The organism is Paenibacillus sp. NPDC057934, assembly GCF_042887565.1.
Lineage (GTDB): Bacteria > Bacillota > Bacilli > Paenibacillales > Paenibacillaceae > Paenibacillus_AQ.
In genome coordinates this window covers 1-56,652 of sequence record NZ_JBHVPB010000015.1, presented here as the reverse complement: position 1 = coordinate 56,652, position 56,652 = coordinate 1, and the positions used below count along the sequence as shown (strand labels likewise).

Below are 56,652 nucleotides of genomic sequence, written 5' to 3'. Positions count from 1 at the left end.
GCGAATGATCAGCCCAAGCCCACTGCCTCTGGCCATTTCCGAAGCGTGTCCCAGCAACCCAAAGCCGGTAACGTCCGTACAGGCGTGAACCCCGTAAGGCGCCATAATTTCTGCGGCTGTTTTGTTCAGCGTAGACATTACTGTAGTAAGCCGCTCCGTTTCTTCCAGAGATAATTGGTCCTTCTTGATCGAGGTGGTTAGAATGCCTACACCAATAGGTTTGGTTAAGATCAGCTTGTCACCCGCGCGCGCCGCGGCATTTGTTCTTACCTTATCGGGATGCACAAGGCCCGTAACAGCGAGTCCGAATTTAGGCTCTTTATCATCAATGGAGTGCCCACCAACTAGCGTCGCTCCCGCTTCCTTCACTTTATCGCCCGCTCCACGCAAAATATCGGCCAGGATGCTTTTGTCCAGAACCGAGATAGGAAAAGCTACAATATTAAGTACGGTGAGCGGTTTGCCGCCCATTGCGTAAATATCACTGAGTGCATTCGCTGCGGCAATTTGACCAAATGAATATGGATCGTCCACAATCGGGGTAAAGAAATCGACGGTTTGCACCAAAGCCAGCTCATCGCTTAGACGGTATACCCCTGCGTCATCACTGGTATCCAGTCCAACCAGCAGATCCGGGTTAGGTACAGTCGGTGGCAAACTGCGCAGAACTTGCATCAGATCGGCAGGACCAATTTTACAACCGCAGCCCCCTTTAGTAGATAGTGAAGTTAGCTTAATAGGTTCAGCTAGTGACATCGTGACACAGCCCCTTCAGTACGAAATGAACATCTTAATTCATCTTACACGATGTGCTATAAATGTACAAAAACATAGCTAGTGCCTGATCATATCGCCTTGCATCCTACCATAGGCCGCTCTCATATTTTACTCATCACTAAAAGGCTCCGGGGGGATACAATCGGTTCAATACTTCACGCATTGCCCCTTTAATGTAGATATCTGGACGTTTTTCTCTCGCTAAGTTTTCAGCTTCTTCTACCGTAGAAACTACCCCAAGCTCCATCAGCAGCCCCGTGGCAACCGTTCCCGTGCGGTTACGTCCACCTGCGCAGTGAAAGTAGACCGTCTGCCCACTGCTTACAGCTTCGCTGATGGCCAGGATTGCCCGTTGTACAGAGGCGTCTTGCCCGTTCTCATGCTCCACTATCGGGTAATGATGCCGGTTAACGTGGTCCGGGAACCCCTCTGCCCTGGTACCGTTGTCTCTCAGATCATACACATCCGAAATCTCCCGCTTCTGAAGCGCCTCCAGCAAACCGTTCTCCCCGCCGATATACACTTTACCTTCAATAAGCTCGTGATAGCCCGCCATAATTATTCCCCCGTCTCCGCAAATTGCTTAATACGTGCGCCGATCTGGTCACGGACGCTTTGAAATACTGCCCATTTCTCCTCTTCCGTCCCCTGAGCCTTGGCTGGATCATCGAAACCCCAGTGCTCACGCTTTACCTTAGGCGGGGTTATTGGACATTTATCTGCGGCATCGCCACACAAGGTAACCACCAAATCTGCGTTATTCAACAGATGGGAATCAATAATGTCGGAGGTTTGGCCCGAGATATCAATACCGGCTTCGCTCATGGCTTGTACCGCTTTAGGGTTCAGTCCATGGGCTTCAATTCCAGCGCTGTAGACATTCCAGTCCTTGCTCAAATATTGCTTCGCCCAGCCTTCGGCCATCTGGCTCCGGCAAGAGTTTCCTGTGCACAGAAAATAAAGTGTCTTCTTATCCATTTTCATTAATCTCCTTTTACATTACAGAATAATTAACCATATATAGAGTCCTAACAGGGTAATAAACAGTGTGGGAACCGTCAGGATGATGCCTGTTTTAAAATACGTTCCCCAGGATATTTTCACGCCTTTAGTAGAAAGTACATGTAGCCAAAGCAGAGTCGCCAGCGAACCGATCGGGGTGATCTTAGGCCCCAAATCCGACCCGATAACGTTCGCATAAATCAAAGCTTCCTTCATGATTCCCGTCGTGTGTGTAGCATCAATGGCGAGCGCGTCAATTAGAACCGTAGGCATATTGTTCATCACCGAGGAGAGTATCGCTGCGATAAAGCCCATGCTCATCGTGGCGACGAATAATCCCTGATCTGTTGCCGCCCTCAGCACTTCTGCCAGTAAATCCGTAAGACCGGCATTCCGCAGCCCGTACACCACGACATACATCCCAATGGAGAAAAACACAATCGCCCAAGGCGCTCCCTTGATCACTTCCTTCGTGTTGACGGACGAACTATTCCTTGCCATCAGCAGGAAGAAAATCGCAATCACTCCGGCTACCGCCGACACAGGGATGTTCAGAAATTCGCTAACGAAATAGCCGATAAGTAGAACCGCGAGCACGACCCAGGACAGCTTGAACATCTGTTTGTCTTTGATCGCCGCTTTGGGGTTCTTTAGCTGAGAGCTGTCGAACTTTCTCGGGATGACTTTGCGGAAGAAGAAGAACAGCACCAGAATGCTTGCCACCAGCGAAAATACGGTTGGGATGATCATCCGGCCCGCATATTCCATGAAGGTGATGCCGAAGAAATCGGCGGACACAATGTTGACCAGGTTGCTGACGATAAGAGGCAATGACGTCGTATCAGCGATGAATCCGCTGGCGATGATGAACGGAAACACCTTTTTCTCATCGAATTTCAAGGCCCGCACCATGGCAAGCACAATTGGAGTGAGGATCAACGCCGCACCATCATTGGCAAAAAACGCCGCCACCACTGCTCCCAGAATGGTTACATAGACGAACAGCCGAATTCCATTCCCATGAGCAGCGCGTGCCATATGTAGAGCAGCCCATTCGAAGAATCCGATATGGTCAAGGATCAATGAAATCAGGATGATCGCAATGAAGGCTAATGTCGCATTCCACACAATCCCGGTGACATCGAGCACATCGTTAAAACTTACTACCCCTACCAGTAACGCCAAGATTGCCCCGCCACAGGCAGACCAGCCAATGGACAGGTTCTTAGGTTGCCAGATTACAAATACTAGTGTGGCTATAAAAATAATAATTGCCCAAGCGGCCACTGCTATAACCTCCAGTTGGTTCTGACTCATAATTACAAAATATAATCATATAACTATATACTTATATATAGGACATAACTTTGTTACTTCAAACGCATATCACTCGCAAGAAGCAACCATTTCTTTTTTATTCAAAAGAGCTAGTATCGTCTTGGAATCCGGCATCTGACCCAGAACAGCCTGGATATGTGGCTTATCTTCGACGTTCAGGGAATAGTGTACCCATTGCCCGCGCTTACTTTCCTTAACGATGCCCTGTGTTTTTAGCTTTCTTAGATGCTGACTGACCGCTGGCTGTGAAATATCAAAGATGTCCACAAATTCGCACACGCACCACTCCCGCTCTTTCAACAGCGAAAGCATCGCCAGACGCGTCTTGTCTCCCAGCAGTTTCATATCGTCAGCAATAACGCCCAGTGGCTCCATAACTCTTTCCTCCTTCCACACCTTATATAAGCCAATGCTTATATTCTAATCTTCTGTCCCGAAATTGACAAGAATTAAATAAAAACCAGCTCAAACACGTAATTAACGTGATGAACTGGTAACTAGGTTTAGTATTATCTTACAGATTAGAGGAAACGGGACGATTGGCCCGATCCCCTTGCTTGCTTTTCCGGTCAAAGTAAAGCACCTTGAACGAGATACACACCAATGCCAGCAGGATAAACAGCAATCCACTCCCAATGGTCCCTCTCATCCCCGCAGCCGCTATGAACCACCCTCCAGCTACCGAACCCAGGGAAACACCAAGATTGATGAAAGAAATATAGAGGGCATTCGCAAATTCGGGAGCTTCAGGCGCTTCAGCAGTGATCCATAACTGAGTCACGATTAGACCGCTGGTATGAGCAGCCCCCCACAGCACAATAATAACAAGCAGCGGCATAAACGAGCTTTCCCCTAAATAAAGCAGTAAGAAAGAAAGTGCTAATACGATCGGCTGAATAACCGTCGTCTTTACCTTATGCTTACCAAGCATTTTTCCAGCAAACAAATTGCCTGCAACACCACCGAGGCCAAAAACCACAAGCAGAATGCTGACGGCTTTTCCGCTCAATCCCATCACTTGTCCCAAATATTCAGCAGCATAGCTGTATACAGAAAACATCGCGGCAAATATGAAGGCAGCTGCGGCAATATTGATCCACAAGGGAGTTTTGCGCAAAATGCCGAGCTGCTCCTTATACGATACTTTTTCAACGGAAGAAGTTCCTGGGAGCATGATTGCGATGCCAATGGCAGCAATAACATTTACAACGGTACAAAATAGAAAGGAAGCCTCGAACGAAAACTGATCGGCGATATAGGTAGTGATCGGTACGCCAAGCACCATTCCCATGCTGGTTCCCACAAATGCTTTAGCGGAAGCTTGGGTTGACTTCTCCTTGGGATAAAGCGATGTCGCAGCGACAAAGGCCAAGGAAAAATAGACCGGGTGGAACAATGCCGGAATGATCCGGAGTACCATTAAAATCTGAAAATTAACCGCATAAGCGGACAACAAACTGCTCCCCGCAAAAATCAAAAGCGACACGATGAGCACTTTTTTTCGATTATATTTTGAAAGGAACAATACCATAAACGGTCCACACAGTGCTACGACCAGAGCAAACAAACCCACGAGCAGACCGGCCTGAGAAGTGCCCACATGGTAACGCTCCATAATAGCGGGCAGTATACCCACGACGCCAAACTCAATGGTGTATACCCCGAATAAACCTAGAGCAAGAAAGAAAAGGGGATTCAATCTTCTCATGATTCCCTGATCCCGGCATAGACGGCTTCTGTAAGATCCGTAGTGAACTTGCCTGACATGCCTTCCAGTGCCGTATTCGTGAACGCTACTACGCTGAGCTGCTTCGATGGGTCCACAAACCACGAATGACCATAGGTTCCTCCCATACGCCAAGTCCCTGGTGATTCAGGGGTAGCTGCGGCAGCCGGATCTTTGAGCAGAATAAAGCCTAAGCCGAACCCCCTGCCTGGCCAAAAGGCCATCGGAAGGTCACCAATTTGATTGGTAGTCATCTCACGAACTACTGCCTCCTTCATCAGGGGTTCTCCCCCCTTGCGCAAGGTTTCCAGTAGCTTCAAAAAGTCCCCTGCACTGCCAATCATACCCGCTCCACCTGAAGGGTACGCTGTGGAGTCCGTTGCCCGGACAGGAGCAAGCCGGAAACCCGCCGTTCCCTCTACAAATGGTACGGTGTCAAAATCCCGCAAGCGGCGTGGCTCAGCAGGATCATCAGCGTAAGCAACAGCCAGCCGGCCCGGATCGACTGCAATAAACGCGGTATCACTCATGCCCAGAGGATCTGTTACCAGTGAACGCACGGCTTCCCCAAGTGGTGCATTCGCTGCCTTTTCAATCACTGCGCCCAGTACATCTGTAGCTATAGAATACTTCCACTGCGTTCCTGGTTCATACAGAAGCGGTACAGAAGCAAGCCGACGCAGGTTCTCTTCTAATGTGATATTCGCCTGATCCATCCCATCAGATACACCCGCAAGCTCATAGGAACCCTGCTCTTCTTGAAAAAAACGGTACGTCAGTCCGGCGGTGTGTGTTAACAGGTGACGAATCGTCAATGTCGCAGCTTCACCATTCTGCAGCCGTGGACGGAATTCTGGCAGCCAGCGATCTACACGATCATCCAGTTGCAGACGGCCTTGTGATACCAGTACCAACGCAGCTGTGGAAACAATAGGCTTAGACACAGAAGCCAGCCGAAATAACGCCTCCTCATGCATGGGGCGATTGTTCTCCCGATCAGCAAAACCCGCAGCGCGGTTATACACCAAGTCCCCACCAATGGACACTTTAACAACGGCACCGGCTAACCTTTTATCGGCAAGTGTATGATCGATGACCTCATCTATACGTGCTTGTAAATTGTCTTGTTTCTCTTTGTTCCAATATAATTTATTCAATCACACTCATCCTCTCTGAACAATATCATGTTGCTTCGTTTTCCGGGGTGAGTTTATTATATAAATCAAGTCCCTTTGATTACATAAGACAAACCAGTTAGTTTCTTCATTTGACAAAGAAAAATGAGGTAGTTTGAAAGGGAATTTTATAAATTAAAGGAGTGCGTTTTCATGGACCATATAGATAAGCAGATTTTGTTCCATTTGCAAAATCAGGCGAGGATTTCAATGACTGAGTTAGGGAAAAGTGTCAGCCTATCGCAACCAGCCGTTACAGAGCGAGTCCGCCGTCTGGAAGAGAACGGGGTGATTGAAGCGTATCGCACAGTGATCTCCCCCGAGAAAATCGGCAAAGGTACTGTGGCCTATGTACTGTTTAGGACAAAGGAATGCTATCCCTTCCTTGATTTTTGCCGTTCTGCACCCGAGGTTGTTGAATGCTATCGCATCAGCGGAGAACACAACTACCTGCTAAAAGTAATGACTGACTCTACCAAATCCCTTGAAGAATTCGGCAACCAGTGCGATCCCTATGGGACTTACACCGTTCTCATTGTAATGTCATCCCCTATTGATCCTAAATTTCTCATCCCCTCGCTTGAAAAAGTAAATCTGCTCGCTGATCCAGAGTAGATCGCAGTCAATGTACAAACAAAAAGGAATCCGGCAAGAGCCGGATTCCTGGAAAATCAAATGAGAAAATACAGAACTTTATTAATATGTCCACCAGTTGCCTGACATCACAATCAGCGAGAACAATTTGATGCTGTCTTCATAGTAGCCTTCTGCAGAACTACTTGCTGTATGACTCCACACTGAGTTCAACCAGCTTTGGTAGATCGAAGAGGTCATTGCACTAACGCCGAACGGTGCATAGAAAGCACCGCTATTGTAGCTGCCGAACACAGTTCCATTCAGCTTGTAGCCGTCCTTGATGCTTCCGGGTGCGCCCCCTACCTTAGTTTGTATCCAACTGTTCATCTGATTAAGCTGCGCCAGGGCACGGTTATCACCAGTAATCAGGTAGTCCGTAGCAATCCGCCAGGGAGTACGACAGGAGTTATAGTTGTAATTACCGTCATTAGCATCTTCTAAGAAGTTAGCTGCTGCGGGCTTGTACACACCACCTGAGTAGATCACAAAGTCAGGCAGCAGACCGGTGCTTGAGCTATATCCACTATACAGACTGTTAATGATCGTGTACGTCTTGTCCGTAACATTCTTCCAGCGGACATCGCCAGTAGCACTTTGGAATGCCTTCAAATGGTTCAGCATAAAATCCGAAGGCCGTGTGGCCGTATTATAGGAGCCACTGTTCGCCCAGTCACCCAGGCGGATGGTCCACTGGGTCTGGTTAATTTCGTTATCCATGATGGCATTAATAATATTCTTGGCCGCTTGCAAATAGTTGATCGTACCGCTGCTTCCCCACTGCTTATCTGCCAGCAGCAGCGAGAACGCGATGTCCATATCGCCGTCTGTGGCTGAATCCTGACCATCAATATTTTGAAAACTGCTGTTCTGCTTCCAGGACAACAGGTACGGATTATTTGCACTCGGATGTGCTTTGTAATAATTATAGAGCCCGTCAAAATAAGTCTGCGCACTGCTGTCATACCCGGCCATTAGCACGGTGAACAGCATCCCATAACCATGCGCTTCAGAAACGGTTTCCCCTGCTGAATTGTATTTCACATAATACTTCCCGGTACCAGCTGGCTTAAGGTAGGCTGCTTTCCACGCATCCCATTTGGTTTTCACTGTATTATCCATACTCGTCTGAGTGACATTATTGGGCTTAATAGAACCGGCCGTATAGGTCGTATGCTGTGGAAATGGCTTGTTCACCGCTGCGAAAGCGGATCCCGCTGGAAGCATAACGATAGCCAAGCACACCAGCATAAGCATTTTCCAATTGAACCTGAGCCTTCTTATCCTATTCATCATTTGATCGTCCCCTCTTCATCTTTTGGACTAATGTCGTAAGAAAACGGAAAGGCCTGCGCTCTATTCACCTCCTCCAAATGATGATTGACGATCAACAAGCAGGGGGCTCTAGCCAAACGAGTTAAGCGTAGACGATGTAAATAAATATGGTTATTTTGTAAAATAATGATCTATAATTGCAATTTCAATATATTCTGCAATCTAGTAACTGTCAATATCAAACGTGCCGCAAAATATATTTTCCATATTTCTCCTGATACACTCCACTCGCTCTACTACAAGACTGCTTTTCAGGCTCTCCTCACAAAAGAAAGGATCACCCCTGTCCCAAAATGGAACAATGAAGTGACCCTTTATCCACACACTTAGAACACGCTGCGAACCAAACCACCGTCTACTCGCATGGCAGAACCATTAATCGCCGAAGCCAACGGACTGCTGAGAAAGACGACAACATCCGCAATCTCCTCCGGACGAATCAGCCTTTGGATAATGGAGGTTGGACGATTCTCCTTCATGAATCTGGTTTCCGCTTCCTCAATCGTCAGCTTCTCCTCCAGATACAGCGTGCCCAGCATAGTTTCTACACCTTCGGTTAGGGTTGACCCCGGCATGACTGTATTCACCGTCACCTTTGTCCCTTTGGTCAGCTCAGCCAAGCTGCGGGACAGCGATAGCTGCATCGTTTTAGTTGCACTGTAGTGAGGCATTTCCTGAGAAGGCATCACTGCAGCCTCACTGGCGATGAAGATGATTCTGCCCTCATTACTCTCTAGCATACCCTTCAGATAATGACGGCTGAGCCGAACCCCGCTCATGATGTTAACCTCAAAGAATTTGAACCATTCATCATCCGGGATATCAAAATATTCAGCTGGCTCGAAGATCCCCAGATTGTTAATAAGAATATCGACTTCCGGGAATTCCTCCAAAAGCTGCTGGCAACCCGCCTCTGTTCCCAGATCTGCTACCGCTGGGTATAGCTCAGCTTCAGGGTGCTCCTTTTTGATCTCTTGAATCGTATGATTCACCTTATCTCCATACCGCCCATTGATCAGGACAGTTGCACCCTCCCGCACCAACGATTTGGCAATCGCTTTTCCAATGCCTGATGTTGATCCAGTCACCAGTGCGGTTTTGCCTTCTAAATGTAGCTTCATGCCCATTCCTCCTATTAAAAGTCGAAGTTATCAGGGTCTGGTCCTACGCGCAGATGCTGATCTAGCCCATCTATACGCTGCATATCTTCCGCGGACAGCTCGAAGTCAAAGACCGAAGCGTTCTCCACAATACGGTGCTTCTTGGTTGATTTAGGAATCGTAACAACACCGTTTTGAAGATCCCAACGCAAGATGATTTGGGCAATCGATTTGCCGTATTTAGCAGCAATTTCTTGCAGTTCAGGGTTGTCCAGCAGTTGGCCCTGCATCAGTGGAGACCAGGCTTCGTATTGAATGCCTTGCGCTTTGCAGAAGGCTTGCAGATCTTTTTGCGTCAAGCGCGGATGATATTCCATCTGGTTCACCATAGGCTTGATTTCAGCATCTTCGAGCAGGTCTTTTAACTGGTGCTCAAGGAAGTTGCTGACTCCAATCGCTTTGACACGTCCTTCTTTATAAAGGGTCTCAAGTGCTCTCCAGGCTTCCTTATATTTGTCTTTTACAGGCCAATGGATCAGATACAAATCGAGATATTCCAGCCCAAGCTTCTTCAGGCTCAGTTCATAAGCGGCGATGGTGGACTCATAACCCAGATCGGCATTCCACACTTTAGATGTCACGAACAAGTCTTCTCTGGAAATACCAGCGACTTCAAGCCCTTGGCGGATTCCGTTGCCCACCCCTTCTTCATTGCCATAGATCGCAGCAGTATCCACACTACGGTATCCGTGGGCAATTGCTGTTTTCACCGCGTTCTCCAATTCGGCGCCTTCCTCTACTTGAAATACCCCGAGACCAAGCCACGGCATTTCCACCCCGTTGGACAAGGTCGTTGTATCTTGCAAATTGTTAGCCATTCTCTATCTTCCTCCATCTATGATTAATTGCTGAGCTTATAATATGCCATTCAGCCAAGCCCTAGTCATCAATGCTTGCAAGTGATATGATAGGTTAAAACATTCCGAATGAATAGTACGCACTTTAAAGTACCATAGTAACTAAAAAGTACCTATGAGGATATTTAGCGCTAACAAATGGAGGGATAGCCATGACATTGGTTAAGAAAAAATATAATATTTCGGTGGAGGCCACCCTGGAGGTCATTGGCGGGAAGTGGAAATGTGTGATCCTCTGCCATTTGACCCATGGCAAGAAGCGCACTACCGAGCTAAAGCAGTTGATGCCGGCTATTACGCAAAAAATGCTGACCCAGCAGCTGAGAGAGCTGGAAAGTGACGGTATCATTAACCGGATTAGTTATAACCAGGTTCCGCCAAAGGTGGAGTACGAACTGAGTGAGTATGGTGAAAGTCTGAAGTATATCCTCGATTCATTGTGCAATTGGGGGGAGCAGCATATTATCAAGCAGTATGGCGACAAGTATGAAGTGCTTGAGGACAATATACTTAATAAATAAACGCGGGGGTAATGCAAGGACATAGACTTGTTGAGACATGGGAGGGCAAACCTCAAGGATGAACCTAAATTGCTATTCCGATGCCCCCCTTGTCTGCTTCGTTACCACATTCGTTTTTACAACGAATGAAATCCTGCGAATTCGTTTCTTTTGCTCATATTTGCAAATCGGGGTCCTGGGTAAAAGCCAACTTTTCTATAAAGGTTCTCTGCCTCATTACCAACGGTCACACAAAGCTTAACGACCTGTGAATATTCATGGGCGGTTGCCCTCACATAGTTGAGCATAGCTTCAGCGAGCCGTATGTTTCTATACTTGGGAAGAACGCATAAATCCCCTATTTCCGCAACACCGAGGGGCATTTTTTCATAGATACCCGCTATACAAAGGCCGGCAATTGCTTGCTCTTGCTCATCAAATACATAAAGCGAAAAATTGCGGTGTTCGTAGACCTTCATCAGGTGCTGAACATCTGCTGTGGCCTTAGCTTCATCGGGAATACCATAAGTTTCATTGTCAATCCCCCCTGCATATCCTTCCATAATGATCCGCGCAATTGTGTTAATATCTGTTGTCTTATCTAGTGAACGCACAGAAAATCCATCCGGCAACACCGCTGTTACGCTATCATCAGCCGGACAGCACATCACTTGCCGAATCACACCCAGCTTATATCCGAATGCAAGCAAAATACTGACATCCTGCTGTAAGACTCCATTAATGTGCTTAATATCATGACTGCAATTGAATAACGCTCTCCAAAAAACCGTTCTGTCAGCAAAAGGTGCTATTAAAAAGGGGTACATTACCGTCCCATCATTGATGATTGCACCGCCAATTCTCACCTCGTCACACAGAATCCAATAACATTGATCGCTGAATTGAGTATCTTTAAGACGTGTATTCCAGTCATACCACATCTCAATATCCGCATCTGCATAGATAACCTGGTACACGGCAAAGCGTTCTTTTTCTGCTTGCTCCAGTCTATATTTAGGCATGTTAATCCCCACTTAATATCGCTCCCCTCTGCATATCGACTTGATCATACAGCTTGTTCACATCATAAAGTAGTTATAGTTCTGCTATATTTAAATATTCCCGCCAAGCAATAGAATCCACCGCAACTGGTAAGAAGCACAGCCATCGGATCGACTTTACAGTTAACAAATAACTTTATACTTTTCTGGTAAAAAAACAGCGAGAGCCCAGGACATGTTACAACATCCAGAGATATCGCTTTGCATTATGATTGATAGGGTAATAGCTTTAAAACGAGTAGTATACCTCTTTGCCATCCAGAAAATCTCGACAATGTGTACTGCATAATTTTGCAGCGTGCTCTTTAATCCAACCATTCTTCTCCGGATCATTTATGAAAAATGCATAGCAAATGAAAATATCCATGAATATTTGTCCTTCGATATATCTGATGTCCTCAAAAAAAAAGTTTGCTATAGAAGCATAACCTTCCAAGAAGGTTTTCCGTAGCTCACTTTTAAGCATGGAAGATGCGCTTCCCAAGTCAAAGCAATAATGTCCATACCCAAACAAACAGAAATCTATTAGCGAAGGATTTCCTTCAGAGACTACAATATTCCCCAATTGATAATCCGCATGAATAATACCCCAGGAGTTTTCTCTTGCGTCTAATTCTGACAGCTGCTCTTTTACAATGACTAGAACGCTTCTGATTACATCATAGTCATCCTGATTGAGACTACCACTTTCTACCCCTTGCCGAAGTTCTGTTACTACCTCTTCAATTCTTTTTGCATCATAAACCGGTCTATGTAACTCCTGCGTAACTAATGTCTGAGAGAATTCATGCAATCTGGCTACATCTTCTCCTAATGTATAAACGATCTGCGTAATATTATCTTCCTCTAGCGTAAGTGTCGCCCCTTCGATCCATTCTAAGAGCGTTGCGTATGTCACACCAAATTGATTAGAGTGATATTCAGTGACCCATTCACCATCGCGATTGGCCACGGGTTTCTGAACTTTTAGAATGTTGTTATGATCGATTTCCTGGAGCAAGCGCATTTCGGCCTGTAATCCATTCCATGTATGTTGTACGCCTGAGAGACCCTCGGATACTGGCTTATGGATGCGTAGCAAATAGCTTCTGTTATCTGGTTTACTCGTTACTTTGAAGGTAATGTTCTCATTATGCCTAATGAATTCAATGACGGGCTCAAGCAGCGAATAGTGCACTAATACGTTCTCGGCTTCACTTATCACAACACATGCCACCCTCTTTTCTAAACTAAATCAATCCATCTAAGTGTACCATTTATTGGTTATATTAGATTTGGAAAAAATGGCTATAAACTAAACTCTCTATTCAATTAACCTGATTCTAATTCGTCCCAATACCCTATTTAAATACAATTTTCTAAATCTAGTTGACAAATATTTCACTCTTGTATTATCCTTAATTTTACATAGATACCAATGGTTTTTAACACTACCGCAACAAAACTCACATTATTGTGACAGATGAACGTCTGTTATCTACCCTGCACCTCCTCATATCCAACACACTCTATAACTTCCAATTATTATTGCCACTGTACTCCGTTGATTTACGATTCCCTCTTCTAGACCTACAACCTACCTACACTTATTTGCGTGTAACTCTATTTTAGCTGTCTACCCCTGTCCATTTTGCTAGATTCGTTAATCTTCTAAAAATAATAGATAGCGCTTACATACTATGTTATATACCAAACGCAATAGTCGTAATTCTGTGCATAACAGAAAGGATGAGCGTAATGGACATCAATAGGCATGGCTGCGCAACAAAATGGATGAGGAATAAAGGAATAGGCATGAAAGGGCGTGGTCCGCCTGGAGAGGAGGGTATGGATAGGCTACTAGATTTTAAAATTCAAACCAAAAAGGAGAATTTGTGATGAACAAAAATCGAGTTAGCACTACCCGATCTATCAGTAAAATAGTTACGCTCCTCTTCTTGTCTTTCATTCTTGTGTCTTCAAGCCTGATCGTAGGTCCAGCGCAGCAGGCCGATGCCGCTCCTCTTCCTAAAAAAGTCATCGCTTACGTGGCCGGCTGGGCCAACTTGACCGCGAATGATATCAAAGCAGAGCAGTTGTCCCATATCAATTACTCCTTTGCCCTGATCTCCAACGGCAGAGCCACTATTACGAATAATGACCGTACCAATTTGCAAACTATGGTGGGACTGAAATCCAGAAATCCAGATTTAAAGGTTCTATTATCTGTCGGGGGCTGGGGTGCGAACGGTTTTTCGGACGCTGCACTTACAGATGCCTCCCGTACAACCTTTGCTGACAGTCTGGTGCAACTGGTGACCGCCAATAATCTGGATGGCGTCGATCTGGACTGGGAATATCCAACCAACCCTGCCGCAGGCACAACCGCGCGGCCGCAGGATAAACAAAATTTCACATCGCTTCTCGCAAAGGTTCGCGACAAACTGAACGCACAGGGGCAAATTAATAGCAAGCAGTACCTGCTGACTATTGCAGCTGGAGCCAGCAGCAGCTATCTGAATGGCGTAGAAATCAATAATATTACACCTCTGCTGGATTGGATCAATCTGATGACTTACGATTTCCACGGAAGCTGGGATGCGACCACCGGTCATCATACGAATTTGTCCGGAAGAGATATTAGCGTAACCTCTGCGGTCAATTTGTTCCGAAATGGCGGTGTTCCCGCAAGTAAACTGGTCATTGGCGGAGCCTTTTACGGCCGGTCCTGGACAGGTGTGCAGAATAGCAATAATGGCCTCGACAGACCTGGTTCCGGGGGATTCGAGCCTGATTACAACACCATTGTCAGCCAATATTTGAATAAAAACGGATATACACGGTATTGGGATAGCAGTGCACAAGCCCCTTACTTGTTTAATGGGAATACCTTTATCTCTTATGACGATCCACAATCTCTCACTCTGAAGGTACAATATGTGAAGAACAATGCGCTGGGCGGGATTATGTTCTGGGAATACAGCAATGACAGATCTGGTGCGCTGCTTCAGGCCATTTACTCCGAGGTAACTGGTAATGTGACACCCAATCCAACGGGATACTCCTACCTGGTTGCCCAAGCCAATCAGCAAATCGTCTCTGCTGAAAATTATGGTAATGAGCAATTGGTTGCCAACAGAGCCGCCGCAGGAGATTGGGAGCTTTTTGAATTAGTCACAAACTCGGATGGCACCGTGTCCCTCAAGTCCAAAATCAATAGTAAGTATGTCACCGCTGATCTCAACACAGGTGGTGCACTGATCGCCAAAGCTACAACCATTCAGCAGTGGGAGAAGTTTAATCGTGTGGATTTAGGAAATGGCACGATTGCCCTGCAAGCGCTGGCCAATAACTTGTATGTTACCTGTGATTTGAATAACGGGGGCAAGCTGGTTGCCAGCCGCACTGCTGTGGGCGGAGCCTGGGAGGCTTTCCGGGTGAGCAATAATTAACTTCGGAGCACGGGAACAGTAAAGCTTCACCACAATGAACGGTTGAAATTCTCCACGATCTGATCGAAGAGCAGAGCTATTATTCACAGATACAACAAAAGCCAGCCGGTCTCCTATTACGGGGACTCGCTGGCTTTTCAATGACATGTTTAATGAACAAGTCGGTTTGTAGCTTTTTTCAATGAACTATGTATTGCAATAATCACCAATCCAGACCATGCGCTTCAATAAAATTACTGGTTGCATCTTCCCCATTGTCTATAGATACCTTGCCTGCTGTTCCCACTGGAACGCCTGCTTTGATGAGCAATTGACCAACATGACACTTTTCTTCCGCTTGTAGAATCAGTGCTTCTGCTGCTCTAACCTGTTCGGCTGTCGCTTCAGCAGATAAAACAATATGCGGATGGTGGTTAATGCTGAGCTGCTCTCCTTTAGATACTGTGCCTTCTGTGTCCATGAAAAATCCGGAGACCGGCAGTTGGCTTCGGTCGAGCATATAAGACAGGGTCATCGTATAGCAAGCAACAGCCGAAGACATCAGCAATTGTTGAGGCTCTGCCCCTTCTCCGCTGCCGCCTTTAAGAACAGGGATTGCAATCTGCGTCTTCAGATTCTCACTTGAAATCCGGCCGTCCCCCTTTGCTCCTTTATACCAAACGGCGTTCATATTAATGGTTGTATCCGCCATTTCCATCACTCCTCTTCATTTACTAACATATAGATCTGATCTAATTGCTCCCGCAGCCGGTCGAAGACTACAAACCGGTCGGCTCTGATGTACTCCCTCTGACCTGCCATTAGCAGCATCACAGGCACTGTGAAAATCAAAAATTGTGACGCCACCTCTTCCACCACATTAGCATCAATATGTCCGAGGTGAATTTCCGGGTATGCGTCCAGCAGTTCCCTTAGCTTGGGCAAGATCGCATGGCATACACTGCACTCTGGTCTGGACACGTCCAGGAAGCTCAGCTCATGCTTTTCAAGAAAATCATCAGCCATTTCGATTGAAGTTATTTCTGTAATTTCTTTCATACGGAACCCCCATTCAAAGGTTCTTGAATACTACTCAAGTGTCTTAGAACCGGGCCGCGGACCGCATACAATCGGCGAAATCCCCTTCTGTGCAGAATCCTAGCGGCCTTCTTACTTTTGAAATAATTGTCCGCCAGAATCATCACTGCATCCCCGGACGATAAACTCTGATTCCACACAAAAGGTAAGCGGCCCAGCGATATGTTAATCGTGTCAGGGATGTGTTCCTTGTCGTATAAAACGGCATCCCTGACATCGAGTACTTTAATAGAGGATGGCGCAACCATCAGGCTGTCTTGTAAATTCATTCGCAAGCACGATAACGATGGAACCGGCCAAAGCTGAAGCACCATCCATATTAGACCGACAATAAGTGCTGTATATATAACAATCATGTCTTCGGCTATCTCTTAATGTCCCAGCGCTTCGAAAAACTTCTCACTGTCAATGGCAGCCATACTGCCGCTGCCTGCTGCGGTAATGGCTTGCCGGTAGCGACTGTCCTGCACATCGCCACAAGCGAAGACCCCAGGAATATTCGTCTCTGAAGTGCCTGGCACCGTTACGATATATCCGTTGTCATCTGTTGTGATCTGTCCATTCAGAAAGCCTGTGTTAGGTCTGTGCCCAATCGCCACGAATACACCGTCCGCATGAATCACTTCTTCTTCCCCAGTAGTATTGTTGATGACTCTCAGTCCCGAGACTCCCCGCTCACCAGCAGTAACTTCTACGGGTGTTTTACCCAGCGCCCATTGTATCTTTTCATTGGCACGGGCACGATCCTGCATGATTTTAGAAGCTCGCAATTCCTCACGCCGGTGAACCACCGTGACTTTGGAAGCAAAGCGTGTCAGGAAGTTGGCTTCCTCCAGCGCAGTATCTCCCCCGCCGACTACGATGAGCTCTTTACCACGGAAAAAGAATCCGTCACAGGTAGCGCATGTACTTACGCCACGTCCGACATTTTCTTGTTCGCCCGGAATTCCCAGGTACTTGGCGCTTGCCCCAGTAGAGATAATCAGTGTTTCCGTTACAATCTCACCTTTTCCCTCCACTTGCAGCTTAAATGGGCGTTCAGATAAGTCTGCATGGTTCACCCAGCCTGTAAAAAACTCTGCGCCGAAGCGCTCGGCTTGTTTACGCATATTGTCCATCAGCTCGGGCCCCATAATGCCTTCTGGGAAGCCGGGAAAATTCTCGATCTCAGTTGTAGTGGTTAATTGACCTCCTGGTTCGGGTCCTTCAATCACGAGTGGATTCATATTGGCACGGGCCAGATAGATCGCTGCGGTCAGCCCGGCAGGACCTGTACCTACGATTACGGATTTATACATTTTGCACCCCTCCATGTTTATCATCATGCTGGTACACTTCGTTTTAAAATTGATACTCACTTGTAATTTCGTAATAACTATTCAATTGAATAATTGAATTATAATCCTGAACTGTTCCTTCGTCAAGCCACAAGTTTATATTGCAAGTTGAAGTGCTGCATCTTCGCTTCATCGGCTTCTCAATTGTCATTTACCAACAACAAAAGCACAGCCTCAAGCTGCCGTGCCCCGAAATAACTCTATAATTGTACAAACTCATGCCTGTGTTTGGTACAACTGAATGACTTCAGAAACCGCCTGTTCGGCTGACTGAAGCGCACCTTCCAGATGCCCGCCGTGTTCAGGTGAGGTTTCGGTTCCAGCAAAAAAGATTTTCTCGCTCCAAACACCCGCTCCGCTCAGACGCCCATAATTAGGGAAATCGGCGAGTGGTGTGGAATCCTCATCCACAGCTGTCTCGGGGTCCATCGACCAATCTTTGTAAAGGAGCCCGCTCATGGCTTCAGCAGATGGACCGAAGAGGCGAGACAACTGCTCAACCACGAGGCTCAGGACTTTGTCCTCCCCCAATTCCTGCCGCAGCTCTGCCCTCATTCCAAAGAAGCCAAAGAGCGCACCGGAGCCTGTAGCTGGTGAGGCATCATGAATTTCCTGCAACGGTCCAACCCAGCTAGAGACAAGACCGGAAAGTCCATCTTCCCGCCAAAAGGGAGTGTCATAGACTGCAACCACCTTGGCCTGTCCCGCCATCCAGGTCGGTTTGTTCATCAGACTGGTCATAAGTTCAGATGGAAGAGCCGGCGAGAATGCAATATGACGCGCCACTAGTCGAGGCGGCAACGCCAGGATTACTGCACTTGCGGTTATGCTTTTCCGTATACCATCAGGAAAGTCCGCTTCAAGGGTAATCGCCTGATCCTCACCAGCACGTATCGCGGTTACCCGCGTGTTCAGTTGAATCGTACCTAGTGGAAGCGTAGCTGCTATAGCATCAATAAGACACTGTACTCCTCCAGTGAGGCGCATAGAACGCTCCACTGCACCTTCCGCCAGCATAAAACGCTGTGCGGGTTCATGCTTGTATCGCTCGGATAACATGGCTCCTTCGGTATGCTGAGCAAAAACATCTAAACCTAACTCTTGGACCAGACTGGTAATCATCGGCTCATATTGCGGCCAGAACCATGTCGGTCCTAGGTCAAACTTGCCGAGTTCAGGCTTGTTCAGGGCCACTTGGCTTAAGATTCTGCCGCCGAACCGCTCTCGTGATTCCAGAACCATGCATGGAATTCCTTGTGAAATAAGCAAAGACGCCGCACGTAGTCCGCTTAATCCAGCTCCGACGATAACCACTGGTTCCTTACTCTTATTTTCTCTCTGTAATTTCACCCTCAATAAACCTCCAATAATAATTACAAAAGCGTAGTAAATGCTCTCGATCTCACATCGCTTGAATTCATCAGTCTCTATTCCATTCGTGCACGCCTTCATCTATGCGATAAGCTGTGAAGCCTCTGTTCTGCATGTGCTCTACAGCCTGTGTTGTATAAGAGCAATAAGGCCCTCTGCAATAAGCAGCCAGCTCCATATGACACGGTACGGTATGCAAATACTCATCCAGTTCCTCCAAAGGAACGGATAGAGCCCCTTGAATATGCTCCGCTTCGTATTCATCCCTTGGGCGAATGTCCAGCACAATTACTGCATCCATCTCCATCTTTTGCAGCAGCTCCTGCTTTGAAATCGTCTGTACCCCTTCATATTGCTTGAGCAGATCCTCTTTGATCCGCGGCAAATCAGAGAGCCGATTCTCAGAGACGTTCCACAAAGACATTAGAAAATCTATAACTGCAGGATCACCCAACGAATAGATGGCATAGGTTCCTTTTTTACTGAACTTCACTAATCTTGCTTCCAATAAAATTTGCAAATGACGCGATACGTTCGCCACACTCATGCCGCTCTGCTCAGCCAAGCACTCAACGGTTTTGGACCCATTGGAGAGAAGATCCATAATCTCAAGTCTTTTATCACTGGATAAGCATTTACCGATGCGAGCATATTGCTGATAGACTCTCTCTTTGATAGATGTATCCGTATTGATGGAATCCATACAAATTCCCTCTCCCCTAATTCAATTGAATAATTGAATTATAACTTTTTTTCATTTATACTTCAAGTGTTCCTAATGTACACGGATATGCATACTTATTATTACCCCTAAGGAGGAAAATACATGAAGACGATGAAAGCCATGCAAATCCTAGTCAAAGGCGAAAAAATGCAATATGTCGAAGTACCGATTCCTCAACCTGAAGCAAATCAAGTACTGCTGCGTGTCGAAGCCTGCGGCGTATGCAACGGTGACGCATTAGCTATTAGAGGCGCTGCCTCACAGTACCCGCGTATTCCCGGACATGAGGTGATCGGAGTCGTTGAGGCGCTTGGTACCGATGTCACGAAGTGGAAGATTAGGCAAAGAGTCGGCATCGGGTGGCATGGCGGACATGCACAGGTCACTGGGTTGACCATGGATGGTGGCTACGCTGAGTATATGGTTGCTTACGAAGACGGCTTATCCAGCATTCCAGACGGGTTAACTGCATTAGAAGCGGCACCGCTGATGTGCGCAGGAGAAACTACATTCACTGCTCTAAGAAATAGCAAAGCCAGACCTGGAGATCTCGTAGCAATACTCGGCATCGGCGGTTTAGGGCACCTGGCTGTTCAATACGCTCACAAAGCAGGCTTCAACACAGTGGCCATCTCCCGCGGAACCGATAAGGAGGCCTTAGTGCGTGGGCTTGGAGCACACCACTACATTGATTCGGACACAGAAAATCCAGCTCAAGCACTACAGGCATTAGGCGGAGCCAAAGTCATTCTAGCCACAGCACCGAACGCCAAGGCCATTTCCGCGCTTCTGGGCGGACTGTCTTCTGACAGCGAACTCATTATTGTAGCCGGCTCCGGCCAGCCACTGGAATGGTCAGCAATGGACTTTTTGAAGGGCCCTCATACCGTTCGCGGCTCATTTACCGGACATGCTCCAGAGGTAGAACAAGCCATTAAATTCAGTGTACTGACCGATGTACGCCCGATGATCGAGACGTTCCCTCTGGAACGTGCCGGCGAAGCCTTTGACCGGGTGATGAGCGCGGAAGCCCGCTTCCGTCCTGTGCTGTATATTTCCGGTTAACACCGTTGATGAAGTGGAGCGTTCTTTTCCAATAAGAGCAGGGCGTTCTTTTTATTACTACTAACGGTTTCACTATACAAAAATCCCGACAGCGCTTGTACTAAGCACTGCCGGGATTTTTTAAACCCTGACAATTACACCAGGTTCAAGATTTTATCCTTCAAAACACTCTTAGGATTGACGCCAACCATTGTGTCGACCAGTTGTCCATCCTTGAACAACAACAGGGTCGGAATGCTTCTGACGCCGAACTGTGAAGCCAATTCTGGCTCATCGTCCACATTTACCTTAGCAAGGGTTGCTTGGTCTTTCATTTCGTCTGCCAATTCTTCAACGATTGGAAGCTGAATTTTACATGGCCCACACCAAGGGGCCCAAAAATCAACTAAAGTAACACCAGATTGAATTTCGTTTTGAAAAGATTGTTTAGTCAGTGCAGTTGCTCCCATAGGAATAGCCTCCTTGTGTATATGAATATAATATATTCAATTGAATAATTGAATTATAAACAGAAGATGATTATTCGTCAAGGGGCAATCTTTTTTTTGTATACATTCATGCACATCAACATGCACACCAAAAGAGCCCATCCACAGATGGACTCTTACTGGCACTTAACTAACAGGTGCACGATCTTTATTTCAGACTCGACATACAACTCGCTACCAGTGTATCAAAATAATGAATATCGCCTAGCGAGCGGGTCATTAATTGAGCCCCCTGCACAAAAGCCACCAAAATCTTCGCCTGCTCCCCGGTACTGATGGGGAAACTAAAAGCTCCCTCGCCTTTCCCTTGTGCCAGCACATCCTCAACCCAGCTTTCATTCGCACGGAAAAAAAGATTGAGCTCCGCACGTATCTCCTCAGGAAAGGAATGAAGCTCCGCAGCCATCATCGAGCACAGACATAACTTGGCGTTATCCTCCAGTGTCTCCCGGTACAGTCCAAAAAAGCCGGTAAGCTTACCTTGAGAATCAAGGTCTTGCTCCTTTACCGCCTGTAACCGATCCATAAAATCCTTGCGATACTGGAGCAGCACAGCCTGTACTAAATCCTGTTTAGAAGGGAAATGGTAGTGAATGCTCGCTTTGCGAATGCCGACAGCCTCGGCAATATCCGCATAGCTGAAGCCATTATATCCGCGTTCCTGCACCAGTTGCAGGCCAATATTCATAATACTTTGCAGGGTATTTTTTTTCGTATTCATACAAAAAATCTACCATTCAGTAAGTATGCTGTCAACTTCCTTCCTCTTCTCTCCAAAAAAAGAAGGGCCAATCACGATGGCGATTGACCCTTACATAGCAATTATCTCAGACGGGCTGTTACCCCTCCGTCGAGTGGCATGACGACACCCGTAATCCAGGCCGCGGAATCACTGGCCAAGAACAAAATAGCTTCCGCTACATCCAGCGGACTTCCGTTGCGTCCAATGGGATGGAACGCATTGAAGCTTGGCAGTACTTTCGCCACTTCTTCTTCACTCATAAAGGTGTTATAGATCGGGGTTTCCACCACAGCAGGTGCTACCGCGTTCACCCGAATTTGATCCCCTGCCAATTCAATCGCCAGGTTACGTGTCAGAGCGTGACGACCTGCCATCGCTACAGAGTACGCTGAAGACGGCGTAGCTTCTACAGCCTGGATCGCCCACATCGAGCCGGTGTTCACGATAGCACCACCGCCTCTTTTCTTCAATTCAGGCACTACAGCTTGCGAAGGATAGAACGTTCCTTTAACAATCGTATCCAGATAAGATTGCAGATCCTCAGGCGTATGCTCCAAGAAAGGAGTAGGGTTAAACTTGCCAGTGTTGTTAACCAGCACATCAATACCGCCGAAGCTTTCAACGGCTGCTCTCACAAGCTTGGCTGAGGTTTCAGGAAGACTGATGTCGCCGGATACCGCCAGCACTCTTTTACCGGATGGGTCGATTTCATGGGCCGTTTGCTTCAGAACATCCTCACGGCGGCCGTTAATGACAACATTCGCTCCTTCTTCAAAAAAACGTTTAGCTGTAGTCTTACCGATCCCTGTTCCTCCACCTGTAACGATAACTGTTTTATTTTCAAATTTCATTGGATTCACTCCTCAAGTTGATTGGTTTTATTCAATAATCAATTCACTGTTCAGTCGAATCGCGTTGGCGACATTCCAACGGTTGGGCGATGTGCGCGTCACGGTTTCATGAATTCGTTGCCATTGCTCAGGCGTGCCATTCCCGGACACAGTCACTTTATACTGCAATTCTTCATACCCAGGCTTAATATTCTCATCCAGCCCCAGAAAACCGCGAAGATCCAGCGTGCCTTCAGTTTGAATTCGCAATTGATCCAGCTGAATATTCTCAAGCGACGCTGCTGCCACATAACCAACAACCATACAAGCATTTAGCGCAGCCATGAGATACTCTTGCGGATTAGCTGCCAAATTCTCACCCAGCAGTTCAGCCGGTTCGTCGATTAAAATCTGAAAGTCCCTCTCCATTGTTTGTTCTCCAAGCTTAAGCTGCTTAATGGAAGAACTGGACTGGGTGCCTCTCAGCCAATCGGTAGTTACTTGAAATTGTGTCATGCCATTGCCGGGATCATCTGCAACGGTTCCTGCAAATTGCTTGAGCGCATCTACATCAATCCCGTTGATGAGCTGTCGGTTCGTACTCATTTTGTTGACATTCCTCCTTTAAATTTACCTACTAGTAGGTAGTTTATACGTATAATGATTTGTCTTTGATTCATTTTCCTTGATTCTTACTTCTTACTTTTTCCTTCTTACGACGACTACTGCCCGACAATAAGCTGATCACTGAAGCACACGTTAATATTACCTACCAGAAGGTAGAATGTCAAGGTGGGATTGTTTTCTATTCTTTTCGCTCCTTAAAGCCATCATCGATAACGCTAAAAGTCGGAGCTAATAAACTACTAGCCAGTAACAGTACCATTCAACACCTTACCTAAATCAAAAAGGATTGCTTTAATAACGGTCTTAGATGTTCGATAACTCATATTCTTATACCATCTTTTCGAAAATAAATAGGTCATCTTCCAACCTAACTTTCGTGAATCCACATCTTGTATAGAAGTGATGATTCTTTACACACCAAACAGGAGTATCTAGCCACCATTTAGTGCTATCAGGGAATTCCTTTTCAATTTCTTTCATTACCTTCATACCGATTCCTTGATTCTGAACACTTGGATCAATAAAAACTCTTCCTAAATTGTGTACATGATTGCTTTCAATAAGTATTATCGCCCCTCCAATGATTTCACCATTAAGGAGTACCTTAAAATATTCGCTATTTTGTATCATCTCTTCTTGCCAACTTATAGAATCATAACCTATAGGACCACTGATTTCGTTATTATTGAATTGTTTTAATTCTTCATTAAAACTGGCCTTCTGAATCTCGGTAAGTTCTTGCGCATCATTTTTTATTGCTCGTTCAAGTGCTAACATTCGATAAACCTCCGCTCTCAGCGAACCGCCTAGAATTCTCATTTAATTGTTATGTTTTTCCGCCTTAACCATGCCTTCAAGTCATTTCTATGAATTTCTTTTTCTATGCCCTTAAAATCAAACCGGATTACACGTTGGGACCACCTTTTCTTACTGGTTTCAAACTCTATATAATATTTGTTGATATTGGTATATTTTATTTCATTAGCTTCAAGAGATACACCATCAATTATCACGTTGCTATCTGTTATAACAATGCTGCGTTTTTTCCTAATCTCTTTTATCATGGATACTCCAACGAGGCTTATTAATACGATTAATATTGCTATGTAAATTTCTTTCCATTGCTCTAGATCCCAAATCTGATGAATCAATATTGAAAAGATACCCATCATACTAAAAAATGCTGCGTATTTAGCTCCTACGTACGGCAAACTTATTTGATATTCATTGTTATTTATACAGTTTTTCATGCTGATCCTCCTTTTGATGCTCGCTTTTCTAAAAATCTACCCAACATTATTTTTTCCTTTCTAACTCTTCATCAAGTTCTTTTAATCGATTTTCAGTTTTTACGATCAAGAGTGTGATTGGTACCATACACCAGCCCATATCTGATCATTAATTCTGCACTGTATCTATTGGCTTCATCCCATAATAGTTGGTTCTTCATTGATCTCTTAGTTCTATAGCCATATAGTGAATTTATCTTCTTCGGAGGTTTTTTCTTCACTGTGAGCCTAGCCCCATAAATGATTAGTCCCATTAAGAGGCTGGTCATTGGACTTGTTATTTGACTATCGTTCATGAGCTCCCCCCTCTATTCAAGTTTTAACTTAATTTTTGAAAATCAGTTCAATTACCGGCGGTCCTGATTCTTGAGGATAGATATTTACAGCTATTGATATCGTTATTATTATCAACATGATCCATATCATGAAATTTAAAAATGGTTTAAATTTCTTTTGAACGATTATTCCAACTACTATTATGGATGTATTCATGACATAAATCGTTGGTAATGCCACAATCCTCGCTAAACCTGTATTTGGATAGTAATGAATTAATAATGATATCACGATAATGGTCGGTGAAATGCATAAGAGATATTGGATGAAGACTCTCACCATACTATTCTTATTTAATTTCTTGATCTCAATTAGGAAGATATTCATTAAATTTCTTAACCCTCTACTCAATTCTGTTCTCCTATCTCATGTCATATTAATTTTAGTTGGCTCTTACATGCTTAATGATGCTTATATTTGGGTTATCTTGTTGTAAAAGTACATCCAATAGTCCATCTGGAACCAACTTTACATCTTCTGAATCTGTTTTGAAAAAGTTCAAAGGTTTCCATTGAGCTTTATATTTTATATCTCCTTCTACTCCCTCCATCTCATCAAGATCATATAATGTCTTTTCTCTCAGTTTCGCTTCGTAAATGAAATTGACTTCATGTCCCCTATCATCCTCAGTACCAAATATATTTTCTATGACAGAAATTAATTTAGGCTCTTCAATTTCTTGATTCAGTTCTTCCCTAATTTCTCTTATCAATGCTTGTTTGCTATTTTCACCAAACTCAATAGTCCCACCGATAGGTCGGTAGAAAGTTGTACTTATCCCAGGAAAATTAATGACTTGAACTAAAATGTCCTCTCCTCTGCTAATGATTCCTAAGGAAACTGGTCTAATCTTCATATGGTTATGGCCTCCCGCTATTCATAATTTTTACGATCGTTCTATAGCGTATTGTGCCAATACTCGCATTTATATCGTTCTACTCCAGGATATTTTTCTCCTAAACATGTAATTACAAACCTCTTTTTTTTGTAAAAATCTACTGCATCTTTATCGGTTTCAGTAATTATTTTATTTGTCTTTATTGTTTCTGTTACATATTCCACCAATTGACTCCCTAGTCCTTGCATCCTAAAATCAGGATGTATAGAAATATGTTTTAACTCTGTTTCTAATTCACCTCGAATTAATCCAATAATTCCTCTTAACGTGTCATCTAGATATATACCATAAAGCTCTCTATCCGTATTTGTCCTATAATTACTGCATTCGTTCTTTATTCGTTCAGGCACCGGACTCATACAATATGATAAAAATTCATAGAGAACTAGATCTGATAAATCACTAATCTTAAAAATCATAAAGCTGCTCCCTCAGAAATAGTTATATATTGCTTTGCGTGAATTCATATAATATTTAGGCATCCATGAATTTGATAAGCTGAGAATACGCCAGCTCCAGCGTCGGAGACTTTAGCCTCACAGGTTATCTGCATCAATTACTTTTTCAAGGCCCTCCGCGGGGCATTATCCAAAGCGTGGATTCAATCTTAGCCGCTATTGTGCCACCTTCGAACACGCTTCACAATCAATCTTCTAAAAACAAAGTTTACAAAAGCACCTGAATGTAATGTGATTTCATGCTGTAAATATGTATCATCAATTGGAGTTAACTCATCATATGCCCATTCCTCCAGTCCTCTTCTATCTTCCATTTCCAAATAATAATCGTCAGCTTCAACTGATCTATAAATCTTTTTCCTACCACTAAAAGATATTTCTAAGTTATTCACCCCACTCCATTGAATCGCATATTCATATCCGTCAATGTCTTGTAGCTTGGCCTCAATATTTGTAGGATCTAATACCCTTTTTATCAAAGAGGTATTACTTATGTTTAATTCAAGCAATCTAGCATCGTGAAAAGAATGATTACTTATAATATTAAAGGTCTCTTTAGAAAATCTAGTAGATAGACATTTTAATTGTTTCCAATATCCATCAATATCCCAATGATCATCAGAAATAAAATACTTCATTAAATCACCTCGTTAATTTGCTCTTACACGTTTCAGTTACCGTTTGGGCATCCCATCCCGTAAGCTGAAGATTAAACCTCCATTTGACCCTCTTCTATGAGTTGGTTCCGTCCATCCACTTTCTACCTTCTTACATATATATAAATTCATTTCAGTCTATATGTAAATTCTATCTTATGTTTAATTTCAATTCCATTAAATTCATAGAAATGTATAATTTGAATAAGGCCCAGTTGATAAACTCAACCGGGCCTTTTCTTATATTAAGTATGATCAATATCATTTATTTAATTGCATTAAGTGTAACTTTTTCATTACCATTTTTTAATGTTTTCATTTCTTTAATATCTTCTATCAGCATTTCAACATGTACTTTTTTCGTAGCCCAGCTGGTACAAAATCTCACGGCACTGTGGGCAGCATCAATTGGTTCCCAGAATTGAAAAGCATACTTTTTGCTTAATTCGAGAATTACATCTTCCGGCAAAATGGGAAACTGTTGATTGGTTGTAGAATCATAGCGTAGTGAAAAACCATTTTCAACAAAAGCTTCTCTAATCATCCCTGCCATTTCCACAGCATGTTTAGAGATTTCATAATATAAACCATCCTCAAACAGGGTTTCAAACTGGATTCCCAAAAGTCTCCCTTTCGCCAGCAGTCCGCCTTTTTGTTTGATCATATACCGGAAATCTTTTTTAAGAGAATTATTTGTTATAACTACTGCTTCGCCAAACAGAGCACCAATTTTAGTTCCACCTATATAAAACACATCGCATAACCTGGCAATATCCTCTAATGTGATATCGTTTTCGCTTGAGGCCAATGCATATCCTAATCTGGCACCATCCATTATCAAGGGTATACCGGATTCACGACAGACCTTACTCAATTCTTCCAATTCTGATTTGCGATATGTTGTCCCATTTTCAGTTGGATGTGAAATGTACACTAAACCTGGCTGTACCATATGCTCATGGGTGACATCATTCCAATGAGCATCATACAATTCTTTGACCTGCCCGGCTCGGATTTTCCCATCTTCACTTGGTAAAGGAAGAACTTTATGACCTGTAGCTTCAATTGCCCCAGTTTCGTGTACTGCAATATGACCAGTATGTGCCGAAACTGCACCTTGATGTGGACGTAAAATCGAAGCGATAATCGTCGTATTTGTTTGTGTTCCCCCTACTAAAAAGTGGACGTCTGCATTCTCAGCGTTACAGGCTTTTCGAATATATCCTCTAGCTTTTTCACAGTGTTCATCCATTCCATATCCAGGTGTCTGTTCTTCATTGGTTTCTAATAAACGCTCAAGAATGCGCTGATGAGCACCTTCTGTGTAATCATTCTCAAATCGTATCATTTTATTTTCTCTCCAAACTATCTAAATTCTTCTTAATAGCCAACATAGAAGCGTGAATTTCGTTGATCTGTTTCCGTGATAAACCATGGAATAGTTCCACTAATTGCTCATCCGATTTTTTATTTATTTCGTTAAAAAGTGTTATTCCTTCAGAAGATAAACGAATCAGATAAGTCCTGCTATTAGAGGACGATTTCTCCTTAATAATCAGCCCATCTTTCTTTAGCTTTCTAATAATTCTGCTCATATAACTGCGATCAATATTAAGTAAATCAACCAGATTGTTCGCAATACATTGCTCCATCAGACCAATTTCTAGAATGACTCGTGCTTCTGTCAATGAGTATCCCGTATCTAATATTCTTCTATTAAATAGACCTAGTATATTCGTGTAATATCTATTGAATTGACGTATGTCTGCAATAATTTCACTATCCATGATTGCCTCCTTTTTAGTGGACTTTGTCTACTATTAATGTATTGTTTTTAGTGGACTTTGTCAACATTTTGACGAGTGGATTTATCGTTTCTCAAACCATGATTTACAATTAAGTAACTATTTAATAGAACGACTAATGAGATACTTAATAAAAAAAGACCCTCAAGAAGGTCACTTTTTTTCAAAGTGTCTTTTTTGAGGATCACAGTTACCCAATTAGGCCTTTCCTATACTAAGGATCAGCATATATATTATTTTAGGAATCACATATGTAAGATGAATTACGATTTATTCTGAAGGAGTTGGCAACAAAACTCGGTAAAGCCAGGTGTTTTGTTTATATCATAGGTTAGTATTTTCCCCATTATAGTTTCAATAATATTCTGCTCAAGATCATCTTGCCGATCTAGTTTAAATTTGCTTCTTGCGCTGCGAATGATAGGTTTAAAGCAGGAGATAATTTGCTGCATGGCGTCACTATCACCATTCTGAACTTGTAAAACTAAATCGAATAATTCAGTCTCCATGGCGTTCTCCACTCATATTTTTATTAATAACTTCTGTAAGCTTTAATATACTTTCCGTTAATGTCTCTAATTTTTTCTCAAAGCGCACAAGTAGATATCCAGTCAACACAATCGGGAATCCAATTTGACTTATTGCAGTAAGTAAATATGCTAGAGGTTGGGTCTCCATATCATCACGCCCCTTCCTGTATAGCAGATCGCAGTTTTTTTAATGCAAGGTTTCTAACCTTAGATACTGCCTGTGGTGTTACAGCTATCATTTTCGCAATTTCCTTGTCTTTATAGCCAAGAGCATAAGAAAGTGTGATAATCAACTGCTGTTTACTCGAGAGAGAAACGAAAGCATTTTCTAGACCCTCGTTGGATATAGCTTCTAAAAACTGAGAGGGATTACGATAGATCGGTTCAGAATCCGTTTTTGCTCCACTAGTTAGCAATAATTCTCCAAGAATTCCATTCCCCTCTTCGTCTCCAACTGGTTGATCAAAAATCAGTGGATTTCTAGAATCATTTTTCTGGTTCGATCGCATTTGTCCGAGCGTACAGTAATTGATCGTTGTCGACAGAAATTTAATAAATCGAATCTGAAAGAAATGCTTACGAAACCGAATCTCCAACTGTTCTTGACTCTCTAAGTCACCATCAAGCGACTTCAGAAGTAACTCAATATTCTGATCCTTATTAAAAAATTCCTGGATGATTCGCTCCGAAAAAATGGATTGGTGAGTACTAGAATAACTGCGGAATAATTCTTTTTGTCTCTCAGTTAGTGCCATTCGGATCACCCCCACGATTAATTCTTTCTACTATTAAGGTGTTTTTAGGGGAATTAAAAACAACCCAATATAACCAAACAATCCTATTTTTTTGATAAAAACCCCCTTTTTGGAATAATTATAGCTATTAATACATTTAACATCTTACTTGATAGAACTTCTGTGATAGGATTACAATATAATCCATTTGATTATTGTTTTTAGGTTCTTCTGACGGATTTGATGGTTCAGAATTAAATCCGATCATCAAAACTAACTTCTGGGACGAAGCGTTAAATAATTTGATTAATTTTGTTTATAATAGAAACTTTTCCCTTATTTTGAGCGTCTTTATTGGTAATAGCTGCTTCATATCCATTCGAAATAGCTAATAAATTTTACACAGGTGAAACGGAGGATTTTTAAGTGAAACAATTTAAACTGCTTGTTCTAGCTTTGTTTGTTATTTTTTCAATTGCAGGTTGTGCTAAAAACAACACCGGTAATTTATCCGGCAGCAATTCGAGCACGGAAAGCCCCTCAGCTCCTCAAAGCTCATCGGACAATTCAGGAAAATCCAATCAACCTGAGTCTAAAGCGTTAGATCCAGGACAGTACTTTGCTAATGAAAACAATGGCACTGTGAAGAATACTGACAAACAGTTTGAGTGGGTATCTGGAAGCATAAGTGTAACTTCTGAAAAAATTAAATCTAAAGATGTCGGTCCAGATTCGGAGCACTTAGGTGAGATCCTTATCAAGGAAGGAGAACATTCGTATAAATTCAATCCAAAGAATAATGAACGACAATTTCAGTCCATTTCGTTATCTGCAGATCAAAAGTTACTGGCCATTAGTTTGTTTAATGGAGCTGGATCAGATCTGTTTATAGTTGACCTCTCGAATGGAAATACGATCGACTTGAAAACTGAAATTACAACCAACACTAATGAAACTATAGAGACTGTTGCAGCCTATAACTGGTCTCCAACCGGTTATGACCTAGCGATAGCATATGGAGATACGAGCTCAAGTAAAATTGCTATCTATAACGCTGACAAAAACTCTTTTACCTTTGTCCCATCTCCATCAACCTTTATTTCAACAGCATTTGTACTATGGAACAAAGAGGGTCGTACCTTAGATTTTGTGAGCGAAAAACCATCTGATCAATATAAGCTGTACCGGTTTGATCTGCAAAATAATGAAGTTCATGATGTTGTTGACATCTCAAGAGATGACATTTCAAAGTTAGAAAATCTAAGTCCAAAATATATAGGAGAATAGAGAAAAAAACTTCCCTAGCCCATAAAGGCAAGGGAAGTTTTTTAAGCTTAGATGTTGGCGATTGTGATTTTCCCTTTACCACCGCCTGCATTTGTAATCGCATCGATCAGAGCCTTTTGATTGGAATTCTCCAAACGAATGCAACCATAGGTTGGGCGAAGTGGATACCATGTTAAAGAAGAATCTGTAGTGAGATCACCACCATGAATCAGAATTTCGTCTCTTCCTGCATCCTCAGCAATTTTCGCATTACCACTAAGAGCTGGATTCAACCAAACTCTTTTATACGGACCATATGAGGATGCTGGGGTATTGGCAGCGATGACGGACGTTTCATATTCCCCTGTTGGCACATCGGAATTTTTCTTTTTCCACTGGGTATGATCGTTTCCGTTGGCCGGATCGTTGGAACCGCGGCCAAGTGCAGGAACTGGTCCAAAAACAAGAGTACCTGCACTGTTGTACATCTTAAGCGTTCCCTTATTGTCCCGGTTTGACGAAAAGTTTGCCATAATATGATAGTTGTAAGCCATAAAAGTTTCCTCCTCAGAGCGTTGTTTTTTGGAGCAGAAGCGGGGTGCAGTATCGGTGAGCCCCTACTCGTCCGGGCTGCAATTCTGTTCCTACTTTATAAGTGATTTCTAGATACAAGAAATCAACCTTTCGATGGATTTTATCTTAAATTTTGAAGTTCCAGTCTCGTTTCCAACGCAAAAAAACACCTTCAAGGTGTTTTGATATGTCGTACATTATGAGTAAACATCTTCCTCTATCACTTGCTATTTCTCTATTCTGAGTCTTTTGTTCCAGGATGAATCCATGATTCGTTGCAACATCATTCGTCTATATTAAATAATGAAAAATGGTGTCCACATCGTGCGAGTAATAATTACGAAATTATTGATTTGTGCCGGGTTGCTTGCTACTATTGTCCTTCCGTTACAGGTTGGCTATGCTATCAACCAACTATCAGGTTGGATTTGAAGTCCTTGAAAGCTTCTCCGCTGCTTATGAAGAACGGAAACCTTTACTTGCCGATCAAGTGGCTGGAGCTTCATCAGCTCGTTAAAAGGGACTGAGAAGACTCTCGACAAATCCATCAAAATTGGAAATCATGAATTTAGTCGGGTTGAGTTTTCCGTTGATCTCCGTCCAGGACCGAATCCGCTACAGATTCATTCCAATAGCAATCCATCTGCAGACATCAACGTCAATCGTATCATTAAGGAGCCATCCGTGATTCCTGTCCGATATAACCATGATACGTATGCGAATAATATCGTGTTCAATAAGCCAACACAAGGCTACCTGCGGGTACAGGCTGGAGAAGCCATAGAAATTAGTGGATCTGTCATTACGAAAGAGAATATTCAGAGTCAGGTTCTTGTATTTCAATTGACGAAGTTTCAGAATGGGGACTATCAAACAAGCGGCAAAAAAACATTCGTTCAGATGAATGAGGAGCTAAGAAGTATACGCATGCAGGGCTATCCATTGGATAGCTCTTTTTTTAAAAAGATCACACTAGGCGATCCTTACATAGAATTGATATTAAATGGAGGGAAGAATAATGCCCGTTGAAGAAGCATGTGCTCCTTCTCTCCCACAGGTTTTGTTATCCTGCATTCATTGAATCCCCTCGGACTTCCTTCCTGCAAACGATCTATTTCGCATTTCGCCCAGCTGGCTGCATCACCGAGTTCAGCTACGATGGCAGCTGCCAACTTGTTACCAATATTCAGGATGTTTTTGACCGATTCCACTTCAGAGTAACTCCCCAGCTAGTTCCTCCATCTGTTTTTCCCAATGACTTAGTTGTTTTAACAATATTTTAACTATGGTTGTTTATTTTACAAGTCATAACACTTTATATAGTGTAAGCCAAATTGATCTGATAGAACGAGAAACGAGGCTGAGGTATAAGTTCCCACGTAAACTGCTGAGGGATACAGTCAGTTCAACGTGGTATCCCGAACCTACCTATACACTATTTCCTAGTAAAAATAACAACGAAACTACAATAAAAAACAATATGAGAGGAAGTAATGAATTATGGCAGAATATGCGAAGCTTGTAAAAATAAAAACCGATAATGTTAGTGACAAAGGGTTCAAAGCAACATTACAATTACCAAGCAGTAAAACCTTGCCAGGATCATATGATTATATTAATTTCTATGTTGGCCTTGGTACTTATGAATGCGGTATATCTTGTAAAGACCAGCCTGATTGGAAAGAGAATGGCGTATTAAAGTGGCGTGCTTTTGCGAATGGGGAAAGCAATACATCTTATGGACCAAATAAATACTCTGACGGTTCTATTGTCACAATTTCACTTGAAAGAAATGCACAGAACAAAGTGGAATTCAGGGTGAATAATTCTCTTGTGAAAACTTTCGATAAAGCACTCACTTCTTATACGAACTCTGCACGGCTAATCTTAGCTGCTTATCAAGCAACAGGGGCCACTCCACCACTAGCACCATGGAATGTTAAACACAATCAAGTGAGGGCTTATGAAATGAAATATAAAAATAGCTCAGATACTTGGACTGCCTTTACAACAGGTAGTAAAGTAACGACCGAAGAATGGCCATTAGGGGTAGCTACCCCTGACGGTAAAGTGTACACTCTAGATAAGACATATATTGGTAACTCCGACGTGTATGCATCTTTAAATAAATAATTTATTGTTGAACCAGAATAAAGGGCTCCCATTCGGGTACCTTTATTCTGGTCATTTTTCAAAATACTTAGCCTAAACTTCTAGGCTAGATTATTTCAGGTAAGTACTCAGTAAGCTCTAGTGGTCTCTTATTTTTCATGAAAATATTTGGCCCATCAGGTTGCACCACATTAGGATGTGTCGTCAAAAAGGCATACGGGAACAGAGGTAAAGTTGAATCACCTAATTCAGGAAAGCTGCGGCTTTTGTTTGCCTATAAACAAAGGAAGAACCCCAGCTATTTTACAAACCTTGCAGAATCAGAAGGAATGGCATCGATAATTGCGTTAAGTTCATCTGTCAGCCGATGAAGCATATCACGGCATCTCCAGTCGTCAGGAAGCAGCTCTGGCGGAAGCATGGGATCAATGAGATACAGTTCATTTGATGGTTTCTCCCAATGTTAGGAATAGGACAAACAGTTCCAATGCATACACCTCAGACGCAAAGGAAGAACGATTGTTCAACACAGCATTCAGAAGGGGTTCAAATTGCTCCTCATACCACCGCAGTTTCTCCTCATAGACTTGTGTAATTTCACTCAGAGACCAAATCTCCTCTGCCTGATTCGCGGTAATCTCTCCGTGTTCCAACTTTCCGGAAAATACAGTTACATATTGCCCGGCACCATGCTTATGAACCAATTCTGAAAACTCTTCCTGGTATGGTCATGGCGATACATAAACTCCGCTGTACAGCAGCCCTAGTCCCGTTTGGAGCAAATCGGCGCGTAATTGATCACGGCGTTTGCGCTGGGACTCCGGGAATGAAATTAGAACCAGATGCCAGGTTCCATCCCAAGTGGTGGAATAAAGCTCCGGTTTACGATTAATGGAGCGTATATACATCCGTCCAGATTCCGTAATGCTGTAGGTAGAACGAGAAAGGGTATCAACATACTGCTCTTTTTTTAGCCTAGATAGTCCATTACGTATATAAGGAGCAGAATATCCTCGCTTCTCATAAATCCGAATGAGATCCTGGGATTGCAATTGTTCTGCTTTGGACAATAAGAAAAGCATTTGTTTATCCACAGACAACATATTTTTCACCTCCTATTGACAAATCTACATAAAAACAGTCGACAACATAAATTTTGTTACAAATCAGCGCTGCTTCGTAAACATTCATCCTACCCCTATCGAAGGAGATTTGAAACTTATGAAAAAAACTACCTTGAAGTCTAGTAAAATCGCCTTGAGCATCGGGATGCTGTTAACCTCGTCCGTACCGCAAGTTTATGCAGCTGAAGATGTTGCACACTCTGCATCAAGTGTCCCTTGTGAAATTCCAATTAACAATGAAATTCGTTCTGATTTAATTTGTTTATTTTTCGAATGCTCTTTATTTTTGCTCCTAGAGTCACTATTCTCACCTCACTTATTATAAAAACAAAAACAGTCCCAATGTAGAGAATTATCTCATTGGGACTGTTTGCGTAGTACGTTTCAAATGAACTTTATATTGTTATTATTAGCGGTTCACGAGTTTTTTTACTGGTTCACGACTTTTATTTCATCAGACAAAATTTCCACAAAATCCCTATTCCTTACTCCACCGTAACACTCTTCGCCAAATTCCGTGGTTTATCCACATCGTGGCCCAGGGCCAACGATGCGTAGTAAGCCAGCAATTGCAGGGATACTACGGACAGAGCTGGTGTCAGCAGCGGCAGGGTTTGCGGAATAACAAACGCTTGGTCAACGGACTTAAGCAAGTCAGTGACATGCTCTTGGTGGGTGATCGCCATCACGTCTGCGCCGCGGGCTTTCACTTCCTTAATGTTGCTGACAGTTTTCTCAAGCACGCTCTCTTGAGTAGCTAGAGCGATAACTGGAACGCCATCTTCGATCAGCGCCAGGGTACCATGCTTCAATTCACCAGCAGCGTAAGCTTCAGAATGAATGTAGGAGATCTCTTTCAGCTTCAGCGATCCTTCTTGAGCGACTGCGTAATCTACGCCGCGGCCGATGAAGAAGAGGTGCTTGTGCTCGGAGATTTGCTCCGCATAGTTCTTGATGGCTTCTTTTTGAGCCAGAATTTCTTCTACTTGCTCCGGCAGGGAATCCATTGCTGCCAGGATTTCTTTCACCTGTGCTTCGGACTGTGTACCGCGAACTTCTGCCAAGTACAGACCCAGCAAAGTGAATGCGATCAGCTGCGAAGTGTAAGCTTTGGTAGAAGCAACTGCGATTTCCGGTCCAGCCAGGGTAACCAGTACACTGTCTGCTTCACGGGCGATGGAACTGCCCACTACGTTGGTAATGGCCAGTACATGCGCACCATTCGCATGGCCTTCACGCAGAGCTGCCAGGGTATCAGCGGTCTCACCAGATTGGCTGACTACGATAACCAGCGTTTCTGGGCTTACGATCGGAGCGCGGTAGCGGTATTCCGATGCGATGTCATTTTCCACTGGAATGCGAACCAGGCTTTCAACCAGGTTACGTCCAACGAGACCCGCATTGTAGGCGGTACCGCAAGCGACGATTTGAATGTTACGAATGTTCTTGATCTGCTCTTCAGTCAAGTTCAGCTCAGGCAGGATCACTTTGGTGCCTTCTGCGTTGATGCGACCGCGCATAGTGTCACGGTAAGCCTTAGGCTGCTCGTGGATTTCTTTCAGCATGAAATGCTCAAATCCGCCTTTTTCTGCGGTTACTGCATCCCAATCGACAGTAATCATTTCCCGAGAAATAAAGTTACCTTCAATCGTCATCAATTCGACAGCATCCCGTGTCAATACAGCCATTTCGCCGTCGTTCAAAATATATACGTTACGGGTATATTCCAGCAGTGCAGGAATATCGGACCCGATAAAGTTTTCGCCTTCTCCAAGACCGATAATAAGCGGGCTGGCTTGACGCACAGCAACCAATTTATCCGGCTCATACTCCGTCAGAACTCCCAGTGCAAAAGCACCGCGCATAAAGGTAATCGCTTTTTGTACAGCCTTCACGATATCCCCGTTATACTCGCGGGCAATCAGGTGGGAAATAACTTCTGTATCTGTCTCGGAAGTGAACTGGGCGCCTCCGGCGATCAGCTCTTCTTTCAGATCCAGGTAGTTCTCAACAATCCCGTTGTGCACTACGGAGAATTTGTGGCTATTGTCCGTGTGTGGGTGGGAATTCTCGTCGGAAGGTTTACCGTGAGTTGCCCAGCGAGTGTGGCCGATGCCAGCACTTCCGGCAAGTGGGCTGGTTTCCAGCTTGGATTGCAAGTTCGCCAAACGACCTTTTGCCTTGACTACTTGCAGACCTTCCTGGGTGAACACAGCGATTCCAGCGGAATCATAACCACGATACTCCAGCTTCTTCAAACCCTCGACCAAGATTCCTTGCGAATTCTGATTACCAATATATCCTACAATACCACACATTATATTTTCCCCCGTCCAAGTTATCGTAATGTGGGCGGCAATAGGAAAGAAACGTGCCGTGCGGCATGTTGATGAGAGTTAGCCAATATTCTGTTGTAATTCAGGCGCAACAAAATAAACTTTCACTACTTCACAAAATCATGAAATGTACAGCTTTCCCCTCTGCCGTGGCAGAACTATAGTGTTTCCCTCTGCTTGCGCACACCCATGAATGATTAATTTTATGCACCCATGAAAGCGTTGTGTGTAAGGTCGCCCTTGCATTTTCCGCTTGCATTTACGGCTCTGGTGCATCACCGGGAGGTCCCCGCCGAACATTTCGAACACCTCCACCTCGTCAGCTTACGTCTGCCGTGATCCGTTCAAGCTAATTAGCTTTCCCTTCTCCCCCGCGCAAGACCAAGCTCTGGCGCTTGTTATTGCCGATACCTCACGATCCTCGCTTTCCTTCTTGAATGAATGACACTTTATCTATTATATGCACCATGTCGTACTTTGGCAATGCTACTGACAATGTTTTCTTTCAGAAACAATGTCATCTTAATTTGAAAAATAATTGAAGAACATTAAACCGGTGCAGCGGTTCGCCCACCGGTTCACCGTTCATTATGCTTAGTAATTACACCAATTCACGTTGAACAACTTCTACAATCTGTCCTACATACCGATCCAGTTCATCCTTGTCCGGACCTTCAGCCATTACGCGAATGAGTGGTTCTGTACCCGATGGACGCACAAGCACACGACCGTTGCTGCCCAGCTTGGCCTCAACTTCACTAATAGCCGCTTCAATCGCCGGATTATCTGGATAGTTGGTCTTATCCTGCACACGCACATTCACAAGCACCTGCGGATATTTGGTCATCATAGATTTCAATTGGTTCAGCTTCTGACCGGAAGCCTTCAACGTATCCACCAATTGGATCGCTGTAAGAATACCGTCACCAGTTGTATTGTAGTCCAGGAAGATTACGTGACCAGACTGCTCACCGCCCAGATTGAACCCACCCCGGCGCATTTCTTCCATCACATAACGGTCACCTACCGCGGTTTTCGCTGTGTTGAGGGACAATTGCTCAGTCGCCTTGTAGAACCCAATGTTACTCATAACTGTGGACACAATAGTGCCATCTTTAAGCTTGCCTGCACGGTTCATCGCATCCCCGCAAATACACAGAATGAAGTCACCGTCTACTTCGTCACCTGCATTGTCAATAGCAATCAGGCGGTCAGCATCCCCGTCAAAAGCAAGTCCCAAATCCGCGCCATGCTTCAGCACTTCCTCACGCAATTTATCCGGATGTGTGGAACCGTATCCGTCATTGATATTCAGCCCGTCCGGCTCCGCTCCGATAGCGATAACTTCGGCTCCCAACTCACGGAACAGTCTTGGTGCCAGCTCGTATGCCGCGCCATGTGCACAATCCAGCACGATTTTGATACCTTTGAAATCCTGAGAGATGGTTGTTTTCAAGTATTCCAAATAAAGATATTTAGAATCATGGTCGATAGTCACTTTACCTAGACCGGAACCTACAGGGCGTGGCAGCTCGTCTTTTTCCGCATCCATCAATTCTTCGATCTGCAGCTCAGTCTCATCCGTAAGCTTGAAGCCGTCGCCTCCAAAAAATTTGATTCCGTTATCCTCTACCGGATTGTGTGATGCAGAGATCATAACCCCTGCGTCAGCCTTAAGCAGACGCGTAATATACGCTACCGCCGGTGTGCTAACTACACCCAGTCGGATGACTTCCGCCCCAATGGATAGCATGCCTGCTACCAGTGCTGATTCCAGCATAGGACCGGAAATACGTGTATCCATTCCAATAACAACCTTCGGTTTCTCCACATTTCCTGTCAGTACATATCCACCGCAGCGGCCAATGCTATAAGCCATTTCTGCTGTCAACTCACGGTTCGCTACACCGCGAACACCGTCAGTTCCAAAATACTTCCCCATGTCTTTTCTCCTTTGATTATGCTGCTATAGCTTAATGTATAATATATGCTTAAACTGTCTTCGGGTGTCATCAAGAAACACCTGTATAGACATCTTGTTCCCATAAAAGTTAGGTTCCGCCTGTACCCGTAGCCTCTCCGTTGCTCCCGGTACCTGCGTTCCCATTGGTTGAACCACTATTATCAGAATGCTGTTCTGTAGGAGTCGGTGTCGGCGTTCCAGCTGTATCTCCACTATGTGTCGGCTGGTCCCCCGGGTCCTTGCCCTCCCCTATAACTGGCTCAGCACTTGGTTCAGGCGTATTCTGGGCTCCCCCTGTGCTCGAGTCCTGTGAAGGTTCTGTGGACACTTCTGGTGTCGAGGAGGAGTCCTGCAACTGTACAGTCGCTTTAAGCTGCTGACCTGCCGGTTGCTTTAGCGCAATGAACTTGGGCAGAGAAACCTGAAGGGTGACATCATGCGTACCGGCGGTTAAATTGCCAACGTCGGCAACAACGCTGATCTTGTCCACATTCAGCTGATTCAGGAGATCAGGTGCCCCCGATACGGTTAACGAAAGGGTCTGATCAGCAGGATCTGTTATGATCGCCTTCAATCCAGCAGCCGCGCCTTCCAGCTTTATGGGTACCCCTGCAAGGGTACGCTCGGCATTCTCGGAGGTCTTCACTGTCACATTGACCTTGCCCGGCTCGATTTTATCAATGCCAGTTGGAGGTACCAGCTCCACTTTGAGCTGCTCCGTGCCCGCCGATTTAATCTGGCTAAGATTGACGGTCGCCTCGTAGGCTGTCAATGTTGCCAGCGCTTCTTTCTGACCATATACAGTTACCGAAGTCTGATCCGCTTTCACCTGGGACAACACCAATGAATCGGGCAGTTGGCCGGTATAGCCGATCTCCAGCGGTACGCTTTTAAACGGAAGGGTGATTGGAATTTCTACCGAGACGTAGGCTGGCTTGATCACCGCATCTTTAATCTCACTTCCGTTGCTGTCATAGGCGAACAGCTTCATTCGCTTCTCCTTGAAGGTCTCACTGTCACCATCAAGCTCAACAGTCCCCTGCACCTTGGCAACCTTGCTCAGCTCACTGGCGGCGAGAGTGACCTCTGCTTCCCCTGTTGGCTGAATCACCGGTGTGCCAAGCTGATAGCCCTGAGCGGGCGTTCCTTTGGTCAATAAGGTAATTGGAAAAGCCTTTGTATTACGCAGCTCCACGTGAACATTCACTTCATCCGGCGTCAAGGACTCTAGAGTCACACCATTGGGAAGGGAATAGGACAACGGGAGTCTGTTATTTCCCGGCTTCACCTTGCTAAGATCAACGGTCACCTTGTAAGAATCGGAGAACTTATAAATCAGATCCGATTTCTTCCCCCGGACCTCCATTCTCACACTATCGACATCCAAAGGTTCCATCACGTATTTATCCTCGTCAAAGCCGGTCATTTCGATCTTCACATTCTCAATAGTCTTCGTCTCCATACGTGGGGTCGTCTGGGAGACAGGAGCTGTATCGGCATGAACCATAGCCCACAGGATAATCCCGAGCGCTAGTGCCAGTATCTTGTTGAAGTTATTGTTGTTCATCCATTTATTCATCACGCTTGTCCCCCTTCCGTTTCCAGAAAGCAGAACTCTTCTCCTTGAGCGGAGAACTCGCGCTTAATTCTTGATACAGCTTGGAAATTAGCGATTCTTCCTTGATATCCCTCACAATCTGACCATTGATCGCCAGAGAAATCTGTCCCGTCTCTTCCGACACCACAACCGACACAGAATCTGCCACTTCACTGATCCCGATCGCAGCCCGGTGGCGCGTACCCAGCTCTTTGCTGATAAATGGATTCTCGGACAGTGGCAAGTAACAGGCAGCAGCCGCAATCTGATTGCCCTGCATAATGAGCGCTCCATCATGCAGTGGAGTATTGGGGATGAAAATATTGATCAGCAGCTCGGAGCTGACGGCCGATCGCATAGCTATGCCCGATTCCGTGTATTCGTTAAGTCCCGTGGCTCGTTCGAACACGATTAATGCCCCTATTTTTCTATGAGATAGATAGTTCACGGCTTTAATGACTTCGCCGACCAGCTTGCCGACCTCCTCATCGCTCTCCGCACCACGTCCGAAAAACTTCCCTCGCCCAAGCTGCTCCAGACCACGCCGCAGCTCCGGCTGGAAAATAATGAAGATGGCAAACACCCCAAATGTATAAATCTGATTCATCAGCCATTTCAGCGTGTATAAATCAAGGATTGTGGCGAATGCCCAGATGAGCACAAGCACCAGAATCCCTTTTAACAACTGAACCGCCCGTGTACCCCGGACCATATTCAGCACTTTGTAGATGATATAGCTGACAATCAGAACATCTATAATATCTTTAAAGGACTCTTTCCAGGTAAGGTCCATGAAATAACTCATTGCTCAAACCCCCATCAATTCAAATTAGCTGGGTTTATTTATGTAAATGGCTAACAGTGCCATAATATATCTAGGTTATAACGTTCACGCCCAGGTTGCAAGTTTAGCCCCCCTCACAAATTAAGGATACGACAAAAAGGCAACAAAAAAGCGCCATCTTTCCGGAAAAAGAGGCGCAAAGGATATGCCTGCAAGGGGCCACTGCTTAACGGTAGGCAACTTCAGAGAACATGTTCGTGACTTTATACCAGATCCAGCCTACCGCTTGGTCTATGCTTTTGACTTGACCGGAAATATGGGCCGTTGAAGCCTGATACAGAGAGCCGTCGATGACTGTTACATTGCCGTTAACTTCCCCGTACACCTGGGTTTTGCCATTCTCCACCGTAAGATCACCGGTAATGATTTTGCCGGAAGGTACAATAACTGTATCTCCCTGGATAACAACCTGATCCAGGTTGGTACCTCGAACCACCAGTTGTCTATCCTGATTCCAAAAAGAAACAGAGCTCATCAACATCACCAAAATAAAAATCGATGCCGCCGTAAGGGCAGGATGTCTCTTGATCCAGGTAATAAACCGTTTCTCCTTCTTGGATTTCGGTAAAGAATTCATTATCCGGCCTACAAGATCTTCCGACGCGACAGGACTTTGGTGCATCAGGGAAAACATCAACATATCGGTCTGTTCCAATTCATTGAACTTCGCACGGCATTCCGGGCAGGATAGAAGATGCTCCTTCAATTCCCTCTGCTGCTGTTCGGGCAAGTCGTCATCCAAGTAATCATGCATCATAGAGACGGCCAGTTTGCATTCCATAGGAGCCAATCCTTTCGTGAGTGCTATTTAATTTTTCCAAGACACAGGGTCGGGTCATAAGACTTGCTCATCATACATACGTCCCTGATCTGAAGATGTTTCATAATTTCGCTGGTTATTTTTACATTTTAGGGCCTAATTTTTTACGTAAGAATTCACGTCCACGGTGCACACGGGTCTTAATCGTAGTCACTGGCATATCCAGTACATCACTAATCTCCTGAAGTGACAGGTCCTGCAGATATCTCAGGATCATCACGGATCTGTACTTCACAGGCAGGCTGTCAATCGCCTCATAGATGGTCCTCTGTGTCTCCGAGAGCAACAGTTCCGTCTCCGGTGTCACATTATCGCTCGGGATCATGGAATAGCCGTCAATGCCATCCTGATCGTTCATCTCCGCATCCAGCGAATAGGTCGGTTTGCGCTTGCGCAACCGGTCTATGCAGAGGTTCGTGCCGATCCGGTAAATCCATGTCGAGAACTTCTGTTTGTCATCATACCGATCGAGATTTCTGTAGACACGCAAAAACGTCTCCTGAACAATATCCTCCGCCTCATGGCGGTTGTTCAGCATCCGGTACGCCAAATGATATATTTTGTCTTTATATAGTTCCACAAGCTCGGCAAATGCCCTTTGGTCGCCCTTCAGGGCGAGCTTTGTCAATCTGCCTTCCAAATTCTCCACCTGTCAACTCCCCCAGACTTGCCGCCCTTGGCATTCAAACCACTGAATATCCACGGTACAAGCATTTAAATCGTAATTCAAGTTTGTGTAAAAATCAAGGATTGTATTGTTACCTTCTATGTCATATGAGGAAAAAAATACTGCTTGCAGCAGCAAAACAGGAAGATGTACTGGATCCCTTCCATCTAAACAAAAAAGCCGTCCGCCCAGGCAAAGGGCGAACGGCTTGGTATCCATCATAAACACACAATATAACATGTTAATTCATCAGCCAGTATTCCGAAGTCCGGCAGCGACACCGTTGATGGTCAGTAGCACCTCACGCAACAGTTCAGCGTCATCCCCATCCTGATCGCGCAGCTCTCTAAGCTCGGACAACAATTGTACCTGCAGGTAGCTAAGCGGATCGACATACGGATTCCGCAAGCGGATCGACTCCTGAATAACCGGAACGTTATCCAGAATATCCTGCTGACCTGTAATTTTCAGAATCAGCTCCGAGGTAAGCTTGAATTCCGCATCAATCTGACCAAAGATGCGCTGACGAGCCTCTTCATTTTTACCCATGCCGGCATATTCCTTCGCAATAACGAGGTCCGCCTTGGAGATGGCCATTTGCAGTGTGTCAATCAGTGTTGTGAAGAACGAGAATTTCTCATACATCGTTTTCAGGATGCTAAGGTTCTCCTCTTTACCGTCATAGAAGCTTTGCAGGCCGGTTCCGGCAGCGTACCACGCTGGAAGCAGATATCGGCTCTGCGTCCAGGCGAACACCCAAGGGATGGCCCGCAGGTCTTCAAACCGGTCGCTGTTCTTGCGCTTGGAAGGACGGGAACCAATATTTAGCTCGCCCACTTCAGGCAGCGGAGTCGACTCTTTGAAGAACGTCAGGAAGTCTGGATCACGGAAGATCAGATCCTGATATTTGTTCAGGGAGACTTCCGAAATTTGCTTCACAATCTCTTCCCACTTGGACTCGTCCAGTTCAGTTTGCGGCATTCTAGCATTAACTGCAGCCGTTACCAGCGCCGAAGTGGCTTGCTCCAGACTGCGGTAAGCAATCCCCTTCATCGAGTAACGTGAAGAAATAACTTCACCCTGTTCCGTAATCTTGATACCGCCGCCAATTGTAGAGGCCGGTTGGGCCAAGATACTACGGTTCAGTGGCATGCCTCCGCGGCCAAGTGCACCACCACGACCGTGGAAGAACTTCAGCTTGATGCCGAATTTATCAGCGGTAGCTGTGATTTCATTCAGGGCCACTCGTAGTTCCCAGTTCGCAGTAACCACACCGCCGTCTTTGTTACTATCCGAATAACCCAGCATAATTTCCTGCATATCATTCATCGCCAGTACAGCTTGACGGTATACAGGCAGATTGAATAACGTCTCCATGATTTGTGGTGCTTCATGCAGATCATCAATGGTCTCGAAGAGTGGTACAGCCTGAAGGGTACATACAACCGTCCCGTCGTTATCTTTACGGAACAAGCCCACTTCCTTCGCGAAGACCATAACCTCAAGAATATCACTTGCTGCCTGTGACATACTAATGAGATAGCTAGTGATGCACTTCTTGCCATATTCATCCTGTGCTTTGAAGATTGTCCGGTAAACTTCCAGACATTCTTCTGTACTCTCACTGTAGTTCTGATACGGAGAGGTCAACGGACGCGGATCGTTCAACAAACCTTCGAGGAGAACGATCTTCTCTTTTTCTGGCAACTTGGAGTAATCCGGTGTGATGTTCATCTTCTCCAGAATCTCAGTCATCGCATTCTCATGCTCCTGACTATGCTGGCGAACATCCAGTGTAGCTGTATGGAATCCGAAAAGCTCTACCTGCCGGATCAGTTTCTTAATATAGGTATCGGCCACATAATCGGCATAGTGATGCCGTAGACTGCGGTCGATAACGTTTAGGTCGTGGATGAACGCCTCAGGTGAGATATAACGCTCAGGCGTGCCCTTTTTCTCATCGTCGAGCACATTCTGTGTCTTAGAGATCATATAGCTTAGCTTGATCCGGTAAGGCTCGTTATCATTGCGCCAAGCATCGCCCCGGTGCAAGTTGATAATTTCCCGATCCTCTTCAATGGAATCCAGCAGCTCCTGTGTCACGTCCACAATACTGGTACTGAAGCTAAGATACTTCATCAGTTCCCGCATAATCCGCTGGTATTCCCGGATAGCCAGCTTGCGCTGCATTTGCAGCGTCTGCAGGGTCACGGAGGCCTTCACTGAAGGGTTACCATCACGGTCGCCACCGATCCAGGAACCAAAACGGAGGTACGTAGGCACATGCCAGTTCTGACCCGGATAATATTTACTTAGACATCGTTCAAGTTCTTCATATACATCCGGCAAGACATGGAAAATCGTCTCATGGAAATAATACATTCCGTTACGAACTTCATCCAGTACTGTAGGCTTACGGTCACGCAGTTCATCCGTCTGCCACAGTGTAATGACTTCATTCAGCAGCTTCTCACGAAGCTGTTCCCGCTCACGGAAGGTTAGGGTAGGATTATCAAGGTACATAACATCGTCGGCTATCCGTTTATGAATATCGAGAATGGCCCGGCGCATTGCTTCCGTCGGGTGGGCTGTAATGACCAGCTCCAGAGACAGGCCTTGTATAATCTCCCGGACCTCTTCATGTGAGAAATCACGTTCTCTAAGTCCTTGAATCGCACTTTCTATAGAACCAGGCTGTACAGTTTCACCGGCTGACCGCTCATAATCACGTTTGCGGCGAATCCGATGATTCTGTTCGGCAATATTCACCAATTGAAAATAAATGGCGAATGCCCGTATAACCTGATGACGATTCTCCGAATCCAGAGAATTAATTAACTCCTTAAATTCACTGTGCAGTTCTGGCAAAAACAATGAGCGCAAAGACTTACTGGTCTCGCGGATCTTCTCCACAATTTCCAAAAGTTCGTTGCCGCCTTGGTGAACCAAGACCTCGCCCAAAATATTCCCCAGGAACCGTACGTCCCGCCGCAGCAGATTGTTCGAGTTGCTCTTGCTAACGGTAGTCGTAAGTTCGGTCATGCTGCTCCCCCCATCCTCTCACGGATCAATGTCTTTAGCATTGTCTCTTTGAAGCTTTCCTCATATCATACAATAAAACCGCCCGGAAATCTTCATCTTTATTACGCGGTAAAGCGATACAGTAATTTTGATTATACACGAATTTCTCCATTATTACAGTCATTTCATCATAATGTATTTCTACATATTATACCGGATATCGTCAATAGCGTATTCAACCTTGCTCTCTTGACTGCAGAAGATCCATAAATAATCCCATAAGTGGAGAAAAAAAACGTTCCCTATGATAAGAGCAGAAAATGTGTCTTTGGAACGGATAATTGGGAATACTTCGCATCATTAGCTTCCCCCTGGCGACCTCATCCTCTACTGCCATTCTGGAGATAAAAGATACATGTTTCCCGCCCAGCAGGGATTGCTTGATGGCTTCCAACGAATCCAGAAGCAGCGAAGCTCTGGGTATGAAACCTCCTTGTTCGAACCATTTATTGGTTAACTGCCGCGTACTTGACTCCATGTCATGAAGTATAAAACTTGCAGATGCAATCTCAGCCGGCTGCAGCACACTGCGAGAAGCCAGTGGATGTTCGGGTGAAAAGACAAGCACTAGCTCATCTTCGCATAAGGCGGTGCTAAGAAGACCTGGCTGTTCAAAACGCTCGGTAGAGAGTATTCCGATGTCAATCTCATGGTTTAATAGCATCTCTTTAATGGAAAGGAATGGTTTTACCGTCAAAGAAATTGTCGTTCTGGGGTACCTCTCACTGAATTCTCCCAGAATTCCTGGCAACAGATAAGTAGCTGGTACATAGCTTGCGCCAATTCTCAGTGTACCGCGCCCGGCGTTCCCGAACTCCTTTACCACCCGCTGAGCTTCTGCCGCCAGTGAATTGATTTTGACCGCATAGTGGAGGAAGGCCCGTCCGCTCTCCGTCAGGATCATCTTGTCCATTCTTGATTCAAACAGCTTCTCACCCAACTGTTCCTCCAGATTCTTCAGATGGTAAGTAACAGTTGGCTGTTTCAACCCAAGTGCTTCAGCTACAGGTGTGATTTTCTTATGTTTATCCAACAGCTCTACAATTTGCAGCTTAATTAAATTTAGATTCACTCTTATCCTCTCCCTCATGCGGCTAGATCCATCCTAGCATAGAAAAATTCTATGAGTGTTAAGGGAATTGCATGAAAAAGTTAATAACGACGTTACACTCGGCAAACATACCGGGAACCCTTCTTCTTTACACTAAGTACATACCAAGACAATCCATCAAAAAGTAAAAATTAAATATTTATGACAGGGAGAAAGAAATGAACGAGTTAATCATTCGCGATCTTGCCAAAAGCTTCGGAGACGTTCAAGCCCTGAAGCCGGCTAATCTGCACATCAAGGCAGGAAGCTTCACGACACTGCTCGGACCGTCCGGTTGTGGCAAAACCACATTGCTCCGTCTGCTTGCAGGCCTTGAGACGCCAGATGCGGGAGAGATTTTGGCGGATGGTGAGCCCATTTATTCAGCGTCCCGGAGAGTGAATCAACCGGTTCACCGCAGAAACTTCGGGATGGTCTTTCAGGACTTCGCGCTCTGGCCGCATCTGAGCGTCTTCGAGAATGTTGCCTTTGGACTGCGAGCAGCAAGGCAGAAGCAAGATTTGCAGGGACGGGTACTTGAGGCACTGCGGACGGTCAGACTGGACGGGCTGGAAGAACGATATCCGCACCAGTTGTCAGGCGGACAACAGCAGCGGGTAGCCTTTGCCAGAGCAGTTGTCACCCGCCCACGGCTTGTCCTCTTCGATGAGCCACTGAGTGCTTTGGACGCCATACTCCGCGATGAAATGCGGGTCGAACTGATCTCGCTGGTCAAGAACATTGGGATTACCGCCTTGTATGTAACCCATGACCAATCCGAGGCTATGTCGATGTCAGACGAAGTTGTAGTCATGCAAGGCGGCCATATCCTTCAGAGAGGGGCGCCTGAGGAAATCTACCGTACGCCAAGGCATCCTTTTGTCGCACGATTCATTGGTAAATCTAATTGGGTGATCCCGGATCAGCAAATGCTTCGTCCAGAGCAGCTCCGCTGGTCCCAAGAGGACGATTCCAATCTATCCTTTCATGGTACGATCCGGCATGTCAGCTATATGGGCGATCGTTACGAAATGATCCTGGATATGCAAGAAATGGGGCAATGGACTGCCTATCATGAACAGCGGCTGCGCGTCGGCGATAACGTATGTCTGTATGCTTCTCCTGGGCAAATTCACACAATCTGAATTCATCCGGATAATAACTTTTGCACTGAACTTCAACCTAATTATATGGAGGTATTATCAATGAAAAAATGGGTCAATCAGAAACGAATCGGCAGTCTTCTTCTCACCACAGTCTTGGGGTTGAGCCTTGCAGGCTGCGGCAATGCCAACACACCTGCTGCGGATGCAGCCACTAATGGAGCAACTGGGAACACAGCTGTGGATCCAACTGCCTCTCCCGCTCAGACAAGCCTTAGTGGTAATCTCGTGGTATATAGCGCAGGCCCTGAAGGCCTGGCGAACAAGATCAAGGAAGGTTTTGAAGCAAAGACTGGCGTAAAAGTCGAGATGTTCCAAGGTACCACTGGTAAAATCCTCGCCCGCATGGAAGCGGAAAAATCAAATCCGGCCGTGGATGTTGTCGTACTGGCTTCTCTTCCTTCGATGCAAGGAATGAAAAAAGAAGATTTGCTGCTTCCATATAAGGAAGCTGTCAATTCGGACAAGCTGGTGAGCGACTGGTCTGATCCAGACGGCAGCTATTTTAGCTACAGCGCCTCCGCACTTGGCATTGTCTACAATACGAAGAAAGTAACTACACCTCCAACTTCCTGGTCGGATCTCAGCAAGCCAGAATGGAAAGGACAAGTTAACATCCCCGATCCATCACTGTCCGGCTCGGCGCTTGATTTCATGACTGGCTATCTGAGTGCTCAAGGCGAGTCCGGTTGGGACCTCTTCAAGCAATACAAGGCTAATGGAGTAGCGATGGCTGGCGCAAACCAGGAAGCACTTGATCCAGTAATTACAGGTGCCAAGTCCGTAGTTGCTGCAGGTGTAGATTACATGGCTTACAAGGCAAAAGCTGCCGGTGAGCCGGTTGACATCGTCTATCCTGCCGAAGGAACTGTGATCAGCCCACGTCCGGCTGCGATTATCAAAACAAGCCCAAATGTAGACAACGCCAAAGCTTTTATCGACTACCTGCTTTCTGATGAGGCACAAGCCATGGTCTCCAAGGCATACCTCCTGCCAGGCCGCACAGATGTTAAAGCTGAAGGACGCGCCAACCTGGATGAGATCAAGACTTATGATGTGAAGTGGGACTGGATGAACGACCACGGCGATGAGGTCTCCACTACCTTTACGGATCTGTTTAAATAAGCATTATGAAGAAGTCTTCTGTACGTACCTTTCAATGGAGAGGGGGCAGCCTGGCACTGGGGATATTGGCGATCCTGGTGCTGCTGCCGCTGCTCTTGATTTTCTGGACAAGTATTTACCCGGGCGGCAAGCTTGATATTGCTGCACCTTTAAAAACCATAGTGAACAACAACGGATTGATAGAGGTTCTACTAAACTCGCTGGGCCTCGGCGTTAGTGTTATTGCACTGACTACCGTTTTTGCTCTTCCACTGGCCTGGATTATGGCGAAAACGTCAATCGGCCGTCATCGCTGGCTGGATGTTGTTCTGTTGATTCCCTTCATGACACCGCCCTATATCGGTTCTATGGGCTGGATGCTGTTTATGCAGTCCGGGGGATATATGGAGCAGTTGCTGCCCGCTTCAGCGGCGGTTACTCCCCATTTCTTCTCCTACTGGGGCATGGTTCTGATTATGAGTCTGCATTTATTTCCTTTTCTTTATCTGTTGCTGCGTAACTCGCTGCTGCAGATCGGCGGCAGTCTGGAAGAGGCCGCTTTGGTTCATGGCGCATCTTTTGCTTATAAGAGCAGAAAAGTAATCCTCCCCTTGTTATTATCCAGTTATGGACTGGGCGCGCTGCTGATCTTTGTCAAAACAATTGCTGAATTCGGAACGCCGGCAACCTTTGGCCGCAAAATCGGCTTCTATGTTCTTACTTCCGAAATTCACCGGTACATCGCCAGTTGGCCAATTGATTTCGGTAAAGCTACCTCATTAGCATCTGTATTGCTGGGGGTATGTTTGGTCATGTGGTACATCCAGACCTTGATTAGCAGTCGTTACTCCTACCGTCTGGTTGGCGGCAAAGGAATGCGTAGCAAAAGCAAACCCTCGGGAGGACTTGCAGGCTTAGCCAGTTGGGGTTATCTAGTATTCCTGCTAATTGCTTCGATTGGGGTGCCTTATTTCTCCATTATCACCGCTTCGCTGCTCAAACTGCGGGGAGAAGGCTTGTCTTGGGGGAATTTGACACTGAATCATTATCGGGAGCTGCTGTCCCCTGGTTCTCCTGGAATGCATGCGCTAATCAATAGCTTGGGTCTGGCTGTAGCCGCTTCTTGTATCGCAGTAATTCTGGGCACCTGGTTCGGACTGACCATTGGCAAAGCCACGTCATGGAGACAAAAGCTCACCGATCTCTTCAGTTTGCTGCCGAATACTGTGCCAGGCATTGTACTTGTCGTGGGACTGATTCTGTTCTGGAACGCCCGCTGGATGCCCATTCCGCTATACAATACGTACGGCATGGTCGTGCTAACTTATGTAGTGTTGTTTCTTCCTTATACCGTGCAATATGTAAAATCAAGCTACGGACAGCTGGACCCCGCCCTCATGCAGGCGGGCCAAGTGTTCGGCGGCAGCCGGATCTATGTCTTTAGGCGTATCCTGCTACCGCTGATCCTGCCCGGCATGGCCGCAGGCTGGATGATGACCTTCACCATTTCCAATCGGGAATTGGTCGCCTCATTGCTGATCCTGCCCCCGTCTATGCAGACATCGGCAACTTATATTTTCGCTCAGTTTGAGCAGGGCGCTGTCGCACTCGGTATGGCCATGGCCGTAGTTTCTGTCGGCATCACAACCGCCTTGCTACTGGCGATCGAATATCTAAACCCTGACAGAAAGCGGAGACAACGATGACTACACTAACCATATGGGGGGGCGCCGGGGAGCATGGGCGCTCCTCTTATCTTATCAGGAACGATCAAGCCGGCATTTTGCTAGACTGCGGAGTCAAAAAAGAAGCAGGAAGTGAGTATCCGCTGCTGGAAGCAGAGAGAATACCGGAACTGATAGCCGTCTTTCTCTCTCATGCCCACGAGGATCACTCAGCTGCACTGCCTCTTCTCTATAAATACGGATATAAAGGAAAGGTGTGGACGACCCGGGAGACGGCGCTGCAGCTGCCGGATTATTTTACGGCTTGGCGTAATTACGTGACTGCAGGACCGACCCCACTTCCTTTTGAACAAGCAGATTGTGAGGCGATTGAGTTCGCCTATCTAGAGGAACACACTGATCCGTTAACCTGGCATTGCCTGGCTCCAAGTGTTCGCGTTATGTGGGGTCGTAGCGGCCATATGATCGGATCGATCTGGGTGGCCCTGGAGTGGGACGACAAAACCATCTTCTTCTCCGGTGACTATACTGGAGAGTCCCAATTGCTGGCGGTGGATGATCCGGGATTGGTATTGTTCCATTCTGCCATGCAGAAGACCAAAGAGGACAACAATGGGAAAGCAGACGGGAAAACGGTGGAGGAAATAGCTGAAACGGCAACTAAAGCGACAATTAAAGTGACAAACAAAGAGACTGTTAGAGGGACGAGTGAGAAGGTCTTAGCCGTAAGTAATGCAACCCAGCCTTCCGTAGATCTATCTATTATTGATGGAGCTTATGGCGCTGATCCTGAGACTCAGCAGGATAAGTTGCTACAATTGGAGTCAGCAATCCGCAGCACACTGGAGGCAAATGGGACCGTCCTTCTGCCTGTGCCACTGTACGGACGGGGTCAGGAGCTGCTCGTCTGGGCTGGGGAACAATTCCCGGATACAACGCTGATCGCGGAAGATAGGCTGCTCGCACCTCTACGTGGACTTGAACAAAGCTCTGTCTGGCTGAGAGAGACGGCTGGCTCACATATTCAGACACTCCTCAGCAGTGACCAACTGTGCACAGTCTCAGATCCAGATCAGCGTAGGCAGGCTATGAATCAGCCACAAGGAGCTATTATCTTTACAGATGATGGCATGCTGCTCTCTTCTACAGCTCGCTGGTATTACGATCAATTACTGAATAGCCCCAGCAGCCAGGTTATCTTCACAGGGCACCTACCAGCAGGCAGCTTTGCACATGGCCTGCTGACGTCCCCTCCTGCTAGCGGACCTGCGATCTCTTTGGTCCGCTACAAGGTCCATCAGGGCCTGCCGGATATCCGGTACATGCTGCACAGCATTCCCAGCCGTCAGACGGTACTCGTTCACGCACCCGATCATCATAATCGGCAGGCGATCACCCTGCTCCAAGAGGAGGGCGCTACTGGACTGCTCGCTCTTTTGCCCGGGGACCAAATACGCTTCTAGTTAAATTCACTTCTATGTAAAAGGCTGATACAACAGAATCCTTTGGTTCTTGTATCAGCCCTTTGTATTATTCTTTTTTTAACGATTGCAGGTAATCCCCTCCCCCTTGGTCAGCACATCGTAGCCCATGACCTTCGCGCCCCAGTGCTTCGTCAAGCATTGGGAGCAAAGGCCACTCCCTTATCCAAAAAAACGTCAGCGATTTTAAACACTATGAACAGTCTCTTTCATCCCTCCGTTCCTAGATAAACAAAAACAGATAAAGTCCTTATATAGGAACTCTATCCGTTTAAGACTATGGCAGTTGAGCGAAGAAACTTTTCACCGCACTCTTAGTTTTTCAGCCTTGTTGGCCCGATGTGTAGTGGAGCATTCATGCTCCTGCGGTGTCCTTCTGCTTCATTTGCCATGTAATAATCATACCCCCTTATTTCGTGCACAGAGACGGTATTACGGCGAACTTCAGCAGAGTTTAAGGATGGAATAGAGTGGTTTTTAGTAGAGAATGTACGTTCTGTTTTGGTATATAGAAGTATTAAGCAAGCAGACCTAACATATAAAAAAACTGCATCACCCACATTGCGGATGATACAGCTCCTATAATTTCACTAGTTTTAATAGCTTCAATAATCCGTGACCCCGGATCCCTTCCTGGGTTATTTAGAAGTGGCTGATACTCTCTAAGGAGGAGCCACCTATTTCTAGCTTCTGCGGCTTGGATGTACCTTTTAAAAGAGAGTCCAGTGACAGCAGCCCAAGGTCGGTTAATGCCAGCGCCATTTTATAAAAAGCCTTGGAACGTATCTTCACGTAAGTGTCCTTGCTGACCGGCGGATCAAACACATGATTGTATATCGTGTAATCGTACATCTCATCTCTTCTCATATACCTTTCCCGTACCAGTTGCTGCTCTCTTGTGTCCAGTCTCTCCACCACCGTGTCTATAGCCGCGCAATAAGCTCTACGAGCTGCGGGCACATCCACATTATGTGTGACGAGCGCTGTCGTCTGATCTGTAGTAGCATTCGTAGGTCCATGAAAATGTCCAGTATAACAATAAGTGCTAATTGCCTCCTTGACCTCAAAGGTAACCGTTTTGAAAATACGATATTTCTCCAGCATGCTTTCTATAGTGATCTGTGTCCGGCGACGGTCCAGTTCAGGTAAAGAAGATAGGTTCAGCACAGCATACACTCCTTTGTATTATATTTGCAGTATTTCTCCAAGAATTGTGGTAAAATTCTATTCGTTCGTATTTTGTTCGCCTTTTTCAATAATATACCACCTCTCTTCCAATTCCGTAAAATCCGATTTACGGCTGTACGGGCCGGTTAACAGCTGCTTTTCATCACTTCTCTTGCCTTTTGGCAATAAACCATCCTTTGTTGTTTACCTCTTGGCAAAAATGGCTTATATTATTTACAACAGCTAACAGTGCAGAAGGAGTGGATAGTGATGGAACAAGAATTTGGCCGTTTTTTAAAAGAGCTTCGCGAACAAAGAGGACTAACCCTCAATCAATTAGCATCTGCAGCAGGTGTCAGCGGTTCACAAATCTCACGGATCGAGAATGGTCTGAGAGGCATCCCGAAGCCGGCAACCTTACGTAAGATCGCTGAAGCAACAGACTGTTCTTATGAGGAACTGATGGAACGAGCAGGGTATTTACAAGATCAAGGAGCTGTCGAAGCCGAAATCGTCCCTGAATGGGCTACAAATAAGGACAAGCGTGACTTCCGCAAAATGCTGGAGGATGACGGTGAATTGATGTTCGATGGTATTCCGTTGGATAAGGAGGACAAGCAGAGGATTAAAGACGTGCTTACAGGGCTGTTCTGGGAGGCCAAACAAATGAATAAACGCAAAAAGCCCAAACAGGATTAAGTGTTCGAGGCGCTCCATAGAGGAATACAACAAATACACTAAACGTACTGCAGGTGAAGACAATGGATGAATTGATTAATAATCTGATTAAAAAATATAAGACCAACTGTCCCTTTGAAATTTCCAGAGCACTTGGCATTCACATTCGTTTTATGGATCTGGGGACAGGAACAAAGGGATTGTATTATCGGAAATTAAGAAGAAGATTTATCGTCATTCATAATGAACTGCCTGTAGAATGGCAGCGATTCGTTTGTGCGCATGAACTGGGGCACGACCGACTTCACAAAGGTATTAATCGTTTTTTCCTGGAAGAGAACTCTTACTTCGCTCCTGGTAAGCTGGAAAGGCAGGCTAATGCCTTTGCAATTCAGCTGCTGACCGCCAATACTGCGCCAGAACAGGACGAATCACATCAAGGCTACTACTTGAGATTAGGTATTCCACCGGAGGTACGACTATTTTTACAGGATTAATTAGAATGTACACATCGTCGTCCCCATCAGCCAGTCAATTACATAATTCTGTCCTGTTAATCAGATGATTGATAGTTCTAATTCAGCTCTAGGCTTTTTCAAAGTTGCAGTACTTAGCACATCGCTCATGATTAGAAAAAGTTACACAACAAAAAAACTCTTACCAAAGTAAGAGTTAATTAGTAACTAAATATCGGGATGACACGATTTGAACATGCGACCCCCTGGTCCCAAACCAGGTGCTCTACCAAGCTGAGCTACATCCCGAAGGTATAAAATTATGGAGCGGGTGATGGGAATCGAACCCACGCTATCAGCTTGGAAGGCTGAAGTTCTACCATTGAACTACACCCGCAAAGATTTAAAATCGGGATGACACGATTTGAACATGCGACCCCCTGGTCCCAAACCAGGTGCTCTACCAAGCTGAGCTACATCCCGATAATATTAAAATGGCGCGCCCTGAGAGATTCGAACTCCCGGCCTTTTGATTCGTAGTCAAACGCTCTATCCAGCTGAGCTAAGGGCGCAAATTTATGGAGCGGACGACGGGAATCGAACCCGCGACCCTCGCCTTGGCAAGGCGATGCTCTACCGCTGAGCCACGTCCGCATATAAGTGGTGCGCGTGAAGGGACTTGAACCCCCACGTCGTGAAACGCCAGATCCTAAGTCTGGTGCGTCTGCCATTCCGCCACACGCGCACAATACTAATAAAAGTGAGCCATGAAGGACTCGAACCTTCGACACCCTGATTAAAAGTCAGGTGCTCTACCAACTGAGCTAATGGCTCATAAGTTAGGTGTATCCGATAAATAATCGGACTCTTCACCAAAGCTTAACTTCACTTGTTTAGAGTGAAATGGCTGGGGATATAGGATTCGAACCTATGGATGACGGAGTCAAAGTCCGTTGCCTTACCGCTTGGCTAATCCCCATTAATGGATACCTATATATTATCCAATATCTCCTCATTTATGAAGGTGATAATGGTGGAGGCTGAGGGGATCGAACCCCCGACCCTCTGCTTGTAAGGCAGATGCTCTCCCAGCTGAGCTAAGCCTCCATATGTATAGTGACCCTTGATGGGCAACGATAAGTAAAAATTGGTGACCCGTAGGGGATTCGAACCCCTGTTACCTCCGTGAAAGGGAGGTGTCTTAACCCCTTGACCAACGGGCCTTAAACTTGTGGAGCTCTCAACCGGATTCGAACCGGTGACCTCTTCCTTACCATGGAAGCACTCTACCTACTGAGCTATGAGAGCATGGCTCCCCGAACAGGACTCGAACCTGTGACAACTCGATTAACAGTCGAGTGCTCTACCAACTGAGCTATCAGGGAATACTGCTTGGCGGCGTCCTACTCTCCCAGGACCCTTCGGTCCAAGTACCATCGGCGCTGGAGGGCTTAACGGTCGTGTTCGGGATGGGTACGCGTGGA

59 protein-coding genes, 12 tRNA genes and 1 rRNA gene (1 of these 72 only partly in view) are annotated in these 56,652 nt (G+C 45.4%); 14 read left to right on the top strand and 58 right to left on the bottom strand.

Annotation, left to right across the window (positions count from 1 at the left end; translation table 11 throughout):
• The 7 genes from selD to ACFVRY_RS27025 all read right to left on the bottom strand — a co-directional run.
• Window positions 1-756: the 5' portion of a selenide, water dikinase SelD gene (selD, locus tag ACFVRY_RS27055; RefSeq protein WP_387503402.1), read on the bottom strand. It extends 300 nt beyond the left edge of the window; 756 of the gene's 1,056 nt are visible here — the first part of the coding sequence; the start codon lies at window positions 754-756; its stop codon lies off the left edge, out of view.
• Between the two features lie 139 nt (window positions 757-895).
• Window positions 896-1,333, bottom strand: coding sequence for a protein-tyrosine phosphatase family protein (locus ACFVRY_RS27050; protein ID WP_387503401.1), 438 nt, complete (start codon window positions 1,331-1,333; stop codon window positions 896-898).
• Between the two features lie 2 nt (window positions 1,334-1,335).
• On the bottom strand, window positions 1,336-1,755 hold the full coding sequence (gene arsC / locus ACFVRY_RS27045) for an arsenate reductase (thioredoxin) (RefSeq protein WP_387503400.1): 420 nt from the start codon (window positions 1,753-1,755) through the stop codon (window positions 1,336-1,338).
• Between the two features lie 21 nt (window positions 1,756-1,776).
• On the bottom strand, window positions 1,777-3,096 hold the full coding sequence (locus tag ACFVRY_RS27040; protein WP_387503399.1) for an arsenic transporter: 1,320 nt from the start codon (window positions 3,094-3,096) through the stop codon (window positions 1,777-1,779).
• Window positions 3,097-3,165: 69 nt separating this feature from the next.
• Window positions 3,166-3,492 (bottom strand): ArsR/SmtB family transcription factor, encoded by a 327-nt coding sequence (locus ACFVRY_RS27035; RefSeq protein ID WP_387503398.1) that lies wholly within the window; start codon window positions 3,490-3,492, stop codon window positions 3,166-3,168.
• A gap of 139 nt (window positions 3,493-3,631) precedes the next feature.
• A complete protein-coding gene (locus tag ACFVRY_RS27030; RefSeq protein WP_387503397.1) occupies window positions 3,632-4,825 on the bottom strand; it encodes an MFS transporter in 1,194 nt (397 codons plus the stop codon).
• Entirely contained in the window at window positions 4,822-6,000 is a 1,179-nt protein-coding gene (locus ACFVRY_RS27025) for a serine hydrolase domain-containing protein (RefSeq protein WP_387503396.1), read from the bottom strand. Before ACFVRY_RS27025 ends, ACFVRY_RS27030 begins: the two co-directional genes overlap by 4 nt.
• A 171-nt stretch (window positions 6,001-6,171) precedes the next feature.
• Here ACFVRY_RS27025 and ACFVRY_RS27020 point away from each other — a divergent pair, with 171 nt between their 5' ends.
• A complete protein-coding gene (locus tag ACFVRY_RS27020; protein WP_387503395.1) occupies window positions 6,172-6,633 on the top strand; it encodes an Lrp/AsnC family transcriptional regulator in 462 nt (153 codons plus the stop codon).
• An 81-nt stretch (window positions 6,634-6,714) separates the two neighbouring features.
• Here the strand turns inward: ACFVRY_RS27020 and ACFVRY_RS27015 are convergent, their stop codons facing one another.
• From ACFVRY_RS27015 to ACFVRY_RS27005, 3 genes are all read right to left on the bottom strand, one after another.
• Complete coding sequence (locus tag ACFVRY_RS27015) at window positions 6,715-7,947, bottom strand: family 8 glycosyl hydrolase (protein ID WP_387503394.1); 1,233 nt, start codon at window positions 7,945-7,947, stop codon at window positions 6,715-6,717.
• Between the two features lie 365 nt (window positions 7,948-8,312).
• Complete coding sequence (locus ACFVRY_RS27010; protein WP_387503393.1) at window positions 8,313-9,107, bottom strand: SDR family NAD(P)-dependent oxidoreductase; 795 nt, start codon at window positions 9,105-9,107, stop codon at window positions 8,313-8,315.
• 14 nt (window positions 9,108-9,121) lie between these two features.
• Window positions 9,122-9,964, bottom strand: coding sequence for an aldo/keto reductase (locus tag ACFVRY_RS27005; RefSeq protein WP_387503392.1), 843 nt, complete (start codon window positions 9,962-9,964; stop codon window positions 9,122-9,124).
• 197 nt (window positions 9,965-10,161) lie between these two features.
• On the opposite strand from ACFVRY_RS27005, the gene ACFVRY_RS27000 reads away from it, so the two are divergent.
• Window positions 10,162-10,524, top strand: coding sequence for a winged helix-turn-helix transcriptional regulator (locus tag ACFVRY_RS27000; protein WP_387503419.1), 363 nt, complete (start codon window positions 10,162-10,164; stop codon window positions 10,522-10,524).
• Window positions 10,525-10,640: 116 nt separating this feature from the next.
• Here ACFVRY_RS27000 and ACFVRY_RS26995 read toward each other — a convergent pair whose 3' ends face one another.
• Entirely contained in the window at window positions 10,641-11,525 is an 885-nt protein-coding gene (locus ACFVRY_RS26995; RefSeq protein ID WP_387503391.1) for a GNAT family N-acetyltransferase, read from the bottom strand.
• Between the two features lie 268 nt (window positions 11,526-11,793).
• On the bottom strand, window positions 11,794-12,768 hold the full coding sequence (locus ACFVRY_RS26990) for a phosphotransferase enzyme family protein (protein ID WP_387503390.1): 975 nt from the start codon (window positions 12,766-12,768) through the stop codon (window positions 11,794-11,796).
• 673 nt (window positions 12,769-13,441) lie between these two features.
• Between ACFVRY_RS26990 and ACFVRY_RS26985 the strand changes: the two genes are divergently transcribed.
• Window positions 13,442-14,995 carry a glycosyl hydrolase family 18 protein gene (locus ACFVRY_RS26985; protein ID WP_387503389.1) on the top strand — a complete coding sequence of 518 codons (1,554 nt, stop codon included), beginning with the start codon at window positions 13,442-13,444 and terminating at the stop codon, window positions 14,993-14,995.
• A 202-nt stretch (window positions 14,996-15,197) separates the two neighbouring features.
• Here ACFVRY_RS26985 and ACFVRY_RS26980 read toward each other — a convergent pair whose 3' ends face one another.
• The 6 genes from ACFVRY_RS26980 to ACFVRY_RS26955 form a co-directional block, all read right to left on the bottom strand.
• Complete coding sequence (locus tag ACFVRY_RS26980; protein ID WP_387503388.1) at window positions 15,198-15,686, bottom strand: OsmC family protein; 489 nt, start codon at window positions 15,684-15,686, stop codon at window positions 15,198-15,200.
• 5 nt (window positions 15,687-15,691) lie between these two features.
• Window positions 15,692-16,033 (bottom strand): thioredoxin family protein, encoded by a 342-nt coding sequence (locus tag ACFVRY_RS26975; RefSeq protein WP_387503387.1) that lies wholly within the window; start codon window positions 16,031-16,033, stop codon window positions 15,692-15,694.
• Window positions 16,030-16,428 carry a rhodanese-like domain-containing protein gene (locus ACFVRY_RS26970; protein WP_387503386.1) on the bottom strand — a complete coding sequence of 133 codons (399 nt, stop codon included), beginning with the start codon at window positions 16,426-16,428 and terminating at the stop codon, window positions 16,030-16,032. The genes ACFVRY_RS26975 and ACFVRY_RS26970 overlap by 4 nt, the downstream gene beginning before the upstream one ends.
• Window positions 16,429-16,443: 15 nt before the next feature.
• On the bottom strand, window positions 16,444-17,370 hold the full coding sequence (trxB, locus tag ACFVRY_RS26965) for a thioredoxin-disulfide reductase (RefSeq protein WP_387503385.1): 927 nt from the start codon (window positions 17,368-17,370) through the stop codon (window positions 16,444-16,446).
• Window positions 17,371-17,625: 255 nt separating this feature from the next.
• Window positions 17,626-18,759, bottom strand: a complete 1,134-nt coding sequence (locus tag ACFVRY_RS26960) for a flavin monoamine oxidase family protein (protein WP_387503384.1) — start codon at window positions 18,757-18,759, stop codon at window positions 17,626-17,628.
• A gap of 70 nt (window positions 18,760-18,829) precedes the next feature.
• Entirely contained in the window at window positions 18,830-19,483 is a 654-nt protein-coding gene (locus tag ACFVRY_RS26955) for a metalloregulator ArsR/SmtB family transcription factor (RefSeq protein WP_387503383.1), read from the bottom strand.
• A gap of 123 nt (window positions 19,484-19,606) precedes the next feature.
• Between ACFVRY_RS26955 and ACFVRY_RS26950 the strand changes: the two genes are divergently transcribed.
• Entirely contained in the window at window positions 19,607-20,569 is a 963-nt protein-coding gene (locus ACFVRY_RS26950) for a zinc-binding dehydrogenase (RefSeq protein ID WP_387503382.1), read from the top strand.
• A gap of 134 nt (window positions 20,570-20,703) precedes the next feature.
• Here ACFVRY_RS26950 and trxA read toward each other — a convergent pair whose 3' ends face one another.
• From trxA to ACFVRY_RS26875, 15 genes are all read right to left on the bottom strand, one after another.
• A complete protein-coding gene (trxA, locus tag ACFVRY_RS26945; RefSeq protein ID WP_066366074.1) occupies window positions 20,704-21,018 on the bottom strand; it encodes a thioredoxin in 315 nt (104 codons plus the stop codon).
• Window positions 21,019-21,205: 187 nt separating this feature from the next.
• Window positions 21,206-21,778 (bottom strand): TetR/AcrR family transcriptional regulator, encoded by a 573-nt coding sequence (locus tag ACFVRY_RS26940; RefSeq protein WP_387503381.1) that lies wholly within the window; start codon window positions 21,776-21,778, stop codon window positions 21,206-21,208.
• 101 nt (window positions 21,779-21,879) lie between these two features.
• Window positions 21,880-22,650: an SDR family NAD(P)-dependent oxidoreductase gene (locus tag ACFVRY_RS26935; RefSeq protein WP_387503380.1), complete on the bottom strand. Its 771-nt coding sequence runs from the start codon at window positions 22,648-22,650 to the stop codon at window positions 21,880-21,882.
• A gap of 27 nt (window positions 22,651-22,677) precedes the next feature.
• A complete protein-coding gene (locus ACFVRY_RS26930) occupies window positions 22,678-23,235 on the bottom strand; it encodes an OsmC family protein (protein ID WP_387503379.1) in 558 nt (185 codons plus the stop codon).
• 348 nt (window positions 23,236-23,583) lie between these two features.
• Window positions 23,584-24,033 (bottom strand): GNAT family N-acetyltransferase, encoded by a 450-nt coding sequence (locus ACFVRY_RS26925; protein WP_387503378.1) that lies wholly within the window; start codon window positions 24,031-24,033, stop codon window positions 23,584-23,586.
• Window positions 24,034-24,071: 38 nt separating this feature from the next.
• The gene (locus tag ACFVRY_RS26920) at window positions 24,072-24,506 is read right to left on the bottom strand and encodes a hypothetical protein (protein WP_387503377.1); all 435 of its coding nucleotides are present in this window, start codon (window positions 24,504-24,506) and stop codon (window positions 24,072-24,074) included.
• Window positions 24,507-24,598: 92 nt separating this feature from the next.
• Window positions 24,599-24,799 carry an SdpI family protein gene (locus ACFVRY_RS26915; RefSeq protein ID WP_387503418.1) on the bottom strand — a complete coding sequence of 67 codons (201 nt, stop codon included), beginning with the start codon at window positions 24,797-24,799 and terminating at the stop codon, window positions 24,599-24,601.
• 464 nt (window positions 24,800-25,263) lie between these two features.
• Window positions 25,264-25,737: an NUDIX hydrolase gene (locus tag ACFVRY_RS26910; protein WP_387503376.1), complete on the bottom strand. Its 474-nt coding sequence runs from the start codon at window positions 25,735-25,737 to the stop codon at window positions 25,264-25,266.
• Window positions 25,738-25,778: 41 nt separating this feature from the next.
• The gene (locus tag ACFVRY_RS26905) at window positions 25,779-26,198 is read right to left on the bottom strand and encodes a GNAT family N-acetyltransferase (RefSeq protein ID WP_387503375.1); all 420 of its coding nucleotides are present in this window, start codon (window positions 26,196-26,198) and stop codon (window positions 25,779-25,781) included.
• A 188-nt stretch (window positions 26,199-26,386) separates the two neighbouring features.
• Window positions 26,387-26,875 carry a hypothetical protein gene (locus ACFVRY_RS26900; RefSeq protein WP_387503374.1) on the bottom strand — a complete coding sequence of 163 codons (489 nt, stop codon included), beginning with the start codon at window positions 26,873-26,875 and terminating at the stop codon, window positions 26,387-26,389.
• Window positions 26,876-27,158: 283 nt separating this feature from the next.
• A complete protein-coding gene (locus ACFVRY_RS26895) occupies window positions 27,159-28,241 on the bottom strand; it encodes a threonine aldolase family protein (protein WP_387503373.1) in 1,083 nt (360 codons plus the stop codon).
• A gap of 1 nt (window position 28,242) precedes the next feature.
• Entirely contained in the window at window positions 28,243-28,680 is a 438-nt protein-coding gene (locus ACFVRY_RS26890; RefSeq protein ID WP_387503372.1) for a MarR family winged helix-turn-helix transcriptional regulator, read from the bottom strand.
• Window positions 28,681-28,961: 281 nt separating this feature from the next.
• On the bottom strand, window positions 28,962-29,207 hold the full coding sequence (locus ACFVRY_RS26885) for a helix-turn-helix domain-containing protein (protein WP_387503371.1): 246 nt from the start codon (window positions 29,205-29,207) through the stop codon (window positions 28,962-28,964).
• Window positions 29,197-29,376, bottom strand: coding sequence for a YvrJ family protein (locus tag ACFVRY_RS26880; RefSeq protein ID WP_066366258.1), 180 nt, complete (start codon window positions 29,374-29,376; stop codon window positions 29,197-29,199). Before ACFVRY_RS26880 ends, ACFVRY_RS26885 begins: the two co-directional genes overlap by 11 nt.
• Before the next feature lie 4 nt (window positions 29,377-29,380).
• Window positions 29,381-29,983: a sigma-70 RNA polymerase sigma factor region 4 domain-containing protein gene (locus tag ACFVRY_RS26875; RefSeq protein ID WP_387503370.1), complete on the bottom strand. Its 603-nt coding sequence runs from the start codon at window positions 29,981-29,983 to the stop codon at window positions 29,381-29,383.
• A gap of 405 nt (window positions 29,984-30,388) precedes the next feature.
• On the opposite strand from ACFVRY_RS26875, the gene ACFVRY_RS26870 reads away from it, so the two are divergent.
• The gene (locus ACFVRY_RS26870) at window positions 30,389-31,249 is read left to right on the top strand and encodes a hypothetical protein (protein ID WP_387503369.1); all 861 of its coding nucleotides are present in this window, start codon (window positions 30,389-30,391) and stop codon (window positions 31,247-31,249) included.
• A gap of 47 nt (window positions 31,250-31,296) precedes the next feature.
• On the opposite strand, the gene ACFVRY_RS26865 is transcribed toward ACFVRY_RS26870, so the two are convergent.
• Window positions 31,297-31,782, bottom strand: coding sequence for a L,D-transpeptidase (locus ACFVRY_RS26865; protein ID WP_387503368.1), 486 nt, complete (start codon window positions 31,780-31,782; stop codon window positions 31,297-31,299).
• A gap of 703 nt (window positions 31,783-32,485) precedes the next feature.
• Between ACFVRY_RS26865 and ACFVRY_RS26860 the strand changes: the two genes are divergently transcribed.
• Window positions 32,486-32,830 (top strand): hypothetical protein, encoded by a 345-nt coding sequence (locus ACFVRY_RS26860; protein ID WP_387503366.1) that lies wholly within the window; start codon window positions 32,486-32,488, stop codon window positions 32,828-32,830.
• 471 nt (window positions 32,831-33,301) lie between these two features.
• Complete coding sequence (locus ACFVRY_RS26855) at window positions 33,302-33,934, top strand: hypothetical protein (protein ID WP_387503365.1); 633 nt, start codon at window positions 33,302-33,304, stop codon at window positions 33,932-33,934.
• Between the two features lie 419 nt (window positions 33,935-34,353).
• On the opposite strand, the gene ACFVRY_RS26850 is transcribed toward ACFVRY_RS26855, so the two are convergent.
• The gene (locus ACFVRY_RS26850) at window positions 34,354-34,617 is read right to left on the bottom strand and encodes a hypothetical protein (protein ID WP_387503364.1); all 264 of its coding nucleotides are present in this window, start codon (window positions 34,615-34,617) and stop codon (window positions 34,354-34,356) included.
• Between the two features lie 24 nt (window positions 34,618-34,641).
• Complete coding sequence (locus ACFVRY_RS26845) at window positions 34,642-35,016, bottom strand: hypothetical protein (RefSeq protein ID WP_387503363.1); 375 nt, start codon at window positions 35,014-35,016, stop codon at window positions 34,642-34,644.
• 118 nt (window positions 35,017-35,134) lie between these two features.
• On the opposite strand from ACFVRY_RS26845, the gene ACFVRY_RS26840 reads away from it, so the two are divergent.
• Complete coding sequence (locus ACFVRY_RS26840; RefSeq protein WP_387503362.1) at window positions 35,135-35,362, top strand: hypothetical protein; 228 nt, start codon at window positions 35,135-35,137, stop codon at window positions 35,360-35,362.
• Between the two features lie 160 nt (window positions 35,363-35,522).
• On the opposite strand, the gene glmS is transcribed toward ACFVRY_RS26840, so the two are convergent.
• The 8 genes from glmS to ACFVRY_RS26800 all read right to left on the bottom strand — a co-directional run bounded on the left by glmS (window position 35,523) and on the right by ACFVRY_RS26800 (window position 47,417).
• Window positions 35,523-37,355: a glutamine--fructose-6-phosphate transaminase (isomerizing) gene (gene glmS / locus ACFVRY_RS26835; protein ID WP_387503361.1), complete on the bottom strand. Its 1,833-nt coding sequence runs from the start codon at window positions 37,353-37,355 to the stop codon at window positions 35,523-35,525.
• A gap of 619 nt (window positions 37,356-37,974) precedes the next feature.
• On the bottom strand, window positions 37,975-39,315 hold the full coding sequence (glmM, locus tag ACFVRY_RS26830) for a phosphoglucosamine mutase (protein WP_387503360.1): 1,341 nt from the start codon (window positions 39,313-39,315) through the stop codon (window positions 37,975-37,977).
• 109 nt (window positions 39,316-39,424) lie between these two features.
• Window positions 39,425-40,915, bottom strand: coding sequence for a CdaR family protein (locus ACFVRY_RS26825; RefSeq protein ID WP_387503359.1), 1,491 nt, complete (start codon window positions 40,913-40,915; stop codon window positions 39,425-39,427).
• Window positions 40,908-41,738, bottom strand: coding sequence for a diadenylate cyclase CdaA (gene cdaA, locus ACFVRY_RS26820; RefSeq protein WP_387503358.1), 831 nt, complete (start codon window positions 41,736-41,738; stop codon window positions 40,908-40,910). Before cdaA ends, ACFVRY_RS26825 begins: the two co-directional genes overlap by 8 nt.
• 205 nt (window positions 41,739-41,943) lie before the next feature.
• Window positions 41,944-42,558, bottom strand: a complete 615-nt coding sequence (locus ACFVRY_RS26815) for a zf-HC2 domain-containing protein (protein WP_066366312.1) — start codon at window positions 42,556-42,558, stop codon at window positions 41,944-41,946.
• 121 nt (window positions 42,559-42,679) lie between these two features.
• The gene (sigW, locus tag ACFVRY_RS26810) at window positions 42,680-43,246 is read right to left on the bottom strand and encodes an RNA polymerase sigma factor SigW (protein ID WP_066366323.1); all 567 of its coding nucleotides are present in this window, start codon (window positions 43,244-43,246) and stop codon (window positions 42,680-42,682) included.
• A 267-nt stretch (window positions 43,247-43,513) separates the two neighbouring features.
• Window positions 43,514-46,306 (bottom strand): phosphoenolpyruvate carboxylase, encoded by a 2,793-nt coding sequence (gene ppc, locus ACFVRY_RS26805; protein WP_387503356.1) that lies wholly within the window; start codon window positions 46,304-46,306, stop codon window positions 43,514-43,516.
• 214 nt (window positions 46,307-46,520) lie between these two features.
• Window positions 46,521-47,417 carry a LysR substrate-binding domain-containing protein gene (locus ACFVRY_RS26800; RefSeq protein ID WP_387503354.1) on the bottom strand — a complete coding sequence of 299 codons (897 nt, stop codon included), beginning with the start codon at window positions 47,415-47,417 and terminating at the stop codon, window positions 46,521-46,523.
• A 197-nt stretch (window positions 47,418-47,614) separates the two neighbouring features.
• Here ACFVRY_RS26800 and ACFVRY_RS26795 point away from each other — a divergent pair, with 197 nt between their 5' ends.
• The 4 genes from ACFVRY_RS26795 to ACFVRY_RS26780 are packed head-to-tail and all read left to right on the top strand — an operon-like array spanning window position 47,615 to window position 52,850.
• The gene (locus tag ACFVRY_RS26795) at window positions 47,615-48,580 is read left to right on the top strand and encodes an ABC transporter ATP-binding protein (protein ID WP_387503352.1); all 966 of its coding nucleotides are present in this window, start codon (window positions 47,615-47,617) and stop codon (window positions 48,578-48,580) included.
• A 60-nt stretch (window positions 48,581-48,640) separates the two neighbouring features.
• Complete coding sequence (locus ACFVRY_RS26790) at window positions 48,641-49,723, top strand: ABC transporter substrate-binding protein (protein WP_387503350.1); 1,083 nt, start codon at window positions 48,641-48,643, stop codon at window positions 49,721-49,723.
• A gap of 5 nt (window positions 49,724-49,728) precedes the next feature.
• Window positions 49,729-51,408, top strand: a complete 1,680-nt coding sequence (locus tag ACFVRY_RS26785) for an ABC transporter permease (protein WP_387503349.1) — start codon at window positions 49,729-49,731, stop codon at window positions 51,406-51,408.
• A complete protein-coding gene (locus ACFVRY_RS26780) occupies window positions 51,405-52,850 on the top strand; it encodes an MBL fold metallo-hydrolase (protein ID WP_387503348.1) in 1,446 nt (481 codons plus the stop codon). Before ACFVRY_RS26785 ends, ACFVRY_RS26780 begins: the two co-directional genes overlap by 4 nt.
• 660 nt (window positions 52,851-53,510) lie before the next feature.
• Here ACFVRY_RS26780 and ACFVRY_RS26775 read toward each other — a convergent pair.
• A complete protein-coding gene (locus ACFVRY_RS26775) occupies window positions 53,511-54,032 on the bottom strand; it encodes an ArpU family phage packaging/lysis transcriptional regulator (RefSeq protein WP_387503417.1) in 522 nt (173 codons plus the stop codon).
• A 273-nt stretch (window positions 54,033-54,305) separates the two neighbouring features.
• On the opposite strand from ACFVRY_RS26775, the gene ACFVRY_RS26770 reads away from it, so the two are divergent.
• Together ACFVRY_RS26770 and ACFVRY_RS26765 are read left to right on the top strand one after the other, a co-directional pair.
• Window positions 54,306-54,734 (top strand): helix-turn-helix domain-containing protein, encoded by a 429-nt coding sequence (locus tag ACFVRY_RS26770; RefSeq protein WP_387503347.1) that lies wholly within the window; start codon window positions 54,306-54,308, stop codon window positions 54,732-54,734.
• Between the two features lie 62 nt (window positions 54,735-54,796).
• Window positions 54,797-55,210 carry an ImmA/IrrE family metallo-endopeptidase gene (locus tag ACFVRY_RS26765; protein ID WP_387503346.1) on the top strand — a complete coding sequence of 138 codons (414 nt, stop codon included), beginning with the start codon at window positions 54,797-54,799 and terminating at the stop codon, window positions 55,208-55,210.
• Between the two features lie 193 nt (window positions 55,211-55,403).
• On the opposite strand, the gene ACFVRY_RS26760 is transcribed toward ACFVRY_RS26765, so the two are convergent.
• From ACFVRY_RS26760 to rrf, 13 genes are all read right to left on the bottom strand, one after another.
• Window positions 55,404-55,477: transfer RNA gene (locus ACFVRY_RS26760), tRNA-Pro, on the bottom strand.
• Between the two features lie 14 nt (window positions 55,478-55,491).
• Window positions 55,492-55,565, bottom strand: a tRNA-Gly gene (locus ACFVRY_RS26755).
• Window positions 55,566-55,577: 12 nt separating this feature from the next.
• A tRNA-Pro gene (locus ACFVRY_RS26750) sits at window positions 55,578-55,651 on the bottom strand.
• A 12-nt stretch (window positions 55,652-55,663) separates the two neighbouring features.
• Window positions 55,664-55,740: transfer RNA gene (locus ACFVRY_RS26745), tRNA-Arg, on the bottom strand.
• A 7-nt stretch (window positions 55,741-55,747) separates the two neighbouring features.
• Window positions 55,748-55,822: transfer RNA gene (locus ACFVRY_RS26740), tRNA-Gly, on the bottom strand.
• A 7-nt stretch (window positions 55,823-55,829) separates the two neighbouring features.
• Window positions 55,830-55,913, bottom strand: a tRNA-Leu gene (locus tag ACFVRY_RS26735).
• A 16-nt stretch (window positions 55,914-55,929) separates the two neighbouring features.
• Window positions 55,930-56,002 (bottom strand) — tRNA-Lys (locus tag ACFVRY_RS26730).
• Window positions 56,003-56,072: 70 nt separating this feature from the next.
• A tRNA-Gln gene (locus ACFVRY_RS26725) sits at window positions 56,073-56,147 on the bottom strand.
• 52 nt (window positions 56,148-56,199) lie between these two features.
• Window positions 56,200-56,275, bottom strand: a tRNA-Val gene (locus tag ACFVRY_RS26720).
• Between the two features lie 41 nt (window positions 56,276-56,316).
• Window positions 56,317-56,391: transfer RNA gene (locus ACFVRY_RS26715), tRNA-Glu, on the bottom strand.
• Between the two features lie 9 nt (window positions 56,392-56,400).
• Window positions 56,401-56,476, bottom strand: a tRNA-Thr gene (locus tag ACFVRY_RS26710).
• 1 nt (window position 56,477) lies between these two features.
• Window positions 56,478-56,553: transfer RNA gene (locus ACFVRY_RS26705), tRNA-Asn, on the bottom strand.
• A gap of 5 nt (window positions 56,554-56,558) precedes the next feature.
• Window positions 56,559-56,652: ribosomal RNA gene (gene rrf, locus ACFVRY_RS26700) — 5S ribosomal RNA — on the bottom strand; the annotation flags it as partial.

Coding starts and splice junctions, on each gene's coding strand:
- ACFVRY_RS27050 (WP_387503401.1), bottom strand. CDS start 1,333: ATGGCGGGCTATCACGAGCTTATTGAAGGTAAAGTGTATATCGGCGGG.
- arsC (WP_387503400.1), bottom strand. CDS start 1,755: ATGGATAAGAAGACACTTTATTTTCTGTGCACAGGAAACTCTTGCCGG.
- ACFVRY_RS27040 (WP_387503399.1), bottom strand. CDS start 3,096: ATGAGTCAGAACCAACTGGAGGTTATAGCAGTGGCCGCTTGGGCAATT.
- ACFVRY_RS27035 (WP_387503398.1), bottom strand. CDS start 3,492: ATGGAGCCACTGGGCGTTATTGCTGACGATATGAAACTGCTGGGAGAC.
- ACFVRY_RS27030 (WP_387503397.1), bottom strand. CDS start 4,825: ATGAGAAGATTGAATCCCCTTTTCTTTCTTGCTCTAGGTTTATTCGGG.
- ACFVRY_RS27020 (WP_387503395.1), top strand. CDS start 6,172: ATGGACCATATAGATAAGCAGATTTTGTTCCATTTGCAAAATCAGGCG.
- ACFVRY_RS27015 (WP_387503394.1), bottom strand. CDS start 7,947: ATGATGAATAGGATAAGAAGGCTCAGGTTCAATTGGAAAATGCTTATG.
- ACFVRY_RS27010 (WP_387503393.1), bottom strand. CDS start 9,107: ATGAAGCTACATTTAGAAGGCAAAACCGCACTGGTGACTGGATCAACA.
- ACFVRY_RS27005 (WP_387503392.1), bottom strand. CDS start 9,964: ATGGCTAACAATTTGCAAGATACAACGACCTTGTCCAACGGGGTGGAA.
- ACFVRY_RS26995 (WP_387503391.1), bottom strand. CDS start 11,525: ATGCCTAAATATAGACTGGAGCAAGCAGAAAAAGAACGCTTTGCCGTG.
- ACFVRY_RS26985 (WP_387503389.1), top strand. CDS start 13,442: ATGAACAAAAATCGAGTTAGCACTACCCGATCTATCAGTAAAATAGTT.
- ACFVRY_RS26980 (WP_387503388.1), bottom strand. CDS start 15,686: ATGGCGGATACAACCATTAATATGAACGCCGTTTGGTATAAAGGAGCA.
- ACFVRY_RS26975 (WP_387503387.1), bottom strand. CDS start 16,033: ATGAAAGAAATTACAGAAATAACTTCAATCGAAATGGCTGATGATTTT.
- ACFVRY_RS26970 (WP_387503386.1), bottom strand. CDS start 16,428: ATGATTGTTATATATACAGCACTTATTGTCGGTCTAATATGGATGGTG.
- trxB (WP_387503385.1), bottom strand. CDS start 17,370: ATGTATAAATCCGTAATCGTAGGTACAGGTCCTGCCGGGCTGACCGCA.
- ACFVRY_RS26955 (WP_387503383.1), bottom strand. CDS start 19,483: ATGGATTCCATCAATACGGATACATCTATCAAAGAGAGAGTCTATCAG.
- ACFVRY_RS26950 (WP_387503382.1), top strand. CDS start 19,607: ATGAAGACGATGAAAGCCATGCAAATCCTAGTCAAAGGCGAAAAAATG.
- trxA (WP_066366074.1), bottom strand. CDS start 21,018: ATGGGAGCAACTGCACTGACTAAACAATCTTTTCAAAACGAAATTCAA.
- ACFVRY_RS26940 (WP_387503381.1), bottom strand. CDS start 21,778: ATGAATACGAAAAAAAATACCCTGCAAAGTATTATGAATATTGGCCTG.
- ACFVRY_RS26935 (WP_387503380.1), bottom strand. CDS start 22,650: ATGAAATTTGAAAATAAAACAGTTATCGTTACAGGTGGAGGAACAGGG.
- ACFVRY_RS26930 (WP_387503379.1), bottom strand. CDS start 23,235: ATGAGTACGAACCGACAGCTCATCAACGGGATTGATGTAGATGCGCTC.
- ACFVRY_RS26925 (WP_387503378.1), bottom strand. CDS start 24,033: ATGTTAGCACTTGAACGAGCAATAAAAAATGATGCGCAAGAACTTACC.
- ACFVRY_RS26920 (WP_387503377.1), bottom strand. CDS start 24,506: ATGAAAAACTGTATAAATAACAATGAATATCAAATAAGTTTGCCGTAC.
- ACFVRY_RS26915 (WP_387503418.1), bottom strand. CDS start 24,799: ATGGGACTAATCATTTATGGGGCTAGGCTCACAGTGAAGAAAAAACCT.
- ACFVRY_RS26910 (WP_387503376.1), bottom strand. CDS start 25,737: ATGAAGATTAGACCAGTTTCCTTAGGAATCATTAGCAGAGGAGAGGAC.
- ACFVRY_RS26905 (WP_387503375.1), bottom strand. CDS start 26,198: ATGATTTTTAAGATTAGTGATTTATCAGATCTAGTTCTCTATGAATTT.
- ACFVRY_RS26900 (WP_387503374.1), bottom strand. CDS start 26,875: ATGAAGTATTTTATTTCTGATGATCATTGGGATATTGATGGATATTGG.
- ACFVRY_RS26895 (WP_387503373.1), bottom strand. CDS start 28,241: ATGATACGATTTGAGAATGATTACACAGAAGGTGCTCATCAGCGCATT.
- ACFVRY_RS26890 (WP_387503372.1), bottom strand. CDS start 28,680: ATGGATAGTGAAATTATTGCAGACATACGTCAATTCAATAGATATTAC.
- ACFVRY_RS26885 (WP_387503371.1), bottom strand. CDS start 29,207: ATGGAGACTGAATTATTCGATTTAGTTTTACAAGTTCAGAATGGTGAT.
- ACFVRY_RS26880 (WP_066366258.1), bottom strand. CDS start 29,376: ATGGAGACCCAACCTCTAGCATATTTACTTACTGCAATAAGTCAAATT.
- ACFVRY_RS26875 (WP_387503370.1), bottom strand. CDS start 29,983: ATGGCACTAACTGAGAGACAAAAAGAATTATTCCGCAGTTATTCTAGT.
- ACFVRY_RS26865 (WP_387503368.1), bottom strand. CDS start 31,782: ATGGCTTACAACTATCATATTATGGCAAACTTTTCGTCAAACCGGGAC.
- ACFVRY_RS26855 (WP_387503365.1), top strand. CDS start 33,302: ATGGCAGAATATGCGAAGCTTGTAAAAATAAAAACCGATAATGTTAGT.
- ACFVRY_RS26845 (WP_387503363.1), bottom strand. CDS start 35,016: ATGTTGTCTGTGGATAAACAAATGCTTTTCTTATTGTCCAAAGCAGAA.
- ACFVRY_RS26840 (WP_387503362.1), top strand. CDS start 35,135: ATGAAAAAAACTACCTTGAAGTCTAGTAAAATCGCCTTGAGCATCGGG.
- glmS (WP_387503361.1), bottom strand. CDS start 37,355: ATGTGTGGTATTGTAGGATATATTGGTAATCAGAATTCGCAAGGAATC.
- glmM (WP_387503360.1), bottom strand. CDS start 39,315: ATGGGGAAGTATTTTGGAACTGACGGTGTTCGCGGTGTAGCGAACCGT.
- ACFVRY_RS26825 (WP_387503359.1), bottom strand. CDS start 40,915: ATGAATAAATGGATGAACAACAATAACTTCAACAAGATACTGGCACTA.
- cdaA (WP_387503358.1), bottom strand. CDS start 41,738: ATGAGTTATTTCATGGACCTTACCTGGAAAGAGTCCTTTAAAGATATT.
- ACFVRY_RS26815 (WP_066366312.1), bottom strand. CDS start 42,558: ATGGAATGCAAACTGGCCGTCTCTATGATGCATGATTACTTGGATGAC.
- ppc (WP_387503356.1), bottom strand. CDS start 46,306: ATGACCGAACTTACGACTACCGTTAGCAAGAGCAACTCGAACAATCTG.
- ACFVRY_RS26795 (WP_387503352.1), top strand. CDS start 47,615: ATGAACGAGTTAATCATTCGCGATCTTGCCAAAAGCTTCGGAGACGTT.
- ACFVRY_RS26790 (WP_387503350.1), top strand. CDS start 48,641: ATGAAAAAATGGGTCAATCAGAAACGAATCGGCAGTCTTCTTCTCACC.
- ACFVRY_RS26785 (WP_387503349.1), top strand. CDS start 49,729: ATGAAGAAGTCTTCTGTACGTACCTTTCAATGGAGAGGGGGCAGCCTG.
- ACFVRY_RS26780 (WP_387503348.1), top strand. CDS start 51,405: ATGACTACACTAACCATATGGGGGGGCGCCGGGGAGCATGGGCGCTCC.
- ACFVRY_RS26770 (WP_387503347.1), top strand. CDS start 54,306: ATGGAACAAGAATTTGGCCGTTTTTTAAAAGAGCTTCGCGAACAAAGA.
- ACFVRY_RS26765 (WP_387503346.1), top strand. CDS start 54,797: ATGGATGAATTGATTAATAATCTGATTAAAAAATATAAGACCAACTGT.